The 57,671-nt window shown below is 66.8% G+C and carries 45 protein-coding genes and 1 pseudogene (1 of these 46 running past the window's edge); 25 read left to right on the top strand and 21 right to left on the bottom strand.

Translation table 11 applies throughout. The features are described 5' to 3' along the window. The 4 genes from VMJ11_RS19480 to VMJ11_RS19465 form a co-directional block, all read left to right on the top strand. Nucleotides 1-287: the 3' portion of a CvpA family protein gene (locus VMJ11_RS19480; protein ID WP_325621023.1), read on the top strand. 208 nt of this gene lie to the left of the window's left edge; only the last 287 of its 495 coding nucleotides appear in the window; its start codon lies off the left edge, out of view; its stop codon occupies nt 285-287. 128 nt (nt 288-415) lie between these two features. After that, the gene (gene purF, locus VMJ11_RS19475) at nt 416-1,960 is read left to right on the top strand and encodes an amidophosphoribosyltransferase (protein WP_325621022.1); all 1,545 of its coding nucleotides are present in this window, start codon (nt 416-418) and stop codon (nt 1,958-1,960) included. A 292-nt stretch (nt 1,961-2,252) separates the two neighbouring features. Continuing rightward, a complete protein-coding gene (locus VMJ11_RS19470) occupies nt 2,253-3,449 on the top strand; it encodes an O-succinylhomoserine sulfhydrylase (protein WP_325621021.1) in 1,197 nt (398 codons plus the stop codon). A gap of 107 nt (nt 3,450-3,556) precedes the next feature. Further along, nucleotides 3,557-4,435, top strand: coding sequence for an MOSC domain-containing protein (locus VMJ11_RS19465; RefSeq protein ID WP_325621020.1), 879 nt, complete (start codon nt 3,557-3,559; stop codon nt 4,433-4,435). 64 nt (nt 4,436-4,499) lie between these two features. On the opposite strand, the gene VMJ11_RS19460 is transcribed toward VMJ11_RS19465, so the two are convergent. Together VMJ11_RS19460 and VMJ11_RS19455 are read right to left on the bottom strand one after the other, a co-directional pair. Beyond that, the gene (locus VMJ11_RS19460; RefSeq protein WP_325621019.1) at nt 4,500-5,303 is read right to left on the bottom strand and encodes an AraC family transcriptional regulator; all 804 of its coding nucleotides are present in this window, start codon (nt 5,301-5,303) and stop codon (nt 4,500-4,502) included. A 62-nt stretch (nt 5,304-5,365) separates the two neighbouring features. Next, nucleotides 5,366-5,707 carry an FKBP-type peptidyl-prolyl cis-trans isomerase gene (locus tag VMJ11_RS19455; protein WP_325621018.1) on the bottom strand — a complete coding sequence of 114 codons (342 nt, stop codon included), beginning with the start codon at nt 5,705-5,707 and terminating at the stop codon, nt 5,366-5,368. A 169-nt stretch (nt 5,708-5,876) separates the two neighbouring features. On the opposite strand from VMJ11_RS19455, the gene VMJ11_RS19450 reads away from it, so the two are divergent. Both VMJ11_RS19450 and VMJ11_RS19445 read left to right on the top strand, forming a co-directional pair. Then, complete coding sequence (locus tag VMJ11_RS19450; protein WP_325621017.1) at nt 5,877-6,653, top strand: HAMP domain-containing sensor histidine kinase; 777 nt, start codon at nt 5,877-5,879, stop codon at nt 6,651-6,653. Nucleotides 6,654-6,768: 115 nt separating this feature from the next. Further along, nucleotides 6,769-8,208 carry a hemolysin family protein gene (locus VMJ11_RS19445; protein WP_325621016.1) on the top strand — a complete coding sequence of 480 codons (1,440 nt, stop codon included), beginning with the start codon at nt 6,769-6,771 and terminating at the stop codon, nt 8,206-8,208. Nucleotides 8,209-8,220: 12 nt separating this feature from the next. Here VMJ11_RS19445 and treY read toward each other — a convergent pair whose 3' ends face one another. The 9 genes from treY to VMJ11_RS19400 form a co-directional block, all read right to left on the bottom strand. Continuing rightward, nucleotides 8,221-11,097: a malto-oligosyltrehalose synthase gene (gene treY, locus VMJ11_RS19440; RefSeq protein ID WP_325621015.1), complete on the bottom strand. Its 2,877-nt coding sequence runs from the start codon at nt 11,095-11,097 to the stop codon at nt 8,221-8,223. Next, the gene (gene malQ / locus VMJ11_RS19435) at nt 11,094-13,328 is read right to left on the bottom strand and encodes a 4-alpha-glucanotransferase (RefSeq protein WP_325621014.1); all 2,235 of its coding nucleotides are present in this window, start codon (nt 13,326-13,328) and stop codon (nt 11,094-11,096) included. Before malQ ends, treY begins: the two co-directional genes overlap by 4 nt. Continuing rightward, a complete protein-coding gene (gene treZ, locus VMJ11_RS19430; RefSeq protein ID WP_325621013.1) occupies nt 13,325-15,229 on the bottom strand; it encodes a malto-oligosyltrehalose trehalohydrolase in 1,905 nt (634 codons plus the stop codon). The genes malQ and treZ overlap by 4 nt, the downstream gene beginning before the upstream one ends. 15 nt (nt 15,230-15,244) lie before the next feature. After that, complete coding sequence (gene glgX / locus VMJ11_RS19425) at nt 15,245-17,476, bottom strand: glycogen debranching protein GlgX (protein ID WP_325621012.1); 2,232 nt, start codon at nt 17,474-17,476, stop codon at nt 15,245-15,247. Between the two features lie 69 nt (nt 17,477-17,545). Beyond that, the gene (glgB, locus tag VMJ11_RS19420) at nt 17,546-19,762 is read right to left on the bottom strand and encodes a 1,4-alpha-glucan branching protein GlgB (RefSeq protein ID WP_325621011.1); all 2,217 of its coding nucleotides are present in this window, start codon (nt 19,760-19,762) and stop codon (nt 17,546-17,548) included. Beyond that, a complete protein-coding gene (gene treS / locus VMJ11_RS19415; RefSeq protein ID WP_325621010.1) occupies nt 19,755-23,216 on the bottom strand; it encodes a maltose alpha-D-glucosyltransferase in 3,462 nt (1,153 codons plus the stop codon). Before treS ends, glgB begins: the two co-directional genes overlap by 8 nt. Further along, nucleotides 23,213-26,731 carry a maltotransferase domain-containing protein gene (locus tag VMJ11_RS19410; protein WP_325621009.1) on the bottom strand — a complete coding sequence of 1,173 codons (3,519 nt, stop codon included), beginning with the start codon at nt 26,729-26,731 and terminating at the stop codon, nt 23,213-23,215. The genes treS and VMJ11_RS19410 overlap by 4 nt, the downstream gene beginning before the upstream one ends. A 400-nt stretch (nt 26,732-27,131) precedes the next feature. After that, the gene (locus VMJ11_RS19405) at nt 27,132-27,653 is read right to left on the bottom strand and encodes a DUF1345 domain-containing protein (RefSeq protein WP_325621034.1); all 522 of its coding nucleotides are present in this window, start codon (nt 27,651-27,653) and stop codon (nt 27,132-27,134) included. Nucleotides 27,654-27,662: 9 nt separating this feature from the next. Further along, entirely contained in the window at nt 27,663-27,788 is a 126-nt protein-coding gene (locus tag VMJ11_RS19400; RefSeq protein WP_325621008.1) for a hypothetical protein, read from the bottom strand. A gap of 304 nt (nt 27,789-28,092) precedes the next feature. Here VMJ11_RS19400 and VMJ11_RS19395 point away from each other — a divergent pair, with 304 nt between their 5' ends. From VMJ11_RS19395 to VMJ11_RS19380, 4 genes are all read left to right on the top strand, one after another. After that, a complete protein-coding gene (locus tag VMJ11_RS19395) occupies nt 28,093-28,677 on the top strand; it encodes a sugar dehydrogenase complex small subunit (RefSeq protein ID WP_325621007.1) in 585 nt (194 codons plus the stop codon). 172 nt (nt 28,678-28,849) lie between these two features. Next, nucleotides 28,850-30,451 carry a GMC family oxidoreductase gene (locus tag VMJ11_RS19390; RefSeq protein ID WP_325621006.1) on the top strand — a complete coding sequence of 534 codons (1,602 nt, stop codon included), beginning with the start codon at nt 28,850-28,852 and terminating at the stop codon, nt 30,449-30,451. Between the two features lie 179 nt (nt 30,452-30,630). Beyond that, nucleotides 30,631-32,058, top strand: coding sequence for a cytochrome c (locus VMJ11_RS19385; protein ID WP_325621005.1), 1,428 nt, complete (start codon nt 30,631-30,633; stop codon nt 32,056-32,058). A gap of 182 nt (nt 32,059-32,240) precedes the next feature. Continuing rightward, a complete protein-coding gene (locus VMJ11_RS19380) occupies nt 32,241-32,981 on the top strand; it encodes a metallophosphoesterase (RefSeq protein ID WP_325621004.1) in 741 nt (246 codons plus the stop codon). A gap of 76 nt (nt 32,982-33,057) precedes the next feature. On the opposite strand, the gene VMJ11_RS19375 is transcribed toward VMJ11_RS19380, so the two are convergent. Then, a complete protein-coding gene (locus VMJ11_RS19375) occupies nt 33,058-33,759 on the bottom strand; it encodes an RES family NAD+ phosphorylase (RefSeq protein WP_325621003.1) in 702 nt (233 codons plus the stop codon). Then, entirely contained in the window at nt 33,756-34,184 is a 429-nt protein-coding gene (locus VMJ11_RS19370) for an MbcA/ParS/Xre antitoxin family protein (RefSeq protein WP_325621002.1), read from the bottom strand. The genes VMJ11_RS19375 and VMJ11_RS19370 overlap by 4 nt, the downstream gene beginning before the upstream one ends. A 125-nt stretch (nt 34,185-34,309) precedes the next feature. On the opposite strand from VMJ11_RS19370, the gene VMJ11_RS19365 reads away from it, so the two are divergent. Beyond that, nucleotides 34,310-34,894, top strand: coding sequence for a hypothetical protein (locus tag VMJ11_RS19365; protein ID WP_325621001.1), 585 nt, complete (start codon nt 34,310-34,312; stop codon nt 34,892-34,894). Between the two features lie 27 nt (nt 34,895-34,921). Here the strand turns inward: VMJ11_RS19365 and VMJ11_RS19360 are convergent, their stop codons facing one another. Further along, nucleotides 34,922-35,773 carry a LysR family transcriptional regulator gene (locus tag VMJ11_RS19360; RefSeq protein WP_325621000.1) on the bottom strand — a complete coding sequence of 284 codons (852 nt, stop codon included), beginning with the start codon at nt 35,771-35,773 and terminating at the stop codon, nt 34,922-34,924. A 96-nt stretch (nt 35,774-35,869) separates the two neighbouring features. On the opposite strand from VMJ11_RS19360, the gene VMJ11_RS19355 reads away from it, so the two are divergent. Beyond that, a complete protein-coding gene (locus VMJ11_RS19355; RefSeq protein WP_325620999.1) occupies nt 35,870-36,253 on the top strand; it encodes a tautomerase family protein in 384 nt (127 codons plus the stop codon). 105 nt (nt 36,254-36,358) lie between these two features. Here VMJ11_RS19355 and VMJ11_RS19350 read toward each other — a convergent pair whose 3' ends face one another. Genes VMJ11_RS19350 through VMJ11_RS19340 form a run of 3 tightly spaced genes read right to left on the bottom strand, consistent with a single transcriptional unit; the run spans nt 36,359 to nt 41,167 of the window. Beyond that, complete coding sequence (locus VMJ11_RS19350) at nt 36,359-39,457, bottom strand: efflux RND transporter permease subunit (RefSeq protein ID WP_325620998.1); 3,099 nt, start codon at nt 39,455-39,457, stop codon at nt 36,359-36,361. Further along, nucleotides 39,454-40,587, bottom strand: coding sequence for an efflux RND transporter periplasmic adaptor subunit (locus VMJ11_RS19345; protein WP_325620997.1), 1,134 nt, complete (start codon nt 40,585-40,587; stop codon nt 39,454-39,456). Before VMJ11_RS19345 ends, VMJ11_RS19350 begins: the two co-directional genes overlap by 4 nt. Before the next feature lie 13 nt (nt 40,588-40,600). Beyond that, nucleotides 40,601-41,167 carry a DMT family transporter gene (locus VMJ11_RS19340; protein ID WP_325620996.1) on the bottom strand — a complete coding sequence of 189 codons (567 nt, stop codon included), beginning with the start codon at nt 41,165-41,167 and terminating at the stop codon, nt 40,601-40,603. Between the two features lie 103 nt (nt 41,168-41,270). On the opposite strand from VMJ11_RS19340, the gene VMJ11_RS19335 reads away from it, so the two are divergent. The 6 genes from VMJ11_RS19335 to ribD all read left to right on the top strand — a co-directional run bounded on the left by VMJ11_RS19335 (nt 41,271) and on the right by ribD (nt 47,974). Next, entirely contained in the window at nt 41,271-42,188 is a 918-nt protein-coding gene (locus VMJ11_RS19335) for a LysR family transcriptional regulator (protein ID WP_325620995.1), read from the top strand. A gap of 406 nt (nt 42,189-42,594) precedes the next feature. Then, nucleotides 42,595-43,332 (top strand): class I SAM-dependent methyltransferase, encoded by a 738-nt coding sequence (locus VMJ11_RS19330; RefSeq protein ID WP_325620994.1) that lies wholly within the window; start codon nt 42,595-42,597, stop codon nt 43,330-43,332. A 115-nt stretch (nt 43,333-43,447) separates the two neighbouring features. Then, nucleotides 43,448-44,086: a GTP cyclohydrolase II gene (locus tag VMJ11_RS19325; RefSeq protein ID WP_325620993.1), complete on the top strand. Its 639-nt coding sequence runs from the start codon at nt 43,448-43,450 to the stop codon at nt 44,084-44,086. Continuing rightward, nucleotides 44,083-45,774: a WD40 repeat domain-containing protein gene (locus tag VMJ11_RS19320; protein ID WP_325620992.1), complete on the top strand. Its 1,692-nt coding sequence runs from the start codon at nt 44,083-44,085 to the stop codon at nt 45,772-45,774. The genes VMJ11_RS19325 and VMJ11_RS19320 overlap by 4 nt, the downstream gene beginning before the upstream one ends. Nucleotides 45,775-45,830: 56 nt before the next feature. Next, nucleotides 45,831-46,811 carry a formylglycine-generating enzyme family protein gene (locus VMJ11_RS19315; RefSeq protein WP_325620991.1) on the top strand — a complete coding sequence of 327 codons (981 nt, stop codon included), beginning with the start codon at nt 45,831-45,833 and terminating at the stop codon, nt 46,809-46,811. Then, nucleotides 46,808-47,974 (top strand): bifunctional diaminohydroxyphosphoribosylaminopyrimidine deaminase/5-amino-6-(5-phosphoribosylamino)uracil reductase RibD, encoded by a 1,167-nt coding sequence (gene ribD / locus VMJ11_RS19310; RefSeq protein ID WP_414694429.1) that lies wholly within the window; start codon nt 46,808-46,810, stop codon nt 47,972-47,974. The genes VMJ11_RS19315 and ribD overlap by 4 nt, the downstream gene beginning before the upstream one ends. A gap of 142 nt (nt 47,975-48,116) precedes the next feature. On the opposite strand, the gene VMJ11_RS19305 is transcribed toward ribD, so the two are convergent. After that, nucleotides 48,117-48,401, bottom strand: a complete 285-nt coding sequence (locus VMJ11_RS19305; protein ID WP_325620989.1) for a hypothetical protein — start codon at nt 48,399-48,401, stop codon at nt 48,117-48,119. 21 nt (nt 48,402-48,422) lie between these two features. Here VMJ11_RS19305 and VMJ11_RS19300 point away from each other — a divergent pair, with 21 nt between their 5' ends. Beyond that, nucleotides 48,423-48,794, top strand: coding sequence for a YciI family protein (locus tag VMJ11_RS19300; protein WP_325620988.1), 372 nt, complete (start codon nt 48,423-48,425; stop codon nt 48,792-48,794). Beyond that, nucleotides 48,791-50,059: an RNA polymerase sigma factor gene (locus VMJ11_RS19295; protein WP_325620987.1), complete on the top strand. Its 1,269-nt coding sequence runs from the start codon at nt 48,791-48,793 to the stop codon at nt 50,057-50,059. Before VMJ11_RS19300 ends, VMJ11_RS19295 begins: the two co-directional genes overlap by 4 nt. Nucleotides 50,060-50,211: 152 nt before the next feature. Here the strand turns inward: VMJ11_RS19295 and ppk2 are convergent, their stop codons facing one another. Together ppk2 and VMJ11_RS19285 are read right to left on the bottom strand one after the other, a co-directional pair. Then, nucleotides 50,212-51,303 carry a polyphosphate kinase 2 gene (gene ppk2 / locus VMJ11_RS19290; RefSeq protein WP_325620986.1) on the bottom strand — a complete coding sequence of 364 codons (1,092 nt, stop codon included), beginning with the start codon at nt 51,301-51,303 and terminating at the stop codon, nt 50,212-50,214. A gap of 184 nt (nt 51,304-51,487) precedes the next feature. Further along, nucleotides 51,488-51,706, bottom strand: coding sequence for a YdcH family protein (locus tag VMJ11_RS19285; RefSeq protein WP_325620985.1), 219 nt, complete (start codon nt 51,704-51,706; stop codon nt 51,488-51,490). A 264-nt stretch (nt 51,707-51,970) separates the two neighbouring features. On the opposite strand from VMJ11_RS19285, the gene VMJ11_RS19280 reads away from it, so the two are divergent. Further along, nucleotides 51,971-53,611, top strand: a complete 1,641-nt coding sequence (locus tag VMJ11_RS19280; protein ID WP_325620984.1) for a CHAD domain-containing protein — start codon at nt 51,971-51,973, stop codon at nt 53,609-53,611. 221 nt (nt 53,612-53,832) lie between these two features. After that, nucleotides 53,833-54,621 carry a TOBE domain-containing protein gene (locus VMJ11_RS19275; protein ID WP_325620983.1) on the top strand — a complete coding sequence of 263 codons (789 nt, stop codon included), beginning with the start codon at nt 53,833-53,835 and terminating at the stop codon, nt 54,619-54,621. 108 nt (nt 54,622-54,729) lie between these two features. Here VMJ11_RS19275 and VMJ11_RS19270 read toward each other — a convergent pair whose 3' ends face one another. Continuing rightward, on the bottom strand, nt 54,730-55,431 hold the full coding sequence (locus VMJ11_RS19270) for a phosphatase PAP2 family protein (protein WP_325620982.1): 702 nt from the start codon (nt 55,429-55,431) through the stop codon (nt 54,730-54,732). Between the two features lie 265 nt (nt 55,432-55,696). Between VMJ11_RS19270 and VMJ11_RS19265 the strand changes: the two genes are divergently transcribed. From VMJ11_RS19265 to VMJ11_RS19255, 3 genes and pseudogenes are all read left to right on the top strand, one after another. Further along, the gene (locus VMJ11_RS19265) at nt 55,697-56,878 is read left to right on the top strand and encodes a PHB depolymerase family esterase (RefSeq protein ID WP_325620981.1); all 1,182 of its coding nucleotides are present in this window, start codon (nt 55,697-55,699) and stop codon (nt 56,876-56,878) included. 99 nt (nt 56,879-56,977) lie between these two features. Next, nucleotides 56,978-57,157 carry a DUF3563 family protein gene (locus VMJ11_RS19260; protein ID WP_325620980.1) on the top strand — a complete coding sequence of 60 codons (180 nt, stop codon included), beginning with the start codon at nt 56,978-56,980 and terminating at the stop codon, nt 57,155-57,157. Between the two features lie 290 nt (nt 57,158-57,447). Next, nucleotides 57,448-57,671, top strand: a pseudogene (locus VMJ11_RS19255) (site-specific integrase); the annotation flags it as partial.

The raw sequence follows: 57,671 nt of genomic DNA, 5'->3' as shown, positions 1-57,671 counted from the left end.
CGCTGATCGTCATTGCCGTGGTGCTCGTGGCCGGCGTGTGCAACGCACTGATCGGCCGTCTGGTGCAGGTGAGCGGATTGTCCGGCGTGGACCGTTCGCTCGGGTTGATGTTCGGCCTCGTGCGAGGCGTCGTGCTGGTGCTGATCCTCGTCGTCCTTGGCGGGCTGACCGAGCTGCCCCAGCAGGACTTCTGGCGCAAGGCGCTGCTGCGGCCGTATGCCGTGCAGGGCGTGCTCGAACTAAAACCGCTGTTGCCCGAGGCGCTCGCGGCCTACGTTCACGTCTGATCAGAAACTGATCGGGCGCGACGAGAGGCGGGGATTCCCGGCAACGCTGCCCATTCGCGGCGCTCGGCCGGGGCTCATGAACCCCGACCGGCCGCCGCTACCGATTTCGCTTTTTTGAAGGACCTGCCATGTGCGGCATCGTAGGCGTAGTTTCCCGCTCTCCCGTCAACCAGCTCATCTATGACGCGCTGCTGCTGCTGCAGCACCGTGGTCAGGACGCGGCCGGCATTGCCACCGCGAACGGCAGCACGTTCCACATGCACAAGGCCAACGGCATGGTGCGCGACGTGTTCCGCACGCGCAACATGCGCAGCCTGCCTGGCACCACCGGCATCGGCCAGGTGCGTTACCCGACGGCCGGCTCGGCGTCGAGCGAAGAAGAAGCCCAGCCGTTCTACGTGAACGCGCCGTTCGGCATCATCCTCGCTCACAACGGCAATCTCACGAACTGGCAACAGTTGAAGGAAGAGATGTTCCGTGTGGACCGCCGCCACGTCAACACCAACTCCGACACGGAAGTGCTGCTCAACGTGCTCGCGCATGAAGTGCAGCTCGCGAGCACGGGCCTCGAGCTCGACCCGGCGGCGCTCTTCAAGGCTGTCTCGGGCGTGCACCGCCGCGTGCGCGGGTCGTACGCGATCGTTTCGCTGATCGCCGGTTACGGCCTGCTCGCGTTCCGCGATCCGTTCGGTATCCGCCCGCTGTGCATCGGCAAGATCGAGACGCCCGAAGGCACCGAATGGATGGTGGCCTCGGAATCGGTGGCGCTCGAAGGCATCGGCTTCGAGTTCGTGCGCGATGTGAAGCCGGGTGAGGCGGTATTTATCGACTTCGAAGGCAACCTCCACGCGCAGCAGTGCGCCGAGGCGCCCAAGCTCAACCCCTGCATCTTCGAACTCGTCTATCTCGCGCGTCCGGACTCGGTGCTCGACGGTGTGCCGGTGTACAACGCGCGCCTGCGAATGGGCGACTATCTCGCCGAGAAGATCAAGCGTGAGCTGCCCGACGTGAAGATCGACGTCGTGATGCCGATTCCCGACTCGTCGCGCCCCGCTGCGATGCAGGTCGCAAACAAGCTCGGCGTGGAATATCGCGAAGGCTTCTTCAAGAACCGCTACGTGGGCCGCACCTTCATCATGCCGGGCCAGGCCATGCGCAAGAAGTCGGTGCGCCAGAAGCTCAATGCCATGGGCATTGAGTTCAAGGGCAAGAACGTGCTGATCATCGACGACTCGATCGTGCGCGGCACCACCTCGCAGGAAATCGTGCAGATGGCGCGCGACGCCGGCGCGACCAAGGTGATCTTCGCTTCGGCGGCGCCGCCGGTGAAGTACCCGAACGTCTATGGCATCGACATGCCGACGCGCGGCGAACTCGTGGCGCACGGCCGCACCGACGAGGAAGTCGCGCGCATCATCGGCGCGGATTATCTCGTGTATCAGGATGTGGACGCGCTCAAGCAGGCCGTGCGCGACATCAATCCCGAGCTCGAGGAGTTCGAGGCATCGTGCTTCGACGGCGCTTACATCACGGGCGACATCACGAGCGCTTACCTCGACAACGTCGAGACGGCGCGCCTCGCTCCTCAGGCGCAGTCGGACCGCGACGCCGCGAGCGACGCGATGGACGGCGGCGCTCGCTCGCAGCTGCACCTGCAACTCTCGGTGGAGTGAAGAAGGGCGCAAGATGTGCGACGCAACCTGCGCGGCGGGAAACGCGAGTGCGTTTCCCGTGTTAACATAGCCGCTTGCGTCGATTTGATCTCAGCTTGCGGACGCGGGGCAACCCAAAACAGCTAAAGCGAACGGTGCATCCGTGCCGGCCGCTCAATCGCTGCAGCGCCCCCGAATTCCTCGAAAGCCCGCTTTCTGCCGACGCAAAAGCGGGCTTTTTTGCGCCTGTGCGCCGCGCTTGCCGCGCGTGAAGGCATGAAGCATGACGGTTCTGAATACGGAAAACACGAACATGGACGACACCCTCAACTTCGACACGCTGGCCGTTCGCTCGGGCACGCTGCGCAGCGAGTTCAACGAGCATTCGGAAGCGCTCTACCTCACGTCGAGCTTCTGTTTCGGCAGTGCCGCCGAAGCGGCCGAGCGCTTCAAGAACTCGGAAGCCGGTTATACGTACGCGCGTTTCACGAACCCGACCGTCACCATGTTCCAGGACCGGCTCGCCGCGCTCGAAGGCGGCGAGGCCTGCATGGCCACGGCCTCGGGCATGGCCGCGATCATGTCGGTGGTGATGGCGGCGCTGCAGGCGGGCGACCACATCGTGAGCTCGCAGAGCATTTTCGGCTCGACGCTCGGCATGTTCTCGCAGATCTTCAGCAAGTTCGGCATCACGACCACCTTCGTCGATCCGACCGATCTCGACGCGTGGAAGAACGCGGTGCGCCCCGAGACGAAGATGTTCTTCCTCGAAACGCCGTCGAACCCGCTCACCGAAGTTTCGGACATCGAAGCCGTGGGCAAGATCGCCAAAGCGGCCGGCGCGCTCTTCGTGGTCGACAACTGCTTCTGCAGCCCCGCGCTGCAGCAGCCGCTCAAGTTCGGCGCGGACGTGGTGATGCATTCGGCCACCAAGTTCCTCGACGGCCAGGGCCGCGTGCTGGGTGGCGCGCTCGTGGGTTCGAAGCAGTTCATCATGGAGAAGGTGTTCCCGTTCGTGCGCAGCGCGGGCCCGACGCTTTCCGCGTTCAACGCGTGGGTATTGCTCAAGGGCATGGAAACGCTGTCGCTGCGTGTGGAAAAGCAGTCGGATAACGCGCTTCAGATCGCGCGCTGGCTCGAAACGCATCCGGCAATCAAGTGTGTCTACTATCCGGGCCTCGAATCGCATCCGCAGCATGCGCTCGCCATGCGTCAGCAGAAGTTGGGCGGCGCGATCGTCTCGTTCGAAGTGAAGGGCGACACGCCCGAGGCACAGCGCGCAAACGCCTGGCGTGTGATCGACAACACCAAGGTGTGCTCGATCACCGGCAATCTCGGCGATACGCGCACGACCATCACGCACCCGGCCACCACCACGCATGGCCGCATCACGCCCGAAGCGCGCGCGGCGGCGGGCATCACCGAAGGGCTGATTCGCCTTGCGGTGGGCCTCGAAAACGCGCTGGACGTGCGCAACGACCTCGCGCGCGGGCTTGACGCGGGGCAATAGGCCGCGCCAGCCACGCCCGTATGATCTCGCGGGCCGCGGCGCCGGGCAGTGTCTTCGAGACCGCTCGACGCGCGGCCCATTGCTTTTAACTTGCTCGTGAGTTTGCTATGCCCGTCGTTCGTGCGTTGTTCGTTTATCCCGTGAAATCATGTGGCGCGATCGCACTCGATCGCTCGCAGCTCGACGTGAAGGGACTCCAGTGGGATCGCCACTGGATGCTGGTGGACGAGACCGGCCGCTTCGTTTCGCAGCGCGAATATGCGGCGATGGCGCGCATCGTGCCCGCGTTCGTCGAAGGTGGCGTGCGCCTCACGATGGACGGCATGAGCGAGGCGCTTCATCTGCCGTTCGAGCCGCACAGCGGCGACACGCGCATACGGACCACAGTGACGGTCTGGAAGGATACCTTCGAGGCGCTCGACGAGGGCGATCATGCGGCGCAGTGGTTCACGCAGGCGCTCGGCGTGCCGGTGCGCCTCGTGCGGTTTGCGCAGGACGTCACGCGTCTCGCGAGCAGGAAGTGGACGAACGACGAGGACGTGCCGACGCAATTCGCCGACGGCTTCCCCCTTCTCGTGACGAGCGAGGCGTCGCTCGCGGAACTCAATGCGCGTCTCGCGGCGAAGGGCGTGCCGCCTGTGCCGATGAGCCGCTTTCGCCCGAACATCGTGGTGGACGGCGGCGAGGCCTTCGACGAGGACTTCATCGATACGCTCACTATCGAATCCGCATCGGGCGGCGAGGAGATCGTGCTGCGCTTTGCGAAGCCCTGCGCGCGCTGCCCGATCACGACGATCGACCAGCAGACGGGCGAGCACAATGCGCAGTGGCCCGCCGAGCCGCTCGACACGCTCGCGGCATTTCGTGCCGATCCGCGCGTGGACGGCGGCCTCACGTTCGGTCAGAACGCGATGGTCGTGACGGGGGCGGGGGCGCGCGTTGCGGTTGGCGCGCAGGCGCAGTGGGAGTACCGCTTCGAGGACTGAGCGGGGAATGAGTGACGAGTAAGGGGCTAGCACGCGCAACGCGTACTACTGGCGCGTCGCGCGATCAGTGCGGCGGCAACGCGCGCCACTGCCCCGGCGCGATCCCGAACCGGCGTGTGAACGCGTGCGTGAACGCGCTCTGATCGCCGAAGCCCACTTCGAGCGCGACGTCGCTGAGGGAGCGGCGCGGATCGGTCAGCAGCGTGATGGCGGTGTCGAGCCGTAGCCGCTGGAGATAGCGATGCGGCGTCTCGCCGAACGCTTCGATAAAGAGCTGATGAAAGCGCCGCACGCCGAAGCCGCAATGCGCGGCCAGATCGGCAATGCGCAGCGGCTGCGCGAGATGCGCGCGCAACCACCGGTCGATGCGTGCGAAATCGAGACCCGCGGCCGCGCCAAACGCGGCGCTGGCGACAATGCCGGTTTGGGCGATCATCGCCGCGCACAGACGCGCCGAGGCGTCCCAGTGAAAGCGTCGCGCGCGCAGGTCGGCGCTGTCGTGGGGCGGCGCGACCACGGAGGCGCGCTGCGCGATCTGGCGCACGAGCTGCGTGAGCGCAGGGTCGACGCGCACGGCGCGCGCGACATCGAAGAGCCGCTCGGGCACCGCAAGCGTTGCGGCAGGCAGATCGAGCACGAGCTGGCGGTTATCGCCAATGCCCGAATAGTCGTGCCGCGCGCCCGCCGGAATGAGCCACGCGGAACAGCAGTCGATGCGCTCGCCCTGGCCGTCAACCGTCATCTCCATCTCGCCGTCGAGACCGAGCACGATCTGATGAAAGTCGTGCAGATCGGTTTCCTCGATCGCGCCGTAGCGTCGCAGCTCGACGCCGGGCGCAGTGACGGGAGCGTGATGGTGCGGATTCATGACGGCCGGTTGCTAGTCAAACGAGGCAAACACGAGGCAAGTGAGGCGAGCGCGCCCGGGCCTCAAACGTCGAGCAGTTCGACTTCGAACACGAGCGTCGCGTTCGGCGGAATCACGCCGCCCGCGCCGCGCACGCCGTAGCCCAGTTGCGGCGGAATCGTGAGACGGCGCACGCCGCCCACCTTCATGCCCTGCACGCCTTCGTCCCAGCCCTTGATGACCATGCCGCCGCCCAGCACGAAGGCGAACGGGTCGTTGCGGTCCTTGCTCGAATCGAACTTCTGGCCGTCCGTCAGCCAGCCGGTGTAGTGCACGCTGACGGTCTGGCCAGCCTTCGCTTCGGCGCCGGCGCCTTCGGTCAGGTCCTCGTACTTGAGGCCGGATGCAGTGGTCACGATAGACATGAAAAAACTCCTGAGTCGGTTGGAATCAACCCGTTATTGTAGGCGCTTTGCGGGGACCGGCGCGCAGCTATCCGCGCAGGTTTCCTTTCAGGCACGCGGGATGCGCGCTACCCCCTGCCTATAATGTGGGACCGCTTCGCCCGGTTCGAGGCGAAAAACGAGGAATCCGATGGAGCCGACTCCGCAAACCCGCACCGAACGTACCGCGCGCCTGTGCGCCGAAACCGCGCTTTTCATGCGCGACCTCGTGCTTTCGCGCGTCTCGCACGACCTGCGCAGCCCGCTCAATGCAATCCATAGCTGGGCCTACGTGCTCGAACGCAAGGTCGACGGCGCCGACGCGGCTGCGCTGCGCGCGCTGGGCGGCATTCGCACGGGCGTCGAGCAGCAGGTTCGTCTGCTCGAAACGCTCGTCGATACGACGCGCGCCGAGACGCGCAAGCTGCATATCGAGCGCGCGCCGTTCGCGCTTGGCGCGCTGATCGGCGAGGCCGTGGGCGATGCGCGCGCGGCGCTGGGCGACGCGCGTGGCGTGACGTTCGCGGTGCAGGACACGACCGGCGCGGCGATGCTCGACGGCGAGCGCGAGCGCATCGCACAGGCGCTGTGGCTGATGCTGGTGTTCGCGGCGGAGACGAGCGCGCACGGCGCGAGCGTGACGCTCGAAGCAGGCGCGACGACGACGGCCGCGAAATTCGCGGTGAAATGGCGCGCAACGCCGCAGGCGCTCACCGACGACACCCTCGCGCACGTGCTGGAGCCGTTCGCGCGCACGCAGGCGAGCGCGCCGCAGGAGGCGGGCCGCCACGCCTGGGTGCTGGCACTGTGTCAGCGCGTGGCCGAGGCGCATGGCGGGCGCTTCGCGGCGCCGGCTCTCCTTGGCGAGGGCGAGGACGTGGCGCTCGTGCTGGGTGTGCCGCTGAGCGGCGCGCAAGCGCAGGCGTAAGCGTGTGCGGATGCGGATGCGGACAGCGCGCGGCGACGGCGTTGCCGCCATCTCCATCCTTTCATTAGACTTTCGTGCCTTATACTGAGCGCTCCGCCTATCGGAGCCTCCTGTCTTGATCCAGCTTCTCGCGCTCATCGGCGCGCTTTTGCTCGTTGTGCTCAACGGTTTCTTCGTCGCGGCCGAGTTCGGGCTCGTCAAGCTGCGCGCGACGCGCGTGCAGAGCCTCGCGGACCAGCATGGCCTGCGCGGCCGGCTGCTTGCCAAGGTCCATGGCCAGCTCGACGCCTATCTCTCGGCCTGCCAGCTCGGCATCACGCTCGCCTCGCTCGGGCTCGGCTGGATTGGCGAGCCGGCTTTCGCGCAGTTGCTCACGCCGCTCTTCGAAGTGCTCGGCGTGCAGTCGCCGCAACTCATGCACGGCATTTCGCTCGTGTTCGCGTTCACGCTGATCTCGTTCCTGCACATCGTCGCGGGCGAACTGGCGCCGAAGTCGCTCGCCATCCGCCAGTCCGAGAAGATTGCGTTATGGACGGCCGCGCCGCTCTATGGCTTTTACTGGGCGATGTATCCGGCAATCTGGGTGCTCAACTCGAGCGCGAACGCGATGCTGCGTGTTGCGGGGCTTGCGTCGGAGCACGGCACCGACACGCACTATTCGACCGATGAACTCAAGCTGATCCTGCGCCGCCGCCGGGCTGCCGCCGAGGCAGAAGCGGAGGCTGAGGCCGAGGCCGAGGCGCGCCGGGCAGGGCTCGCGCAGCACAGCGCAAACGGCGTAAGCAGCACAAGCGGCGCACCCACGCAGCGCCCCGCGCCGGGCTCGAACACCTACAACGCCGACGAATGGAACGCGCTCGCGCATTCGCTCGACTTCTCGCGCCTCATCGTCTCGGACCTGATGCGGCCCACGCACGAGATGGTGGGGTTGCGGCGCGACCTGTCGCTGCGCGAGAACATGCAGATCGTGGCGCGCCACCGTTTCAGCCGCTATCCGCTGTTCGAGGACGGTTCGGGCGAGCGCGTGGCGGGCCTCATTCACCTGAAGGATCTGCTGCTCGCGCGTGAGGCGGGCAATGCGCTCGATGATCTCGGCAAGTTCGTGCGGCCCGCGCAGTATGTGCGGCCCGACACGCCCGCACTCGCGCTGTTCCGGCGCTTTCGCAAGGGCGCGCCGCATTTCGCTCTGGTGGGGCATAAGGGCGAGCGCCCAAGCGGGTTCCTCACGCTCGACAATCTGCTCGGCGCGCTCGTGGGCCAGATCCATGACGAGTTTCACCAGGCCGACACCGATTGGACCCGCATGGACGACGGCACGCTGATGGGCCGCGGCAGCCTGCCCGTGGTCTCGCTGGAGCAGGCGCTAGGCATCGACATCGACGAAGGGAGCGCGGAGTCGGTGGGCGGCCTCGTGATCCACGCGCTCAACGATCTGCCAACCGAGGGCCAGCGCGTTTCGTTCGATCACTTCGATATCGTCGTGAAGAGGATGAAGGGGCCACGCATCGTGCTCGTGCGCGTGTATCCGAAGGATCTCGAGGACGAAGGCGGCTGAGCGGGCGCTGCATCAACTGCGCGCGAGCGTGGACAGCACGGCCACCGGTAACGCCTGCAAAACGTCGCTCAGCGCGAACGCGTTGCCCTCGCGCACGCTGTGCGTCGCGTCGCTGAGCCAGTCGTGCAGCGGCGCTTGCGGGCATCCCCTGGGCAATTCGACCGTCGTATCTTCCCAGCGCCCGGGCGCGACGAGCGGCGCGTCGCCGTCGAGCAGACCGGCCGCGAGCCGGGTGCCGATGACGACAGCCCACGCCTTGCCGTGCTGACGCGCGAATGCGATCACATGTCCGGCCCGTGCGCCGCGCACGGTGAGCGGCAGATACTCGCCTTCACGCAGCAGTTCCGGCGCCTGCGCGCGCAGCGCGAGCAGGCGCCGCACGGTGGCGAGCTTCACATGCCCGTTGCGCCAGCTCTTCAGCTTCGCCGCGGGCGCCTCGTCGTCGAGCGCGGCCGCGCGGGCCGCGTAATCGACAGGCCGCCGGTTGTCGGGATCGACGAGGCTGAAATCCCATAGTTCGGCGCCCTGATAGAGATCGGAGACGCCCGGCGACGTGAGCCGCAAGACCGTTTGCAGCAGTGTATTGAGCGCACCGGCGGGAGCCACGCGTGCGACGAATGCGGCGAGCGACTGCAGGAAGCCGTCGCGCTGCTGAGGCGCGAGGATATCAAGGAGAAATGCCTGGCACTCCGATTCATAGGTTTCGTCGGGCGCGAGCCAGTTCGTGCGCAGCTTCGCTTCGCGCAGCGCCTTCAATTGCCACCCGGCGACGCGCTCGGCGAGCGCGCGTACGCCCGCATCGTCGCCCGGCTCCAGCTCGGGTGGCCAGCAGCCCACCAGCGTTTGATAGAGCATCGCCTCGGCGGCGGGCCCCGGCGACCAGGCGGCGCCTACCGTACCGCCGTTGCGGCGGTGGGCCTGATTCAGCGTCGACCAGGCGCGCAGCGTCGTGCCCCATTCGCCCGCCATCTCGCTTAGCACCGCGAGCCGCGCGCGCACATCCTCGCCTCGCTTGTGGTCGTGCGTGGACGTAGTGAGGAAACCGAAAGGATGCTGCTGGCGCAGCCGGTTCGCTGCGTGAAAGTCCTGCGGCGTGCGTGCGAAATCGTCAGGGTCCGCGCCCACTTCGTTGCGCGAAAGCAGGCGGCCGTAGCGATAGAGCGCCGTGTCCTCGGTGGCCTTCGCCGCGAGCGGCGCGGTGAGCTGCGAGAACAGCGCCAGTGCCGTGCGTTGCGCAATGAGCGCGTGACTGAGCGGCGCATTCGCCGCGTTGTTGCCCGTGCTTGCGCTTGCCTGCGCGGCACGCGCCGGCTTGCCGGCGCCGCTGCTATTGGCGTTGGTGCCCGGGTTGACGTTGGTCGTTGCCGCCTCGGGCGCACGGCCGCCGAGCCAGGCGTCGACGAGCGTGAGCGCCGGGAGGCTCGCGCGTGGCAACACGCGTCGCGCGGCTTCGAGCGCGACATTGAAGAAGCGATTGTCGAGGGCGCTACGCAGGCCGCTCGCCGGATAGATTCGATAGACGGGAAAATACATGGCGAGATGCGCCACGACGCGATGCACGGCCGCATAGGTGGTGTCGCGCGTGCCCATTTGCTCGCGCGCGATGCGATGCAACGCGCGCGCCACGTGATCGAGCTCGGCGGCGAGATAGGCGGCCAGCATCTCGCGGCGCGCTTCGAGCGCGTAGCTCGCAAACGGTCGGTCGTCGCCAGCAATGGCGGCCCACGTTTCGGCCAGCGGCTGCGCGCCTGCCGGATCGTGCAGCAGGGCGCCCACGTCGTTCATGAAGTCGTAGCCCGACGTGCCTTGCACTGGCCAGTCATCGCGCAGCGTTTCGCCGTGCCCGAGGATCTTTTCGACCACGACGAAGGGTTGCATCGCCCGCAGCGAGACAAGCCGCTGCCGCAAGCGTTCGCAGTACTCGCGCGGGTCCGCGAGACCATCGATGTGGTCGATGCGAAGACCGTCGATCACGCCGTCGGCATAGAGGCGAAACACGAGCTTGTGCACCGCCTCGAACACATCGTGGCGCTCCACGCGCACGCCGGCGAGCGCCGTCACGTCGAAGAAGCGCCGCCAGTTCACCTCGTCGGTGGCGGTGCGCCACCAGGCCAGCCGGAAGTGCTGGCGCTCCAGCAGCCGATGCAGCCGGTCGCAGGCCGCCGGATCGCTGCTTGCATAGGATTCCAGAACGAAATCCATCGGCTCGGTGCCGGCGCGTTCGACGAACGCGCGCAGGGCATCGCGCCCGGCGGCGGCGCGTGCCTGGTCGTCGGGCTGCGTCGTGAGGCCCTGGAACGGTCCGGCAAGCGTGTTGAGATCGGCGCGATTCGCGGACTGCAGCAGCGCGGCGTACTCGGTCGGGCAGATCGGGCACACGTGCGGCCCGTACTGCACGTAAAAGCGCGCGGCGACGGGGTCGAACTTCAGGGCGATGCGACCCGCTGCGAGCTCCTCGCCGTACTGTGCGCCGAGGAAGGGCATCAGCACCTTGCCGCGCAGCGCGGGGTCGGGCGAGTGCCAGTCCACGTCGAAGTGGCGCGCGTAGGCGCTGTGGCGCCCCCATTCGAGAATGTCGAGCCACCAGGCGTTGTGCGCGCCGCCCACACCCATGTGATTCGGCACGAAGTCGGCGATTAGGCCGATGCCGCGTTCATGCGCTTTTGCGGCAAGGCGGCGCAGCGCGCCTTCGCCGCCCAGCTCCGCGCTCACCGTGCCGTAGTCGACGGTGTCGTAGCCGTGCATCGAGCCGGGCTGCGCCGTGGTGATCGGCGACAGGTAGAGATGGCTCACGCCGAGCGCGGCGAAGTAGTCGAGCTGCGCGAGCGCATCTTCGAACGTGAAGCCGTGATGGAGTTGCAGGCGCAGCGTCGCGCGAGGGTATGTCATGGCGTCGGCTTCGTTTCGGGCGCGCGTGGCGCGCCGCTGGCGGATGGGTTGGCGCCGGTGCCGGCGCCCGGATCGACCTGCGCGGGCGCGGCGGCCGCGCGCGCGCGCACGATCGTCTCGACGCGCGCGGCGAAAGCCGCGTCGGCGAATAGCGCATCGACGGTTATTGGCAGGCGGCGACGCCAGTTCGGATGCTCGTCGATCGAGCCGGGCAGGTTCGGCTGGTCGGGCAGCGCGAGCAGGTCTTCCAGCGGGCAGGTGACGAGTGGGCTCGTGGTTGCCGCGACATAGCCGAGCGCGCCATTGACCGGTGGATCGTCGAGCGGTGGCGGGGCGCTGTCACGCGGCGCGAAACCGCTTTCCTGCAGCGCCTGCCAGAGCGCGATGCGATCGTTCGCGCGGTGCGCGTGCTCGAGCGCGACGGGGTCGCGGCCGTCGGCGCGCGGCAGTGTCTGGCCGATGCGATTGCGCCAGTCGATGTCCGCCCCGCGCCACCAGCCCGCGATAGTCGGCAGGTCGTGCGTGGTCGTGGTCGCCACGCCGTGCGGGTCCCAGCGTGAAGGCGCGAGAAAGCCCTCGCCCTCGCGCTCGAACCACAGCACGCGAATGCCGTAGAGGCCATGCGAGGCGAGCCGCTCGCGCAGGCCCGGCGGCACGGTGCCGAGGTCTTCGCCGATCACGATCGCGCGATGGCGCCACGATTCGAGCGCAATGAGCCGCACGAGGTCGTCGAACGGATAGCGCAGATACGCGCCGTGGCGGGCGCTTTCGCCTTCGGGCACGAGCCACAGGCGCCGCAGCCCGAGGATGTGGTCGATGCGCACGCCGCCCGCGTGGACGAATGCGGCGCGCAGCATGTCGATGAACGCGCGAAAGCCGTTGTTGTGCATCGCGCGCGGCGAGAACGTGGTGAGCCCCCAGCTTTGACCGGCCTGATTGAAGATGTCGGGCGGCGCGCCGACCGACACACGCTGCAGCATGTCCTGCGGCAGCGACCAGGCGTGCGAGCCGGCGCCGTCGCAGCCCACGGCGAGATCGGCGACGAGGCCGATCGCCATGCCGGCCTCGCGCGCGTTGCGCTGCGCGTTCGAAAGCCCCTGCGCCGCGAGCCATTGGAGGAAGCAGTGGAAGTCGACTTCGCGGCGATGCTCGTGCGCGAACGTTGCCACGTCGCCGCTGCGCGGGTCGCGCAGCGGCTCGGGCCAGTCGCGCCAGTGGCGCGGGCCGCCGGGTGCACGCAGCATCGCCTCCTGGAGCGCCTCGAAGCGCGCATGGTCTTCGAGCGCCTCGCCGCCTTGCGCGCGAAACGCATGGAAGGCGGCGGCGTGTGGCGATCCGCTCACGCGGTCCTCGGTGTCGAAGCGCTCGAACAGCGCGCGCAGCACCTTGAGCTTGAGCGGCAACGCGCGCTGCCAGTCGACGAGCGGCGAGGCTTCGAACTCGCGCCACGCATCGCCGGCATTCGCGGCCACGCTTGCGTCGTGCGCAGCCTGCGCGCCGAATACCGCCGCGGGATCGATGTGCGCGACGTTGAGCCAGAGGCGCGATGAGGGTGCGTAAGGACTGAAGTGGCCCGGCTCGGCGCTGAACATCGCATGCGTCGGGCTCACGGCGAGCGCCTGTGCGCCGCGCCGCGCGCTTTCCGTGGCGAGTGTCGCGAGCGCGGTGTAGTCGCCGATGCCGCCGTCGCCATTGCGTCGGAGTCCATATAATTGCGCGGCCAGTCCCCACAGTGGCGGCACGGGGCTGCCTCCGCCATGGCGCGCGCGCCACGCATCGTCAACGGTATGGCAGCGCGGCGGCGCGACCGCGATCGTCAGCCGGTGATCGTTGATCGTGAGCGTGTGATAGCCGGGCTCGGAGAGCGGCGCGAGCAAGGCGGCCTCGCCGCGCGGCGTCGTGAAGCGGCCTTCGATATGCGCGCCGCTCTCGAGGTCGACGCGATAGTGGCTGCCCGCACGCACCGCCGAATGCGGCAGCTCGATCGCACTATCGTGCTCTGCGGTGATGAGCGGCGGCAGGCGGCGTGTCGACTGCTCCGCGTTGAGCGTGGATGCGCTCTGCCGGATTTGCGCGGCGTTCGCGCAGGGCAGGCCCGCGCATTCGAGCAGCGCGGCAAGCGTGCTGTCCGGCACGCGCTGCACGGCGCCGTACGCGTCGATCCATTCGACCTCGAAGCCCGCGCGTGCGGCAAGGCCCGCGAGCGTTTCGCTGCGGCGCGCCGTGCTCATGCGGCAGGCTCCTCGCGTTGCACGACGCGTGCATCGTGTTCGCTCGAATATCTGGGCACGTCGCCGGTGAGCCAGGCGATGCACGCGCTCTCGGGCAACACGCCGTTGTCGGCGCGATCGCGCGCACGCGCAGGGGTTTCGAAGATCACCATGCCCTCGGGCAGCGGATCGAGCAGCACGCCGTCGCGGCCCAGGTTCAGCGCGATCGAGAGAATGGCCCCGTCGTCGAGTCGCCAGCGTGCGACGAGCGCGGCGAGTCCGTTGGCGGTGTCGTCGGCGAGGACTCTCGCGCCGAGCGCGCGCGCGTGGCGCAGGCGCGGCATCAGCAAATGCGCGCGCACGCAAAGCGCCGATTTGTAGAAATGCATCCATTCGAGCCGTTCGCCGTCGAGCGGCGCATCGGCGGGCGGCGACGAATTCACGAAAGTTTGCAGATCGTTCGGATCGGGTATGCGCGCGCGGCTCGCTTCGTCGTCGAACGCGCTGAACGCCTGGAACTCGAGGCGTCGCCCTTCGCGCACCGCGTCGGCGAGCGGGCCGGTGAAGGCGGTGAAGAACTGGAACGGCTGTGTCGATCCGTATTCCTCTTCCATGAAGAGCAGCGGAATTTGCGGCGAGAGCAGGAGCAGCGCCGTGGCCGCGCGCAGGGCGTCGTCGTCGGCGAGCGCGCGCAGCCGGTCGCCGAACGCACGGTTGCCGATCTGGTCGTGATTCTGCAGAAACATCACGAATGCGGTTGGCGGCAGGTGCGCGCTCGGTTCGCCGCGCGGCTTGCCTGCGTGCACGGGCGACGGCTCGCCCTGATATGCGAAGCCCTCGCCGAGCACGCGCGCGAGCTTGGTGATGGGCGAGTCGGTGAAGGCGCGATAGTAGCCTTCCGATTCGCCAGTCAGCATCACGTGCAGCGCGTGGTGGGCATCGTCGTTCCATTGCGCGCTGAAGTGCGACTCGAGCAGGTTCGCTTCGTTATGCTCGTTTTCCAGCACGAGGTGCACGTGCCGGCCCGGCTCCACGCGCGCCTCAACGTGATCGGCCAGCTCGCGCAGCCAGTTGGTGTTGCCGATCGCATGCGCGGCGTCGATGCGCAGCCCGTCGAAGCGATATTCGGTGAGCCAGTAGAGTGCGTTGTCGCAGAAGAAGTCGCGCACTTCGAAGCGGTCGAAGTCGAGCGCGTCGCCCCATGGCGTCTTCACGCCTTCGCGGAAGAAGGGCTTGGCGTAGAGGCCGAGCCAGTTGCCGTCGGGGCCGAAGTGGTTGTACACGACGTCGATGAACATCTGCAGCCCCAGGCCGTGCGCGGCGTCGACGAGTGCCTTGAGTTCGTCAGGACTGCCGTAGGCCGCGTGCGGCGCGTAGGGCAGCACGACGTCGTAGCCCCAGCCGCGCTCGCCCGGATAGTCGTTGAGCGGCATGAGTTCGACGGCCGTCACGCCCAGTTCCGCAAGCGCGGGCAGGCGCTTCATCACGCCCTGGTATCCGCCCAGCGCGCCCACGTGCAGTTCGTAGAGCACCGTCTCTTCCCACGGCCGCCCTTGCCAATGCGGGTGCTGCCAGGCATAGGCACGCGGGTCGAGCACCTCGCTCGGCCCGTGCACGCCTTGCGGCTGGAAGCGCGATGCGGGGTCGGGTACGCGTTGCTTTCCGTCGATGCAGTAGCGGTAGAGCGTGCCAGGCCCGCATGGCGCCTGGGCTTCGAACCAGCCGTTGCCGCCGGGCGTCATGTCGAGCGGCGCGCTAGCGCCTTGGGCGTTCTCGAACACGATCTGCACCGCCTGGCACGAAGGCGCCCAAAAGCGAAAGCGCGTATGCGGCTGCGCTTGCGATGCACCAATCAACTGCGCGCCGAACGGCAGGCAATGCATGTAATGGCGGACGTGCGGATCTTGCGAAAGCGGGGACATGTTGGCTTCCTGTAGCTATCCAGCAGCGGCTTCGCCCGGGGCCGGCCCAGGGCGCGCTTCGGGGCCCGGCTGCGGCCCAGCGGGCGGGCGGCGCGGGTCCGGCGTGCCCGCGTCCTCGCGCGTGTCCAGCGCGCGGTGCGTCTCGTGCCGTGCTGGCCGTGCGCACAGCACGGCCAGCGTGCGTGCGGCCAGCTCGTACGTCGGCTCGGGCAGCGCGTAGGGCACCGCATCGGGGCGGGCGGTATCGAGGAGCACCTCCCATGCCATGCGTGGCGCCGGCGCGACGAACGTCACCGCACCCTGCGAAGCGTTCAGCATCATCAACAATACTTCCATTTCGCCGTTGAGTCCCGCTCCTGCGCGCCGCATCGTGAACGCGTGCGCCTCGGGGTCCTGCCAGGCCTCCGGCGTGAGTGGCTCGCCGCGCTCGTCGAACCAGTCGATGTCGTGCACGCCGGGCAGCAATTCGCGCTCGCCGAACAGAAAGCGCGTTTCGCGCAGCAGCGGGTGCTCGTTGCGCAGCGCGATCAAGCGCGCGACGAAGCGCGTCATCGCCTTGCCCTGAGGTGTCTGCGCGAGCGACCAGTCGAACCACGAGATGTCGTTGTCCTGACAATACGCATTGTTGTTGCCGCGCTGCGTGCGGCACGCCTCGTCGCCCGCGAGCAGCATGGGCGTGCCGAGCGCGACGAAGAGCGTCGCCAGCATCGAGCGCGCTACGCGCGCACGCGTGGCGAGGATGGCCGGGTCGTCGGTCGGGCCTTCCACGCCCCAGTTCGCACTCCAGTTCTCGTTATGTCCGTCGCGGTTCTCTTCGCCGTTGGCTTCGTTGTGCTTGTGCTCGTACGAAACGAGATCGGTGAGCGTGAAGCCGTCGTGCGAGGTGATGAAGTTGATCGACGCCCAGGGCCGGCGCTTGCGCTTGTCGAACAGGTCCGCGCTGCCGGTGAGGCGCGCGGCGAGATCGGCGCGCTGGCCCGGGGCGCCGCGCCAGTAGCGCCGTACGCTGTCACGAAAGCGGTCGTTCCATTCGGAGAAGCCGGGCGGGTGATTGCCGAGCTGGTAGCCGCCTGGACCCACGTCCCACGGCTCGGAAATCAGTTTGCATTGCGAAAGGACTGGATCTTGCCGCAACACATCGAAGAAGCCGCCGTTCGGATCGAAGCCCGGGTGCTCGCGCCCGAGCGTCACGCCAAGGTCGAAGCGAAAGCCGTCGATGCCGTATGACGTGGCCCAGTGGCGCAACGAGTCGGCCACCATCTGCAGGACGCGCGGATGCGAAAGATTGAGCGTGTTGCCGCAGCCTGTGTCGTTGATGAAGTGGCGCTCGTCGCCAGGCACGCAGCGGTAGTAGCTGGCGTTGTCGAGCCCGCGCCACGAGACGGTGGGCCCTGTCTCGCCGCCTTCGCAGGTGTGGTTGTAGACCACGTCGAGAAAGACCTCGATGCCCGCCGCGTGCAGTTGCCGCACGGCAATGCGCAGTCCGTCGGTGTCGTAGCCCACGAGATAGCCGGGCTCGGGCGCGAAGAACGCAGCGGGGTTGTAGCCCCAGTAGTTGCGCAACCCGCGCTCCACGAGAAAGCGCTCGGTGAGAAACGCGTGCACGGGCAAAAGCTCGATGGCCGTCACGCCGAGTTTGTGCAGATGCTCGATGAAACGCGGCGCGGCGAGCCCGGCGAAGGTGCCGCGCATGTGCGTGCGCAGATCGTGACACAGCATGGAGAGCCCGCGCGGGTGCGCCTCGTAAATCACGGTCTCGCCCCACGGCGTGTCGGGGCGCCGGTCGCGCGACCAGTCGAAGTTGTCGTTGACGACCACGCATTTGGGCATGGCCGGCGCCGAGTCGCGCCGGTCGATCGAGAGGTCCGCGCGGTTCGAATGCGCGCGGTAGCCATACAGCGTGTCGGACCAGCGAAACTGGCCGATGAGCTGGCGCGCATAAGGGTCGATGAGCAGCTTGTGCGGATTGAAGCGCTGCCCCAGGTGCGGCTGATAAGGGCCGTGCGCGCGCAAGCCGTAGACGGTGCCCGGATGGGCACCCGGCAGATAGCCGTGCCACACCTCGTCGGTGCATTCGGGCAAGGTGTAGCGGGTACGCTCCTTGCGGCCGGTGGGGTCGAAGAGGCACAGCTCGATGCGCCAGGCGTGGGCCGAGAACACGGCGAAATTGGTGCCGAGACCGTCCCACGTTGCGCCGAGCGGCCACGGCGATCCGGGCAGCAGGCGCTCAGGTGGGCCATTTGCCATGACGATGCTCCAGATTTTCTTCTTCGTTTTGCATCGGGTTCCTGATTAAATCTGGACGGGTCGACCTCGCTAGCGGCGCAGGCGCAGCATCAGCATGCCGAGCGGCGGCAGCACGAGCGCGGCCGACTGCGGCTTGCCATGGCTCGCCACGCTCTCCGTGCTGACGAGGCCCCCATTGCCCATGTTCGAGCCGCCGTAGATTTCGGCGTCGGTGTTCAGTACTTCGTCCCACTGGCCGGGCTGCGGCATGCCGATGCGGTAGCCGTGGCGCGGCATCGGCGTGAAGTTGCAGATGGCCACGATTTCGCGGCCCGTGCCGTCCACGCGGCGCCAGGCGAGCACGCTGTTTTCCGTGTCGTCGGAAACCAGCCATTCGAAGCCGCCGGGTTCGGCGTCGAGTGTGTAGAGCGCCGGCTCGCTTGCGTAGAGGCGGTTCAGGTCGCGCACGAGCGTTTGCACGCCGCGATGCAGCGGATCGTCGAGCAGGTTCCAGTGTGGCGTGCCGTCGTGATCGAACTCGGCCAGCTGCCCGAACTCGCCGCCCATGAACAGCAGCTTCTTGCCGGGGTGCGCCCACATGAAGCCGAAATACGCGCGCAGGTTCGCGAACTTCTGCCAGCGGTCGCCGGGCATCTTGCCGAGCAGCGAGCCCTTGCCGTGCACCACCTCGTCGTGCGAGAGCGGCAGCACGAAGCGCTCGGACCACGCGTAGACCATCGCGAACGTCATCAGGTGATGGTGATAGCGCCGGTAGACCGGATCTTCCTGCATGTAGTGCAGCGTGTCGTGCATCCAGCCCATGTTCCACTTGAACTGGAAGCCGAGGCCGTTGTCTTCGGGGCGCGCCGTGACGCCCGGCCACGCCGTGGATTCCTCCGCGATGGTGATGACGCCGGGGCGCTGCGGCACATATTGCGTCTCATGATTGAGGCGCTTGAGGAACGCGATCGATTCGAGATTCTCGCGGCCGCCGTAAATGTTGGGCACCCACTCGCCGTGCGCGCGCGAATAGTCGCGGTAGAGCATCGATGCGACAGCGTCCACGCGCAGGCCGTCCACGTGATAGCGCATGAGCCACGCGAGGCCCGATGCGATCAGGAACGCGCTCACCTCGCGCCGCCCGAGGTTGTAGATCATCGTGTTCCAGTCGGGGTGATAGCCTTCGCGTGGATCGGCATGCTCGTAGAGCGCGGTGCCGTCGAAGTCGACGAGGCCGTGCGCGTCGTTCGGAAAGTGCGCAGGCACCCAGTCGACAATCACGCCCAGGCCCGCTTCGTGTGCGCGATCGACGAATGCCGCGAAGTCGAGCGGCGCGCCAAGGCGTGCGGTGGGCGCGAACTGCGCGAGCGGCTGATAGCCCCACGAGCCACCGAACGGATGTTCGGCCACGGGCATCAGTTCGAGGTGGGTGAAGCCCATGCCCTGCGCGTATGGGATCAGGCGCTCGGCGAGTTCGCTCCAGTTGGGCGCGGGCGCGTCGGGCCCTTGCGTGGGCAGCCACGAGGGCGCGTGGACTTCGTAGATCGTCATCGCGGCGCGCGCGTTCTGGCGTTGCGCGCGCGTTTGCAGCCAGTGCTGGTCTCGCCACGCATAGTGGTCGAGCGCCTCGACGGGCGCGACGACCGAAGCCGTGCCCGGCGGGCATTCGGTTTCCTGCGCGCATGGGTCGGCCTTGAGCGGCAGCACTATGCCGCGTGCGCCGAGAATTTCGTACTTGTAGCGTGCGCCTGCCGCCACGCGCGGAATGAAAAGCTCCCAGACGCCGGCCTCGTGGCGCAGCCGCATGGGGTGGCGGCGCCCATCCCATGCATTGAAGTCGCCGACGACGGAAACGCGTTGCGCATTCGGCGCCCAGACCGCAAAGCGCACGCCGGGCACGCCGTCGCTCGCGAGCGGGCGCGCGCCGAGGCATTCGAGCACGGCGTACGGGTCGCCGTCGGCGAGGCGCACGAGCGCTTCGTGAGAGAGATGCGGGCCGAATGAATAGGTGTCCTCGATTTCCTGGATCACGCCATGCCAGTCGATCGCGAGCCGGTAGGGGACCGCCTCGGCGAGTGGCCCGGCGAACAGGCCCGCGGGGTGCACGAGCGTCAGCTCGGCGAGCGTGTGCGCGCGGTCGCGCGCGACGACGCTCGCGCCGGAGGCGTTCGGCAGCCACGCGCGCACATAGGGCGTGCCTTCCACCCAGTGCAGCCCGAGCACGGCGAAAGGATCGCTATGGCGCGCGCCGGCGAGTGCCTCGGCGTCGTGCGGATTGAGGCCGGCGTGGGGTGCGCGCTCAGCCATGGCCACCCCCGCCCGCATGCGAGTGCGTGGATTGTGTGGGCGTGAGGCCAAGCACGCGCGCGGAGAGCGCGGCGAGTCCGCGTATGGGCAGCGCGAGCCAGGTGGGGCGATTGGCGGCTTCGTAGCGAATCTCGTAGGCCGCCTTTTCGATCAGGAACAGGTCGAGCAGCGCCTGCTCGTGCGAAGCGCTCACGAGCGCGAGCGGCGCTTCCGCGACGGCCGCGCGATATTGGCTCAGAAACGCTTCGGCCGCGTAGCCGCGGAAGCGCTCGAACAGCGCGCGCTTGCGATCGACGATCTGCGTCGGCGCGCTTTCTATGGTCGATTGCGCGGCGGCGCCCGCATAGGAGAGCGAGCGCAGGAGGCCGGCCACGTCGCGCAGCGGCGAGGCCTTGGTGCGCCGGTATTCGAGCGCTCGCGCGGGCTCGCCTTCGAAGTCGATCAAATAGGCATCGCCTTGCGAGAGCAGCACCTGGCCCAGATGGAAATCGCCATGAATGCGGATGCGCGTGGCCTTGGCGTCCAGTGGCACGATCTCGTCGAGCTTCGCGATGAGCGCCTTGCGGCGATCGACCAGGCTGCGCGCAAGATCGCGCGCGTCTTCGTCGAGTATGCGTTCGTCTGCGCCCGTATGCTGCGCGACGATGTCGAGCGCTTCGATCAGCATGGACTTCGCGTCTGCGATCCAGTTGCGCACGTCGTTGGGCGTAGCGGCGACGGGCGCGAAAGCCTCTTCGTCGCTGGGCGAGGCGAGCGCCGCGTGCAGCTCGCCCAGGCGCTTGCCGATGGCGCCGATCACCGCGCAATAGCCCTGCACGGCTTCTTCCTCGTTCGCCTGGTCGGCGCTGCTGTCGTCGTCCGTGGCGAGCGCGAGTTCGTCGATCGTGCGGCGCAGGTAATCGAGCGCCCAGTCCCACGCGTTGCCCTGATTGTCGATATAGCCTTGCACGATGATGAGCGTGTGCGGCACGCCCGCAGGATCGATGCGCACCACTTCGCCATAGAGCGGCGCCGTGTTGGCGTAGCCGAGCTTCGTGAGGTAGCGGCTCATTTCCGCTTCGGGGTGCACGCCCGCCATGAGCCGCCGCACGATCTTGAGCACGAGCGTTTCGGCGATCACGAGCGAGCTGTTGCTCTGCTCGGCGGCGAGCCAGCGAACCTCAGGCGTTTCGCCGAGGTCGAGTTCGGCGAGCCGCTCAGTCGGCTCGAAGCGGATCATGCTCTGCTGCACCGTGGGCACGGCAGCGTGTTCGCGCAGCTTGTTGAGCACGCCATAGGCGAACCACGGCAGCGAGAAGGCGTCGGTCAGATAGCCGATCGTGCGTCCGCGCCGCACGCGCGAGAGCGCGAGCTGGATATGCAGCGGCGTGGTGGTGTCGGTGCCCCACGTGATCGCGATGGGCAGCACGTAGCGCTCGCTCGTGCCGTCTACGAGTTCGGCCTCGATCTCGGTGAAGGCGAAACCCGCGCCGTGTATGGTCGTGAGCGCCGCGAGGCGCACTGCGCGCAGCGGCCGGTCCTTCGAGGCGAACCAGCGCCGCCGCGAGAGCCACGAAGGCAGCACTTCCGATTCGAGCAGCCGCACGTTCTCGGGCGTTGCACCCGTTTGCCCTTCGCGGATCACCACGGTCACGAATTCTGGCAATTGCTCCGACGTCGGCTGGCTCCACGAAGGCCGTTGATTGCCCGGGCACAGCAGGAACCAGAGAAAGCCGTAGGGCGGGAAGGTCAGCAGATAAGGCAGCTGCCCGATGGGCGGAAATACGGAGTCGGCCGTCATTTCGACGGGGGCCGTGCCCGCGTATTCGGAGAGGTCGAGTTCGACCGCCTGCGGCGCGCGCGACAGATTCGCCACGCACAGTATGGGCGCTTCGCCCGGCATTTCGCGCAGGTACGCGAGGACCTTGCGGTTATCGGGGCGCAGGAAGCGGATCGAGCCGCGCCCGAAAGCCTGTTTCGCGCGGCGCGTGGCGAGCATGCGGCGCGTCCAGTTGAGCAGCGAATGCGGATCGCGGCTCTGCGCCTCCACGTTGATCGCGTCGTAGCCGTAGAGCGAGCCCATCAACGGCGGCAGCACGAGCTGCTCGGGGTCGGCGCGAGAGAAGCCGCCGTTGCGATCGGATGACCACTGCATCGGCGTGCGCACGCCGTCGCGGTCGCCCAGGTGGATGTTGTCGCCCATGCCGAGCTCGTCGCCGTAGTAGATCACGGGCGTGCCCGGCATCGAGAGCAGCAGCGAATTGATGAGCTCGATACGGCGGCGGTCGCGCTCCATGAGCGGCGCGAGGCGACGCCGGATGCCGAGGTTCAGGCGCGCGCGCCGGTCGCTCGCATAGGTGTTCCAGAGGTAGTCGCGTTCGGAGTCGGTGACCATCTCGAGCGTGAGCTCGTCGTGATTGCGCAGGAACACCGCCCACTGGCAGGTGGGCAGCAAGTCCGGCGTCTGCTTCATGATGTCGATGATCGGGAAGCGGTCCTCGCTCGCGATCGCCATGTAGAGGCGCGGCATCAGCGGAAAGTGGAACGCCATGTGGCATTCGTCTTCGTTGCCGAAGTACTCCTGCACGTCTTCGGGCCACTGGTTCGCTTCGGCCAGCAGCATGCGGTTCGGGTAGTGCTCGTCGATGGTCGCGCGGATCTGCTTGAGGATAGCGTGCGTTTCGGGCAGGTTTTCGTTGTTCGTGCCTTCGCGCTCCACGAGATAGGGCACCGCGTCGAGCCGCAGCCCGTCGATGCCCATGTCGAGCCAGAAGCGCATGATCTGCAGCACCTCGCGCAGCACGGCCGGATTGTCGAAATTCAGGTCGGGCTGGTGCGAGTAGAAGCGGTGCCAGTAGTACGCGCCCGCAACGGGGTCGTGCGTCCAGTTCGAAGGTTCCGTGTCGATGAAGATGATGCGCGTTCCCTGGTACTTCTGATCAGTATCGGACCACACGTAGTAGTTGCGATGATTCGAGCCAGGCTTCGCGCGCCGCGCGCGCTGGAACCACGGGTGCTGGTCCGAGGTGTGGTTGATGACGAGCTCGGTGATCACGCGGATGCCGCGCGCATGCGCTTCCTGAATGAAGCGGCGCACGTCGGCGAGCTGGCCGTAGTCAGGGTGCACGTTGCGATAGTCGGCAATGTCGTAGCCGTCGTCGCGGCGCGGCGAGGGGTAGAACGGCAGCAGCCAGATCGCCGTCACGCCGAGGCCCGCAATGTAGTCGAGCTTGGCGAGCAGGCCCGGGAAATCGCCCACGCCATCGTTGTTCGAATCGAAGAACGATTTCACGTGCACCTGGTAGATCACGGCGTCCTTGTACCAGAGCGGGTCGTCGGAAAGCTGCGAGGGCTTGCCGCGCCGTTGCGTGCCGCGCTCCCCGTGGTGGTGGTGCGGTTCGGACGCGGTGGAGTCCCGCGTGACGGTTTGCACGTGGGTTGCCACGGGCTCGTGCGTGGCGGGGTCACGTTTCATGTCGCTCCTCCGGACGGGAAGTCCTCGTCGAGTTCGGGGTGGCCCTCGATGTGCACGTCGGCGGGCCCGTTGGCGTACTCATTGGCTTGTTCAGGCAGCGGCTCTTCGCGCGGCAGTCCGTGGACCGGCTCGATGCGCCAGATCGCGAAGGGGCGCGTGTGCGGGTCCAGACGAACGTGCTGCCAGCGCCCATGCCACTGGAAGCGCTCGCCCGTCATCTCGTCGACGACACCGAGCGTGGCGTGGTCGTCGAGATGCCAGCGCTGGAACGTCGCCCACGACAGGTCGAAGTCGGCACCCTGTTCGTTGAAGGCGTCGAGATTGATCGCCACCACGAGCACGTTGTCGCGCGCGGGCGTGGCTTTCTCGAAGCAGAGCAGGGCGTCGTTGCGCGCGTCGAGAAATGTAATGCCGAGATGCGTGTGCAGCGCGGGGTTGGCGCGGCGAATGCGGTTGAGCGCGGCGATCTCCGCGACGATGTTGCCGGGCCGGTGCCAGTCCCATGCACGAATCTGATATTTTTCGGAGTCCAGATATTCTTCCGAATTGGGCAGCGCGCGCGACTCGCAGAGCTCGAAGCCGCAATACACGCCCCAGAGCCCCGAAAGCATGGCGGCCAGCGCCGCGCGGATCAGGAAGCTCGAGCGCGCGCCGGTTTGCAGATGGCGCGGATTGATGTCGGGCGTGTTGACGAAAAAATTCGGCCGGTAAAACTCGCGCACCTCGGTTTGCGTGAGCTCCGTAAGGTACTCGGTGAAATCGCGCTTCGATTCGCGCCACGTGAAATACGTGTACGACTGCGAGAAGCCGAGCTTGGCGAGCCGGTACATGAGGCGCGGCCTCGTGAACGCTTCGGAAAGAAAGATCACGTCGGGGTGACGCGCGCGCACGTCGGCGATCATCCATTCCCAGAACGGCAGCGGCTTCGTGTGCGGGTTGTCCACGCGGAAGATGCGCACGCCCACGTCCACCCAGAACAGGATCGCGTCGCGCAGCGCGAGCCACAAATCGGGCTTGGCGTCGTGCGCGTAGAACTCGGGGTTCACGATGTCCTGATACTTCTTCGGCGGATTCTCGGCGTAACGCAGCGTGCCGTCGGGGCGCCACGCGAACCATCCCGGATGCGCCTTCAGCCACGGGTGGTCGGGCGAGCATTGAATCGCGAAATCGAGCGCGATTTCGAGGCCCTGCGCGTGCGCGGCGGCGAGCATGCGGCAGAAGTCTTCGAGTGTGCCCAGTTGCGGATGCACGGCAGTGTGGCCGCCTTCGGCCGCGCCGATCGCATAGGGGCTGCCCACGTCGCCGGGCTGCGCCGTGAGCGCATTGTTGCGCCCCTTGCGGTTCGCGAGGCCGATAGGGTGGATGGGCGGGAAGTACAGCACGTCGAAGCCCATTTCGCGGATGCGCGGCAGCTTCGCGATCACGTCGTCGAAGGTGCCGTGGCGCGATTCGTCGTCGCTCATCGAGCGTGGAAAGATCTCATACCAGCTCGCGAAAGCCGCGGCGCTGCGCTCCGCGTCCACGCGATTGACGATCGTGTCGCGCGAAAGGAACGGCCGGTGGCGCGCGGCACGCACGGCCGCGGCCGTTGCGGGCGAGCAGAGCAGCCAGTAACGTGTTTCGGTGTCCGCAGCAAGGAAGCGCTTCACGATCGCGTCCAGCGTGGCGCAGGTGTGCTTTTGAGACGCGTCACCCGTATCCGACGTTTCGGCGGTTGCGAGTACGCGCGCGAACAGGTGGCTCGCTTCTTCGAGCTCCAGCTCGACGGGCTGGTTCGCAGCGCGCTTTTTCTGCACATGGTCGACGAGCGACGCGAAGTCGTCGCGCCATGCGATCACCACGTACTCGTAGCGTCCCATGCGCTCGAGCGGAAAGCGGCCGGCCCACAGGTCGGTGCCGGCTGGCTGGATGGGTGTCAGCGGCGACTCGTGCCAGGCGGTTTCGTCGGCGGCGCGCCAGAGCACGGCGGCGTCGATGCGGTCGTGGCCCTCCGCGAAAATCGCCGCACGCACTTCACAGCGCTCGCCAACGGCGCGCTTGGCGACGAAGCGGCCATGATCGACCGATGGCGTCGCGCTCTCGATCGCGATGCGGGGCGCGGCGATGGCTTCGGTCACGCTCTTGTGCCCGCTCGTGTCCGACTTGCCGCGATCTTCAGCAGGCGCGAGCACCACGGGCGGACTCGCGAGCGCGCGGAACATCCAGCACGCGCCCGCGGGCAGCGCGAAGGTATCCGGTATCGCGCTCGCATCGCGCTGCGCGGGGGGGCGCGCGCCGCGCAGCGTTTCGGCATCCAGCGGGGCGAAGCGTGTGAAGCTGCCCGGCACGCCGTCGAGCAGTCGCGCCATCTCCACGCGTACCGGCGCGGCGAGCGCCGGATTGACGAGCGTGAGCACGGCATCGTCCGCGTCGCGCAGGTCGGCGCGGTCGCCGCGCAACAGCGCGGCGACGCTCGCCCCCGGTCCATTGAGTGCGCGTAACTCGCCGTTGGTTTGCAGCGTCCACGTCTCGCGTTGGAGCGCGTTGGCTTGCGCGACGTCGCCGCTCAGGTCGAAGGGCGCGCGCGCCCTCGCGGCCTCGAAGGCTTGCGCGCTGTTGCCGCTGTGCGCCGTTGCATCGTTCACGCCGTATTCGAAGCCCATCGGCATGAGCCAGCCGGTGCCGAGCGCGGCGGCTGTGCGCAGCATGCGGCGATAGGCGCGTTCGACGGCGTGTGCGTCGGCGGCGCCCTCCTGGTCGTGCGCGTAGCGCGTGCCGTAGGGCGCTTCCGGAAACGTGACGGGCGAACCCACGCGCCGCAAGGCAGCGTGCTCCTCGACCATCCAGCTCGACGAGAAGTCCCACCAGCGCAGCGAGGAGAAGGCCGCATCGAAGCCCACGCCTTCGAGGCGCGCGATTGCTTCGCGCGGCAGCCCGGGTGTCGCGGCGAGCCAGCGCGCCTGGGGAAAACGCGCGCGCACGGCATCGAAAATCGTGCGCAGCACGTTCGGCGGCGTGCGGTGTGGCGAGTCGATGCGAAAGCCGCCAATGCCTGCCTCGACGAGCGCGCTCGCGCGCGCGGTCCACCATGCGGCGAGCGGCGCGCCTGCGCGCTCGAAGTCGGCATAGGCGACGTTGGCTTCGCGATGGCCGTGGCGCGGGTCGAGCCGCGCGTCTTCGGGCTCGAAGGGATGGAACCACTCGGGGTGGCTGGTGTAGAGCGCGCCGTCGGCGGCGCTGCGGTCGAGCACGAGGTCGGCGAGCAGCGTGACGCCGCACGTTTGCGCCGCAAGGGCCAGCTCGCGCAGGGCGTCGTCGACGCCTTGCGGCGAGCCGAAGGCGGGGTGCAGCCGCGCATGGTCAGCGATGATGCGGTCGTCGCCCGACGCGCCCGGCGCGAACAGCCCGCCGATCAAAACATGGTCGAAGCCGAGCGACGCGGCGCGGGCGAACTGCGCCGGCCACGCGTCGAGCGGCCCGACATGGACGGAATGGACGAAGTAGATCCGCGGCGCATAGGCGTGGGGAGGTTCCATCGGTCGTATTCCAGGTACGTGAGGCGACGGGGATGCAGGACGGGGTTAGCCGAAATGCGATCACGCCGCCCGTGGGCTGCCGGAGCGTGCCGCGCTGCGCGGGGTGGACAGGCACATGCTGTTCAATGTAGTGCAAGAGCAGGCCGGAACCAAACCGCATGCGCCGCGTGGCGACTTGCGGTGCCGGTCAGCAAGGCACATGCCCAAACGCAGTGCGCGGGCGCGGCATGCGTGCGCTAGCCGCGCGAGGGACGCGCGAGATCGGTATGAGGTGCAGAGGGGCCGGACCGGCATCGATTGCCGGTATGCATTGCATTGTTCGGGTGAAATGGAGCGCTGAAACGAGCGGCTGCAACGACCGGTTGTTGTAAGGGCCTGTTGTCAGGACCGGCTGCAGCGCTCAACCGCCGACCATGCTTGCCGCGATGTTCACGCACAGGCCGAGCACAGAAACATTGAAATAGAACGACAAAATAGATTGCGCGAGCGCGGCGCGGCGCGCGTTGCGGCCGCGCAGGCCGACATCGGCGGTTTGCGAGGCGCAGGCAATGGTGAACGAAAAGTACAGGAAGTCCCAGTAATTGGGCTTGAGATCCTCGTCGGGAAACACGAGCGCGGGCACGGCGGGATCGGAGCCGTAAAAAAGGCGCGCGTAATGCAGCGTGAAAATGGTCGGAATGAGAAACCACGCACCGATCAGCGTGAGGCCCGTGAGCAGCGAATGCAGCACTTTCGAAGCCGTGCCGAGGTCTTTCGTTGTGCCCAGTTCGAGCACGATGGCGACAATGCTCGCCACCGTCGCCGTGCAGACGATGAACAGCACGATGCCCGCGTTTTCGTCTTCGCGCTGGGCGTTCTGGCGCACGGCCTCTTCGTTTGCAAACGCCATGTGAAGCCAGATCAGCACGAGGTAGGTCCAGATTGCCGCGTCCTAGCCGATCAGCGCGCGCGCCGGAGGACGGATCGAAGCGGGCACGAGCGCACCGGCAACGGTGCCCACGGCAATGCCGATCATCAAGTGCGGCCGGTTGCGTAGCACCTGCGGATAGAGGCTCATGGAGTATGGCGTAGCGCACGAACGGGGTGCGGCGATTCTACCGTGCATGAACTGGCACTGTGACGTGCATTGCATGTACTGATGTTCGGTATCGATGCATTCGGTTTGTCTTATCGGGGCGGAAGAGGCTATATTGCATGCGCAACGCAGCAATGTTTCCTTTCCATGCCCGCGCAGCGACGCCTTGAAGGCGCACTCGCGCGCAGCACGACGATTGCGAACGTTGCGCGCATCTTGCGCCGCCCGCGCCGGCGGCAAGCGTGTTTCGCCTCGCATGCGGGGATAGACCTCATCTGGAGTGCTCATGACAGATGTGACGCAACACGGGATCTCGCAGGCGCCGCACGAACTTTGCGCCGCGGTTGGCCGCCCTGGCCGCCGCCGCTTCGTGACGCTCACATGCGCGGCGGCGCTGCTCGCCTTTGCGGCCGCCGGGCGCTCAGGCGCGCCTCTGGGCATCGGCCGAGCGTTTGCGGCCGCGCCCGCCGCCGACAGCGGCTATGACGCCTTTATCAAGCTTTCGCAGCGCCTCACCGGCCGCACGAGCTTCGACACGGTGCTAGGCCAGCGCGTCTACGCGTCGCTCGGCCGCGAGAGCAGCCAGTTCGAGGCGAACGTCGCCTCGCTCAATACCTGGCTGGAAGGCCATGGCGGCGTGCCATCCGACACGGTGACCGCCGCGCTCAAGTCCGATCAGCCGGAACTCGCCTCGACGGTGGGCGACATCATGCGCGCGTGGTATCTCGGGCTCGTGGGCGACATGCCGCACGTGCAGGTGGTGGCCTACGAAAAGGCGCTGATGTTCGACCCCGTCAACGACGTGCTGACGATTCCCTCGTATTGCCGCGACGTACCGTTCTACTGGACGCAGAAGCCCGCAGACGGGTGACGCGAACAGAAGCAGTTGCCGGCGGCGCCATGCGCGGCCGGAAGACCTCGCGCGTGCTGCCTCTCGCGCAGCCGCCGGCGCGCCGCCATCTCGGATGCTTGAGCGCACGGCACGGCGCACATTGAGGCCGCGCCAGGTCCCCACAACGAAAGCCAAAAGAAAGAGGTCGAGCATGGCGATAGAACACTCCGCCGACGTAGTCGTGGTCGGCTCGGGCGTGGCGGGCAGCGTGGTGGCGCATCAATTGGCGCAGGCCGGCGCTTCCGTGATCCTGCTCGAAGCGGGGCCGCGTCGCGCGCGCGGGCAGATCGTGGAGAACTTCCGCAACTCGCCCGCGAAAGCCGATTTCGCGACGCCTTATCCTTCCGCCAGCTACGCGCCGCATCCCGAATACTCGCCGCCCAACGACTATCTCGTGCAGAAGGGCGACTATCCGTACAACTCGCAGTATTTGCGCCTCGTAGGCGGCACGACGTGGCACTGGGCCGCCGCGGCCTGGCGTCTTCTGCCTGCGGACTTTCGCCTGAAAACGCACTACGGCGTGGGGCGCGACTGGCCCTATCCCTACGAGACGCTCGAACCGTGGTACCAGCTCGCGGAGGTGGAGTTGGGGGTGTCGGGCCCGGACGCTTCGTACGATCTCGGCTCGCCGCGCTCGAAACCCTACCCGATGAGCATGCTGCCGCTCTCGTACATGGACCAGCGCTTTTCCGAAGTGCTGAATGCGCATGGATTCCACGTGGTGCCCGAGCCGGTTGCGCGCAACAGCCGCCCCTACGACGCGCGCCCGACCTGCTGCGGCAACAACAACTGCATGCCGATCTGTCCGATCGGCGCGATGTACAACGGCGTGATGCATGCGGACAAGGCCGAGCGCGCGGGGGCGAAACTCGTGCCGCAGGCCGTGGTGTATCGCATCGAAGCCGACAACAAAGGTTTGATTACCGCGGTGCACTACAAGGACCCGAACGGCAGCAGCACGCGCGTGACGGGCAAGCTCTTCGTGCTGGCCGCGAACGGCATCGAAACGCCCAAGCTCATGCTGATGTCGACGAGCGATGCGTTCCCGCACGGCATCGGCAACAGCTCCGACCAGGTGGGCCGCAATCTCATGGATCACCCGGGCACGGGCGTCACGTTTCTCGCCAACGAGCCGCTATGGCCGGGGCGCGGGCCGATGGAGATGACCTCGGTCGTGAACTTCCGCGATGGCGCGTTTCGCTCTGATTACGCTTCGAAGAAGCTGCATCTGTCGAACGGCGTGCCGACGATGTCCGTCACCGCCGCGCTCATCAAGAACGGCTTGACCGGCGCGGAGCTCGACCGGCAGATACGCGAGCGCACTTCGCGCACGCTCAACATCAACAGCTTCCACGAGCATTTGCCCGAGCCGCAGAACCGTGTGGTGCCCTCCGGCGAGCACAAGGACGGGCTCGGCATTCCGCAGCCCGAGATCTACTACTCGATCAACGACTACGTGAAGAAGAGCGCGGTCAACACGCATGAACTGTACGCGCAGATCGCGCAGCTTTTCGGCGGCACGGAGGTCACGTTCGACGATACCTTCGCGCCGAACAATCACATCATGGGCACGACGATCATGGGCGCGAACGCCGCCGATTCGGTGGTCGACGCCGACTGCCGCACGCACGATCATTCGAACCTGTTCATCGCCAGCAGTGCGGTGATGCCAACGGCGGCCTCGGTGAACTGCACGCTGACGATAGCCGCACTGTCGCTGAAGCTCGCTGACAAGCTGCGCCGCGAGCTTTGATGCGATCGGGGCGCTGTGCATGGGAGCGCACCACGTGCTGAAGCGCCAGGCGCGGTCGACACCTATGCACGGGTCCGTACTAAGTGCTGAAGCACTAAGTGCGGTCGACAGCTATGCATGGGACCGCACTAAGTGCTGAAGCACTAAGTGCGGTCGACAGGAGACAGGAGATGAAAGCAATGAAGTCCCCAACGGCGAGCAACGAGCGGTTGAAGCGCGCGGCCACGTCCTTGCCCGGGTTTGCGCGCGCGACGCGCCGCGCGCGTGCCGCGACGGCGGCCGCGCTGTTCAGCGCCTTCGCACTCTACATCGCATGGCACGCTGCGCACGAGCCGCACACGCGTCCTGTCGACGAGCTGCCGATGTCCACCGCGCGCGGCGACGAAGCGTCGACGCCCACCGCCGACGCGAACAAGTCCGATCTCATCAAGCGCGGCGAATACCTCGTGCGCGTGGGCGACTGCGCCGCGTGCCACACCGCCGACCTGAGCCGGCCGTTCGCGGGCGGCCTTCCCATTCGCACGCCGTTCGGCAAGCTCTATACGCCGAACATCACGCCCGATCCCGACACCGGTATCGGCAAATGGAGCGATGCCGATTTCATGCGCGCGATGCACGAAGGCATCGGCAAGGGCGGCGAGCGGCTTTATCCGGCTTTCCCCTACGTCGAATTCACGCGCGTGTCCGAGCAGGACGTGCTCGCCATACGCGCCTGGCTGAACACGCTTGCGCCCGTGCACTACACGCCGCCCGCGAACGAACTGCACTTCCCGTTCAACCAGCGCTGGCTGATGACCTTCTGGAATCTCTTCAATTTCGACGAAGGCCGCTTCGTGCCGGATCCGAAGCAAAGCGCCGAATACAACCGCGGCGCCTATCTCGTCCAAGGGCTCGCGCACTGCGAGGAGTGCCACACGCCGCGCAACTTCATGCAGGGCCTCAAGTCGACCGGACGCTTCTCGGGCGCGACGCAGGCGGGCTGGCAGGCCTACAACATCACGCCGGACCGCACGGGCGGCATCGGCAACTGGAGTGACGACGCGTTGATCTCCTACCTGTCGACGGGCGTCGCGCCGGGCCACGCAAACGCCGCCGGCCCGATGGCCGAAGTCGTGCAGAACTCGACGCAGTATCTGACGCGCGAAGACTTGCGCTCGGTCGCGGCGTATCTGAGCGCGCAGCAGCCGTTTTCGGGCGGCGTTTCGCGGGCGCGCGATTCATTGGGCAAGCCCGCCACCGACGACATCACCGCGCTGCGCGGCATGACGATCACGAGCGTGAACGGCTTGCAGCTTTTCGTGGCGAACTGCGCGAGCTGCCACCACTGGACCGGCGAGGGCATTGGCGCGAGCGCGCCGGGGGCATACCCATCGCTGATTCACAATAGCGTGGCGGGCGCACAGAGCCCGAACAACCTCGCGATGGTGATTCTGCGAGGCGTGGCGCGCAAGACGAAAGCCGCCGACGTGCTGATGCCCGCATTCGGCGACGAACTGAGCAACGACCAGGTCGCGGCGATTTCGAACTACGTCACGAAGCAGTTCGGGAATCCCGAGGCGACCCTCACGGCTGACCAGGTGGCGGCGCTGCGCGCCCAGCCGCAGTAATGCGCGGCCTTCCGATGGCGTGCGCCGCGAAGCGGCGGCAATTGCAGAAAACCCATGCGCTTGCGGGAGCAGGCACGTCGCTTGCGTACGTTTATCGCTTCCATGAAGCCGCCCTTTGGGACCGCAAGCGATACGATGGGTGGCGCGCATACGACGCCCTTCCACAGCGCTATGATTAAGCGATGACGCACACTCCTGACGCTCTCGTTCAGCACCACGCCGCCAACCTTGCGGGCCGCGATTTTGTCGTCGGCGATCTGCATGGTTGCGTGGATGCTTTGCGCTATCTGCTACGCGAGGTCGACTTCGACACTGCGCGCGACCGGCTGTTTTCGGTGGGCGATCTCGTCGATCGCGGCGAACGCGAGCACTGCGAGCAGGCGCTGGCGCTCGTCGACAAGCCGTGGTTCTATCCCGTGCTCGGCAATCACGAAGATGCGCTGTGCGAAGTCGCCGAAGGCACGCTGCCGCGCAATCGATGGTATGGCATTGGCGGCGGCTGGGCGCAGGGGCTACCCGACGAGGTGCTCGCGCGCTACGCGCGGCGGCTGCGCCAACTGCCGCTCGCGCGCGTGGTGGGCGAGGGCGCGAAACGCTTCAATGTGATCCACGCGGAGTTCTTTGGCGACGACGCCGCACTCGACAGCGGCCAGTTCGATGCCGAGGTGCGCGATCGCCTGCTTTGGGGGCGCGATCTCGTGCTCGGAACGGGAAAGCCGCCGCACCACGGACTCTCGCTCACGTTTTGCGGACATACGCCGGTGCGCGAAGTGAGGCAGATCGGCTCGCAAGTGTTCATCGACACGGGCGCTTTCATTACCGAAGGATGTCTCACCATCGTCGAGGCGCGTACGTCGGGCATCTGGTCGGTTTCGACGGTCGACGCGCTCGCGCACGGTGCGGCGGCGATCGTGCTGCCCTGATGGCTGTCGTCGCGCAGGCGCGGCGCCGCTCCTGGCACCTCTGTCTACCAATACCGATCGTCCGCGATCGTCTGCGTCATACGATGCGGTTCAACTCGAACACCATGTCGATGGTGTGACCGTTCCAGTTGTATTCCAGATACGCCGCGTGATGGCACGCGCGCAGCAGCGTCGTGCTGAGCGCGGCGAGGCATTCGCCGCCTTCGTCGCGCACGGACGGATAGGCGATGCCCGGCGCGCGCGCCGCGCGGGCGGCGCGGCCGAGCGCGTGGCCGGCCGTGTAGTCGTCGGGCGAGAGCACGCTCAGGTCTGGCGTGGGGTCGTCGCGCAGGTCGATCACTTCGCCATGCGCCATGACCGTGTAGAGCCGCATTTGCTGACGTATCGGCTGTTCGTTCGTCGCCGCGAGAAAGAGCGCCGAGTGATAGCGCGTCTCCGCGATGGCGGTGGCGCGCGAGCGTGCGCAATAGAACACGCCGTAGGTGCCGTCGGAAAAGCGGCTACCCTGCGGATTCAGGTGCGTGAACGCCGCCATGATCGGCCCGAAGCCTGGGCCGAAGCGGCGCTCCTCGCGCGGCACGAGGTCGAGCTCGCCGGTTTCCGTGCGCAGCCGGTCGTTGGTCAGCGCTTCGAGTGCGTAGAGCGCATCGAAATCTTCCGCCGATGCCACGCGGTCGAACAGATTCACGGCCGGAAAGCGGGTGGGAATCACCCGGAACGCGGGTGACCAGCTGAGCTGCGCGCTGCGCCAGCGGTCTTGCCATCTCGCTTGCGTCACGCCCACCCGCCTCGCATTGCGTCGAGATACTGGCGCACCGCAACGAGGTCGCTGATATTGCCGGCCAGCATACGGTCGAGCGCGCGCCTGCCGCCGAACGGCGGGGCGCTGTTGGGGCGCTTGACCCAGGTGTCGGCGGCGGCGGGTTGGGGAAGGAGGATCTGTAGCGCCTTGTAGATGCCCAGCAGCAGCGAAAGCCGCTCCAGCGTGTCGCGGCCAAGCCGTGCGCTTTGCGGCGACTGCTTCCACTTGAAGAACGTCGAACGGCCCGGCGAGCCGAGCAAGACGATCTGCTCGTCGATGCTCAGGTCCCAGTCGCGCGCGATGTTGAAGAACGCCCTCAGCCCCGCCGCCGACATTTCGGTCAACGAAGGCTCGGCGCCGGGTCGTCGCGCCGGTGTGGCGGAAGCGGTGGCAGCTGGCATGGTGATCGAGTCCTGAATTGAACTTTTAGTAGATATTAGTCCATATGTGGATTATTGCAAGTTTTGACTCGGTATAATCCTCGCCGGTCATTTCGAGATGAAGACGGCATACGAGGAGAAGCAGGGTGCGAGCAGGCGTATGGATGGTCGCGGCGATGGTCATTTCAATGCCGGCGTGGGCAGCCGGGCAGGGGGAGCCGGCAGGCTCGTCGGCGCATGTGGTGCAGGGCGCCGTCGTCGCGCAGCCGCCGGCCGATTCTGGTGCTTCTGGTGCTTCTGGTGTTTCCGGTGCTTCCGCTGCGAAGCCGGCGCATCCCGCGCATGCATCGCACGGTCGGCACGCTGCCAAGGCGCGTGGCGCCCATGGCAATGCGGCGCCGCATGCGCAAGGACGGGCCGGCCATGAGCATACTGTCACGGCCGCACATGCGAACGGCGCGCACACCAGGCCCAAGGCGAAGTCGTCGCACGTGCCGGCCCATGCAGGGGTTCAGCGGCACGCGTCCGGCGAGGCACACGCCGCGAATCGCCCGCATCATCCGGCGTCCGCCGTCGCGGCGGCGCCTCGAAGCGTCACGCAGAAGCATCCGGCGCCGAATGCCGTTACGGTGCGCCCTGCGCAGCGACGCAAGCTCGTCGTGGACGCGCCGCCGCCGCGCGTGCACCGCGCGATTCCCACGCCGCGCGAGTTGCCGCCGATCCTGAGCTGAGCGTCGCCAGGCGGATGCGGCGCCGCCTCAGCCCGCGCCGAGCCCCGACGCGAGCAGTTGCAGGGTCGCCTCGGTTCTCGGCTCGCGCAAGCGCGAATGCAGCGTGACCTGCGAAGCCGGCAGTGCGGGCAAGCCGAGCCGCGCGCCAACGTCGACGAGCTCGCGTGGCGCGACCCGCCGCGCCAGCGGCGAAACCGCGAGACCCGCGGCCAGCGCCGCGCCCACCGCGGCGACGCCGCCCCCCACGAACACCTCGGTCCACGCGATGCCCGCAGCGTCCAGCGCGCGGATGGCCGTCGCGCGCACCGCGCAGGGCGCGGCGAGCAGCGCGAGCGGCAGCGCCGTGCCGGGTTGCCACTGCCATTGCGGTGAGGCGAGCCACACGAGCGGCTCCGCGAAGAGCCGCCGGGCATCGCCGCGCGGCGCTTCTTCTTCCTCCTGGCGCACGATGACCGCGTCGAGCCGCCGTTCGTCGAACTGCGCGAGCAGCTGCGCCGAGAGCCCGAGATGCAGCTCGATCACGAGCCCAGGATCATGCACACGAAGCTGGGCGAGCTGGCGGGCGAGATTGGCGTCGGCGACGTGCTCGCTCAAGCCGAGCGCGAGTCGCCGTTCGTCGCCCGATAGCGCTCCGAGTGCCCGTTCGTGCGCGCCGAGCAGATCGCGCGCCGCGCCGAGGAACGTGAGCCCATCGGCCGAGAGCCGCACCACGCGCGGCGTGCGTTCGAGCAGCTGCTTGCCCAGATGCGCTTCGAGGCGCTTGAGCTTGAGGCTCACGGCCGATTGCGTGGTGTCGAGGGCATCGGCGGCGCGCGTGAAGCTGCGCAGTTCGGCAACGAGCACGAAGGCGCGCACGGCATCGAGATCCAGTGGTTTCATTTCAGATGGAAATAGATGAAATATCTAATGATGTCTGTTGATTATGATAGATCGCGCCTAAGCTGATGTCATGTCAAACCCACCAAGGAGCCCGACATGCCATTCACCCGAATCGCCGTTCGTGCCGGCAAGCCCGCCCCGTACCGCAAGGCACTCATGCAGGGCGTTCACCTCGCGCTGATGGAGGTGTTCAAGGCGCCCGAGGACGACCAGTTCATGGTCGTCACCGAGCATGACGCCGACAATTTCGTGTTCGGCCGCCATTACCTCGGCATTGAGCGCAGTGACGATCTCGTCATGATCCAGATTGCCGTGAGCAACACGCGCGGCCAGGATCAGAAGAAGGCGCTGTTCGCGCAGATCGCGGAAAACCTCGCGCGCGATCCGGGGGTGAGGCGCGAGGATGTGTTCGTCAATCTTGTCGACGTGGCGCGAGAGAACTGGTCGTTCGGCAATGGTGTTGCGCAGTACGCGACTTGAGAGATGGCAGTTCCTCCCCTGTCGGCCAGATCTGGCATCGGAAAGGATCGGCGCTTCACGAAAATGTGATCCGGGACTGGTGCGTTGATGAACGTTTCGGTTTCCTCAATATGCTGCACCGTCCCGCGCGCCTGGCATTTCCGCCTGCGTACGCTTCGCCGCGACGAATGAGTAAACCACGGGCAGCACGAATAGCGTGAACGCCGTGCCGGCGAGCATGCCGGTCGCGAGCGTGATACCTATCGCGAAGCGGCTCGCCGCTCCCGCGCCGCTCGCGAACACGAGCGGCACCACGCCCGCGACCATTGCAGCCGTGGTCATCAGGATTGGGCGCAGCCGCACTGCGGCCGCACGCTCGATTGCGGCGGCGCGGCCAAGCCCTTCGGTGTGCCGCAGTTCGTTGGCGAAAGTGACCATCAGAATGCCGTGCTTCGAGATGAGCCCGATCAGCGTCACAAGCCCGATCTGCGTATAGATGTTGAGCGTCGCGTAGCCCAGATAGAGCGGCACGAGCGCGCCGCAGACGGAGAGCGGCACGGTCACGAGAATCACGAAGGGATCGCGCACGCTCTCGAACTGCGCGGCGAGCACGAGAAAGATCACGATCAGCGCGCATACGAACGTCACGACGAGCCGGTTGCCCTCCTGCACGAATTGCCTCGACTCGCCCAGCCAGTCGATCGAATAGCCGGCAGGTAGATTCCACGAGCGCAGGAATGCGACTGCTTCGCCCATCGTCACGCCCGCCGCCGGTATCGCCGAAAACGTGACGGCGTTCCTCTGGTTGAACTGGTTGAGCATCGCGGGCTGGTGACCTGTCGACACGCGTACGACCGTCGACAGCGGAATCATCTCGTCCGCCGCGGTCTTCACGTAATAGCGGCTCAACGTATCGGCGGACAGGCGCTCGCTGCGCGTGACCTGCGGAATCACATCGTACGCGCGGCCGTCGTGGTTGAAGCGATTCACGTAGTTTTCGCCCACCAGCACCGCGAACGTCTCGGCAATGTGCTGCATCGTGATGCCGAGTGCGTTTGCGGCGTCGCGGTCGATGTCGACGTTGATCGCACGGCTGTCGAACGTGAGGTCGCTGTCCACGGCCGCGAACAAGCCGCTCTTCGCTGCGTCCGCCTTCAGTTTCTCCATCTGCGCGAACAGATCCGGGTAGCTCGCGGGCGCTTGCAACACCATCTGCACCGGCAGGCCGCCGCTCGACGCAGGCAACGCTGGCAGCAAGAATGCGAACACCTGGGTGCCGGCTATTGCGTTCGCGCCGGCCTGCACGAGCGGCTGTAATTCGAACGCGCTGCGCTTGCGCCCGGACCAGTCGACGAGGTTGACTCCGGCAAAGCCGAGGTTGTTGCCGTTGTAGCTGTTCAGGATGAAGCTTGTATCCGCTTCCGGCAACGTGCGGAATACGCGCTCCATGTCCGGCGCGTAGCGTTCCATGTAATCGAGGTTCGCGTACTTCGGCGCCTTGATCGCGGCCATGATCGAACCTTGGTCCTCGGGCGGCGCGAGCTCGTGTTTCGCCCCCAGCGCGAGCGGCACGATGACGGCCATCGCACCGATGCCGAGCGCGACCGTCGCGCCGCGCGCCGCGAGGCTCGCACGCAGCGCGCGCCGGTAGCTTTCGGTGAGTTGCCCGAGCACGCGCTCGACCGTGCGCGCGAAGCGGGTGGCGGCAACGTCGCGTGCGAGCAGGCGCGCGCCGAGCATGGGCGACAGCGTGAGCGCGACTACGCCCGACATGAACACGGCGCCCGCGAGCGTGAACGCGAACTCGCGAAATAGCGACCCGGTCAGCCCGCCCATCAGCCCGATGGGTGCGTAGACGGCGATCAGCGTGCCCGTCATCACGACGACCGGCGCGACGATCTCGCGCGTACCCGCGAGCGCCGCGCGCAGCGGCGTCTCGCCGCCTTCGATATGGCGGTGGATGTTCTCGACGACAACGATCGCGTCGTCGACGACGAGGCCGATGGCGAGCACCATCGCAAGCATGGTCAGGATGTTCAGCGAGAAGCCGGCAGCCAGCATCAGCAGCGCGGTGCCGGCGAGCGACAGCGGAATCGCGATCACGGGCACGATCACCGCGCGCGGCGAGCCGAGAAACACGAAGATCACGACGACGACGATGACGACCGTCTCGACCAGCGTGATGCGAACCTCGTCGATCGACGCGTGAATGAAACGGGCGACGTCGAAGCCGTTCGCGATGACGAGGCCCTCGGGCTTCGTGTGTTCCATCTGGGGCAGCAGCGCCTCGATGCCGCGCACGATATCGAGCGGATTGCCCGACGGCGTTGCGTTCACCGCGATATAGACGGCGCGGCGCCCGTTCATCAGCGCGCTCGAGTCGTCGTTCTGGCCGCCCATTTCGACGGACGCCACGTCCTTGAGCCGTACGACACCCTGGTCGTCGCCGTCCGTCTTCACGACGATCTCGCCGAACGCGCGCGCATCGCCGAGATCGGTATTCGCGGCAATGTCCGCGACCGTCATTGCGCCTTTCGCTTGACCCGGCGCCGCCTGCACGTTGTTCGCCTTCAGCGCCGCGGCGACGTCGCCCGCGCTCAGTCCGTGCGCGGCAAGGCGCGCCGCGTCGAGCCACACGCGCATCGCGAGGTTGCGGCCGCCGAGAATGTCCGCGGACGCGACGCCAGGCACGGCGGTCACGAGCGGCTGCGCGACGCGCATAACGAAGTCGGTGATTTCGGGCACGGACAGCGTATCGCTCGCGAAGCCGAGGTACATGACGGCGGTCGGCGCGTCCGTGAGCTTCGTGATGGCCGGATCGCTCGCATCGGCTGGCAGCTTGTATTTGACCTGTTGCACCTTCGCCATGACTTCGGTCATCGCGCGGTCCGAATCCGCGTCGAGGCGCAACCGCGCCTTCACGACGCTGCGGCCTTGTGTCGTCGTCGAGGTGAGATAGTCGATGCCGTCCGCGGTCGCGATCGACTGGGCGATGGGCGTCGTGACGAAGCCCTGCATCAGCGCCTGTGATGCGCCGGGGTAGCCGGTCTCGACGCTGATCGTCGCACTTTCGAGCGCGGGGTATTGCCGGACCGGCAGCGCCATCAGCGCGCGCACGCCGACGAGCAGGATCAGCAGGCTCAAGACCGCGGCCAGCACCGGCCGCTGGATGAACAGATCGGTCCAGCGCGCGTTGTCCGCATTGTCGTTGCGGCGCGGGCTCATTGTGGCCGCTCCGGCGGCGGGGCACCTTCGAGCGCGATCTTCACGCGCATGCCCGGCGCGACGCGCAACTGGCCGGACGTGACGACGACGTCGCCTTGATGCAGCCCATCGAGCACCGCCACGCGGTCGTCGCGCCGTGCCCCGGTCTGGACGCGGCGGATCGCGACCGTGCCGACGCCATCGCGGTCGGTTTGCTCGACGACAGCAACCGTTTCGCCGTCCTGCGAGGTCTGGACCGCGGTATCGGGTATTGCGAGCACGTCGTGTTGGGGCGGCAGCTCGAGCCTGACCTGCGCATACATGCCGGGGCGCAGAAGATGATCAGGATTGCTTAGCGTGGCCTGGGCGCTCACATTGCGCGTACGTTCGCCGACATGCGGTTCGATCGCGGTGACGCGCGCGTCGAACAGGCGGCCGGGAAACGCGTCGGTCGAAATGCGTACGCTCGCGCCGGGACGCAGTTGCCCGAGATGCTTTTGCGGCACCGCGAAATTCACGTACAACGTGTCGAGGTCCGTCAGCGTTGCGATGGGGTCGCCCGCGTTCAGATATTGGCCGACGTTCACGCGGCGCAAGCCGATCTCGCCACTGAACGGCGCGCGCACGGTTTTCTGCGCGATGACGGCCTGCACTTGCCGCGCATCTGCGGTGGCAGCCGCGAAATCGAACCGATGCTCGTCGAGCGCCCGGCGCGATTCCGCGCCCATCGGCACCAGCGTTTGCGAGCGCTCGAGCTGCGTTTTCGCATAGGCGGCCCTGGCTTGCAGACTTGCGAGCCGCGCGCGCTCCGGTTCGTCGTAGAGCTGCACGAGGCGCGCGCCTTCGGCGACCGCCGTGCCCGGCTCGAAGTCGATGGCCGTCACGCGCCCGGCCACCTCCGGCGCGAGCGTGACTTGCCGAAGCGCCGCGAGCGTGCCGATCGCATCGAGCGTGATGGGTTCCATGCCGGCCCGCGCGACGGTGGCCGCGACCGTGAGCGGCGGGGCAGCGGGCGGGGCCTCCCGCGCGGATGCGTCGCGCGCGTGCCGCCACAGCACGAAGCTGCCGAACACGGCGGCGAGCGCGACGACCGTCAACGCGAGCGGTCGGGCGGCGCGCAGCCGCGCGCGCCATGGGGACAGGGCTCTCATGCGCGGCTCTGCATCACGAACGCTCGGCGGGTCGCGGCGCATGCGCTTCCGACGCCGCAGGGGACGCGCCGCGCTGCGCTGCAGGCGCCTGCTTCGCGCGAACATTGGACGCGGGCGTACCCCACTGGACGATCAGCATGCCCCCGACGATCAGCAGCACGCCCGCAATGCGGCCGGGGTTGGCGTGCCTCACGGGCAGGCCCATGACGCCGAAATGATCGATCAGCAGCGAGGTCAGCATCTGCCCGGCGATCACGCAGACGATGAACGACGTCGCGCCCAGACGCGGCGTCAGCACGAGCGCGGCGGTGATGTAGATCACGCCCGCGACGCCGCCGAACCAGATCCACGGCGGCATGCGCATCGCATCGCGAACGAAGGGTAGTGGGGCTTGCGTCGCGAAGAGCGCCGGCACCACGACGACGAAGCTCACGCAAAGCGATACGAGCGTTGCCCACAGCGGGTGACCGAGCGCGCGGCCGAGGGCCGCGTTACTGCCGGCCTGCAACGGGACGAGCGCGCCGGCAACCACTGCGGCGCTTCCCAGCATGATGCCGGACAAGGACAGAGCGGAAGGCACGGGACACCTCCTGTTTCTTGTTGTTGAGTCGTGGAGATTTTCATATATTAGTTTTTCGAATAAAAATTCTTGGTTGGCATATCCGCTATTCTTTTCGCGAATAATGAATAATCTGAAACAGGTTGATTTGAATCTACTGGTGACGCTGCATGCCTTGATGATCGAAAAACACATCTCGCGTACAGCCACGCGGCTGCACAAGAGCCAGCCCGCGATCAGTCACGCGCTTGCGCATTTGCGCAAGATCTTCAACGACCCGTTGCTCGTACGCAGCGGCGCCAGGCTCGAACTGACGCCTCGCGCGACCGAGCTGATGCAGCCGCTTTCCGAGGCGCTGCATCAGCTCGGCGCGCTGCTCGAACCGCCTCGCTTCGACCCGTCGGATGCGCAGCAAACGTTCCGTCTCGCCATGTCTGACTACGGCGCGCGCGTCGTGCTGCCGCGGCTCGTGCGGCTGCTGCGCGAGCAGGCGCCGGGCATCGACATCGCGGTCGGTCAGGCTACCCGGGAAGTGATGCAGATGCAGGTGCTCGACGGCGAGATCGATCTCGCGCTCGGCGTGTTCCCGACGCCGCCGTCGGGCCTGTATGCGCAGACGCTGTTCGAGGAGTCGTTTGCCTGCGTGGCTGACGCGGCGAGCCTGCCGCCGTCGGGCGGCATCGCGCTCGACGCATGGCTCGAGCGGCCCCACGCGCTCGTCGCGATGCGCGGCGGAATGGACAACGAAATCGACCGTGCGCTTGCGCGGCTGAACCGCCGCAGGCGCATCGCGGTGATGCTTCCGCACTGGGGCGTAGCGAACGAACTGATTGCCGGCACCGATCTGATCCTGACCGTCGCCCGCCGCAATCTAGACCATGCGGACTTCGAACGGGTGTACGGCAGCTGCCTGCGTGTGTTCGACCCGCCGTTCGCGATCGAGTCGTTCGAGTTCCGTTACCTGTGGCACGAGCGCCGGCATAGCGACCCCGCGCATCGCTGGCTTCGCGGCATCGTCGCGCGGCTCCTGCAGGAGCGCTGAAGCGCGGCAGCTTGTCGGCCTCGCGCGGCCCTTGCTACGCGCGTTCCTCAATCCGGGGGGGCGGTGCCAGGCAATGCGACCTGCAAGTATTTCCGTACGACCCAACTCTCCTTTGTCTTTTGAATAGGCCGTGCCGTCTATTCGTCGTCCGAATAATCCGGATTCGTCCAAAGAATTTTTTGGCTTTCAGTTGGCTGTCTATACTCGTCTCAAACCCAAATGAACGGTGCACCCGAAAATAGTCATTGCACGATTCACGCGGCATTTTTTGGGTTTTGAAATGGACGATATCGGTGGGAGATATCACGGAAACGCCCGGTGTATCGCCGTCAGAAACCGGATTCATGAAAGCCGGGTGTGGGAACGGGATTTTCGGAATCTGAATATCCACAGTGGGAGGGAATTGATGAGCACGGTAATTCGTTACGACTCCATCGGGGAGCGGTTCGAGGATTTCACGCAGACAGCAGCGCAAAGGACAATCGAGGAGCGCACGATCTTCCATATGATCGGCGAAGTGGCGGGGCTGTCTGTGCTCGACCTCGCCTGCGGTTTCGGATATTTTGGCCGCGCGCTGCACCGGCGCGGCGCGGCGCGCGTCGAGGGCGTCGACATTTCGACGCGCATGATCGAACTCGCGCGTGCGGAATCGAAGAGAAACGGCGAGCCGTTGATTTTCCACGTCCGCGACGTAGCGGAAATGGAAATGCTCGGCAAATTCGATGTGGTCAATGCCGCATGGTTATTCAATTACGCTGAGTCGCCGGAGCAGCTCGCGAAAATGTTTCGCGCCGCGGCGGCTAATCTGAAGCCGGACGGAAAACTCGTCGCCTATACCGTGGATCCCGATTTTTCACTCAAAAAAGGTAATTTCGAACGTTACGGCGTGAATGTGCGCAATGAAACGCCGTGGCGCGGCGGCTTTCGCCACGATGCGCAGTTCGTCACCCAACCGCCCAGCGCATTTACTTTTTATCGCTGGAGCCGGGCCGAATACGAGCGCGCCATTCTGGCGGCGGGCTTCACGACGTTTCACTGGCAGAAACCATTGCTGGCGTTATCCGATATCGCGGCGCGACCGGATGGCTTCTGGGACGTGTTCCAGTCCAACTGCCTGCAAACAGGGCTCGTTTGCAGGCGCTGATCGACGCAGCATTCACCGGCTTGCGGGCCGGGCCTCGCGGCGTTCCTGCCGCACCGGCGCAGTGCCGCCGGCGGGACGCATCTTTCTTTCCGACTTCGACTATCAGGCAGCGTACATGAACATTTCCGATATTGAACGCGGTGTGTCCGTACGAACTCGCGTGAAGGTGCCCATCCGGCCGAGAGCCGGGACGTTCGACTTCGAACCCGAGATGGTGACGTTTTCGGGGCTGTGCGACAACGCTGAACACCTCGCGCTCGTGTTCGGTCCACCCGGCGCGGTGCCCTACGTGCGCGTGCATTCCGAGTGCCTGACCGGCGACGTGTTCGGTTCGTCGCGCTGCGACTGCGGCGAGCAATTGCACGAGGCGATCATGCAATTCGGTGCCTGTGGCGGCATTTTGCTGTACCTGCGCCAGGAGGGGCGCGGCATTGGCCTCTACAACAAGCTCGACGCGTACCGCTTGCAGATCGTGCATGGCCTCGACACGTTCGCTGCGAATCGCGCGCTGAATTTCCCGGACGACTCGCGCGACTTCCGCGTTGCCGCGCAGATGTTGCAGGCTCTCGGCGTGTACGAGATCGCGCTCGTCACCAACAACCCCGACAAGGTCGCGCAGATCGCACGGCACGGCATCGAGGTGAACCGGTCCGTTTGCACCGGCGTTTTTGCAAACGAAGCGAACCGTCGCTACCTGCATGCGAAGGTGGTGCATCACCAGCATGCGATCAACCTGAGCGGAGACTATCGATGATTGCCCACAGCAGCCCGATCAGCGGCGTTGCCGCTCATCGCGACCAGTACGTGCTGACGGCTGGTTACGACAACCAGGTGATTCTGTGGGATGCGAGGACGCAGCGGCCGCTTGCCCGTGGAATACACGACCATCTCGCGAACCAGGGCGCATTCTCGCCGGACGGCGCGTATGTCGTGACATCGTCGTCGGATTACACCGCGCGGTTGTGGACCGTGCCGGAGCTGCAACTCGTCGCCGTGTTCGCTGACCAGCAGGACGACGTCGAGATGAGCGCGTTTCACCCGACACGGCCGCTCGTTGCGACGGCGTCGCGCGATCATCGCGTGCGCGTGTACGACTACAGTGGTCGCCTGCTGCACACGTTCAGCGGCCACACGGCCGACGTGATATCGGTGGAGTGGATGCGCGACGCGGACGAGCTCGTCTCGTCTAGCGACGACGGCACCATCAAGCGCTGGTCGCTTGCGACCAACGGACTGGTCGCGGAAGTCGATCTGGACGGCATCGAGACGGACACGATCGTGATCGCCTCCGACGGCCGTATCTTCGCCGGCAACGACGAGGGCGAGATCATCGTAATCGGGCACGATACGCGCACGCGGCTGCAGGCGCACGAAGCCGGCATCAAGCGGCTCGTGCTCGACGGTGGGCGCGGCCTGCTCGTCTCGCTGTCGTACGACCGCACCATGGGGCTGTGGCATGTGGGCAGCGGCTTGCCCGAACCGGCCGGCGTCACCGCGCTGCCGCCCGAAGTCTGGCCGCGCTCGTGCTCGTTCGAAGGCGATGACCATCTGGTGTTCTCGACCTTCCATGCGAGCTATCGCCGCTACGACTGGCGGCGCGCGCGCTGGGACGACACCGAGCTCGCGCCGACGCACGGCGTAAACGCGGTGTTGCCGATCGAGGGCAGGCCGTGGACGATCGGCGACGCTGGCGTGGTGCGCGTCGACGGGGAGGTGCATGCGCGCACCGGCAGCCTGTGCAACTTCCTCGTCGCCGCGAAGCCGCGGGTCCTGACGGGCGGCCAGCTCGGCAAGGTGTTCGACGCGCGCAACGGGCGTGAACTGCACCAGCACCGCTCGCCGCTCAACTGCGGCGTGGCCTTCGAGCAGGACGGCGCGACCTGGGCGGTGATCGGCGCCTACACGGGCGAGGGGATCGTGCTGCGCATCGACGGCGAGCACTTCGAGCACGTGGCCGACCTGCCGATGCATCGCAACGCGATCAAGGGCATGGCGTGCTCCGGCGATCTGCTGTTCGCGGTCGCGGCGGACACGTCGGCTACCTGGTACCGGCGCTCGACGCTCGAACCCGTCGCGCGGATCGAGCGGGCGCACGACAGGATCGCGAACGGTTGCGCGGGGCTCGGCGAGGGCTGGTTCGCTTCGGTGAGCCGCGACCTGAAGCTGCGCATCTGGTCGCCTGAGCAGCACTGCGAGGTGCTGGCGACGCCGCACACGCATTCGATCAAGTGCGCGTGCGCGAGCGACGACGGCCGCTTCGTTGCAACCGGCAGCTATAACGGGCGCGTGGCGATCTACGACCGGCGCGAGTCGCAATGGTGCGCCGACGAACGCGCAACGAGCGCGGGCGTGTCGTCGCTGGCTTACGACCCGCACGCGTGCCTCTTCCTCGCGAGCTCGTATGACGGGCATGTCTACCCTGTCGCCGCGCGAGCGCGCTGAACCCGGCACACGCGCCTTGCATCGCGCGTGCCGTTATGAAGAGGACTTCTAACGATATGATGCCGATGCTCGCCGACAATCCAAATCGCCTGACCGACCGCGAGGCCATGGGGCTACCCGAAACGTTCGTTGCGCGCCTGCCGGCCACGCTGCTGGCCGAACATCGCGACCTGCCGTGCGTCGAGCCGGGCGAACTCGCCGCGCTCGCCGCGGACCCAAGGCAGCCGTTTGAGCGGCGCTACGCAGCGGGCACGCTGCTCGGTCTGGTCGGCGATCCGCGTATCCGGCCGCTCGATCCGTGCATGTTCGCGATCCCCGCCGCGCGCGCGACGCTTGGCTTGTCCCGCGCGGACGTGAGCCGCGTCGTCGCGCAGTGGGGTGACGTCGGCGTGATCGAGCCGTGGATCGCGAAGGAATGCCCGCGTTACGAGGTACAGATCGCGGAATTCGCGTTGATGCGCTACCCGGTCACGAATCTCGAATACCGGTTATTTCTCGAACACACGGGTCTGGCTTTGCTGCCGACCTCGTGGACCTTCGGCGCCTATCCGGCCGAGCGGGCGAATCATCCCGTCTGGTCGGTGCCGCCCGAGGCTGCCGATCGTTACGCGCAGTGGCTGTCGGACGCAACGGGGCGGCGCTTCCGGCTGCCTTCGGAGGCCGAGTGGGAGTACGCGGCGTCGGGCGGCGCGCACGAGTACCCATGGGGCGACGTGTTCGATCCACGGGCGGCGAACACCGTCGAGGCCGGTCCGCTCGGCACGACGCCGGTCGGCATTTTTCCGGATGGGCGCAGCCCGTTCGGTATCGACGACATGGGGGGCAACGTCGAGGAGTACGTGGCCGACGACTATCGGCCCTACCCTGGCGGCGCACCGGTCGACGACGACCTGGTGCTCTCGCAGGGCGCGTATCGCGTGGCGCGTGGCGGCAGCTTCACGCGTTTCGGCGACCTCGCGCGCTGCGCGCGCCGGCACGGCCGCTACCCGCGCGACATCTACGCCATGGGCTTCCGGCTTGCGGAGTCGCTGCAATGAGCGGCCCCGCGACTTTCGATGGGGCGCTCGATAGCGCGGCGGCCTTTTCCGTCGCCGATCAGACGCATATGGCGCGCGCGCTCGAACTGGCGGCGCGGGGCCTTTATACGACGACGCCGAATCCGCGGGTCGGGTGCGTGATCGTGAAGGACGGCGTGGTGATTGGCGAGGGCTTCACGCAGCCGGCCGGCCAGGATCACGCCGAGGTGCAGGCGCTGAAGGATGCCCGCGCGCGTGGCTGCGACGCGCGCGGCGCGACGGTCTATGTGACGCTCGAGCCGTGCAGCCACGTTGGCCGTACGTCGGCGTGCGCGCGCACGCTGATCGAATCGCGCGTGCGCGACGTGGTCATGGCGATGGAAGATCCCGACCCGCGCGTGTCCGGCAGCGGTGCGGCGATGCTACGGGCGGCGCGTATCGACGTACGTACCGGGCTCCTCGCGAAACAGGCAGGAAAACTGAATATTGGCTTCGTGTCGCGGATGACGCGCAGACGTCCGTGGGTGCGCGTGAAAACCGCGATGTCGTTGGATGGCCGCACCGCGCTGAGTTCCGGCGAAAGCCGTTGGATCACCAGCGCCGCAGCGCGCGCGGACGGCCACGCATGGCGTGCTCGCGCGTGCGCGATACTGACCGGCATCGGCACCGTGCGCGACGACGACCCGCTTCTCACGGTGCGCGAGGTCGAGACGTGCCGCCAGCCGTTGCGCGTGCTGATCGACAGCCGTCTGGCGCTTTCGCTTGACGCTCGTCTGGTCGAAGGCGGACCGCTGCTCGTGTTTTGCGGCAAGCTCGACCGCGCGGCGATGAAGCGCGCTGCGGCGCTGGAGGCGCGGGGCGCGCAGATCGTGTCTATCGCCAACGGGCCAGGCGGGGTCGATCTACGGGCGGTGCTTGCAGAGCTGGGCGCACGCGGCATCAACGAACTGCACGTGGAAGCGGGGCGCACGCTAAACGGCGCGCTGCTGCGGAACCGTTGCGTCGACGAGTTGCTGGTCTATCTCGCCCCGTGTGTGCTTGGCGCCGACGCCGCCGCGATGTTCGAGATCGCTGCACCCGAAGCGCTGGAGGGCCGCGTGCGGTTGGCCGTGCAACACGTCGATCGGATCGGCGACGATTTGCGGATCCTCGCGCGCATGGTGGATATCGACGCGCGGGTTTGAACGGTGGCAGACGCTTGCGCGTGTGCGGGGCGTGCACATGTGTGGAAGTGGGGGTGCAAGGCCTGGGCAGCGTCGCTGTGCCGCCCGAATGCCGCAGGCTTCACCGGGAATCCGGTGTGCGGGTGAATGGTCTCGATCGGAATCAGCGGGCGACGAAGTTGCGCTGCGATTTTGGGGAAGCGCCGTCACCGGGTTGCTTGTTCTGTTTGCAAACCGAACGATGCTTGCCGTTTCGCGGCGCGATGTGGCCTTCGGCGGCGGCCGTGCGAATATGGCTGGACCGCGAGAGGCGACCACGCGAACCGTCCGCTGCGCGGGCGAACGCATACGCGGCGATCTCGCCATTCGCGATTTTTTCGACGCCGCCTGTCCATCGGCATGCGGCCCGCGCGTCATTGTGATGGCGGCCGATGTACTCACCCGCCATCAACCCATGATGGAGGCTCACATGCAATACCTGTTGATGATCTATTCACAAGAAAACCGCTGGAACCAGATGACCGACAGCGAGCGGCAGCAAGGCGTCGCCGCGTATCAGGCGTACACCGAATCGTTGAAGAACGCACAAGCGCTGGTGGGCGCCAACCGGCTGCAGCACACGAGCACGGCCACCACGGTGCGGCTCGTCGACGGCAAGCCGCAGGTGCTCGACGGACCATATTCCGATTCGAAGGAGCAACTCGCCGGCTACTACCTGATCGATGTGCCCAACCTGGATGCGGCGCTCGCGTGGGCGTCGCGTTGTCCTGGCGCGGCGCACGGCATCATGGAAGTGCGCCCGGTCTGGACCGCCCCCTACGATGCGCCATCTGCGGCATGAGTCAGTCCGGCGGCGACCGTGACGCGGACAGCGCCGCGCATGCCATTGCCGAGGCGGTGGCGCGCCGCAGCTACGGCAAGCTCGTCGCGTTGCTGGCGATGCGCACGCGCGACGTCGCCGCCGCCGAGGACGCGCTCGCCGACGCCTTCGCGGCCGCGCTCGCGGACTGGCCGCAGCGCGGCTGCCCCGCGAATCCCGAAGCATGGCTGATGACGGTTGCGCGCCGGCGGGCGATCGACGGCGCGCGCCATCGCCGTGTGGGTGACGAGGTGGCGAACCAGCTTGCGATCCTCGCCGACGAGATCGACGAGGCCCAAGCCGGTGTGCTGCCGGACCGGCGGCTGGCGCTGCTGTTCGCGTGCACGCACCCTGCGCTCGAGGCCGCGATTCGCACGCCGCTGATGCTGCAAGTGGTGCTGGGGCTCGAAGCGAAGACGATCGCGTCCGCGTTCCTCACGTCGCCTGCGGCGATGAGCAAGCGCCTCGCGCGCGCGAAGAACAAGATCCGCGCAGCGGGCATTCCGTTCAGCGTGCCCGAGCGCGAAGAATTGCCTGACCGGCTTGCTGCGGTGCTGGAAGCGGTCTACGCGGCGTATGCCGAAGGGTGGACCGACCCGGTCGGTGGCGATACGCAGCGGCGCGATCTCACCGGCGAGGCGCTGTTTCTGGCACATCTGCTCATCGAGCTGCTGCCCGAGGAGCCTGAGACGCTTGGTCTGCTGGCGCTGATGCTGTATGCGCAGTCGCGCCGCGATGCGCGACGCGATGCGGCCGGCGACTACGTGCCGCTATCGGCTCAAGATCCGGCGAAATGGAATGCGCCGATGATCGATGCAGCCGACACCCTGCTGCGGCGCGCAAACGCATTGAACGCAATCGGACGCTTCCAGCTCGAAGCCGCGCTGCAATCGGCGCATGTGCATCGCTGCCGCACGCAGCGCCCGAACTGGGACGAGATCGTGCAGCTCTACGATGCGCTGCTTGCGATCGCGGCGTCGCCGGTAGTCGCGGTGAACCGCGCGCTCGCGCTGGCGGAACGGGACGGCCCGCGGGCGGCGCTCGACGCGCTCGAGCCCTATGCGGGCGATCCGCGGCTGGCCGACTACCAGCCGTACTGGGCCGCACGCGCCGACCTGCTCGCGCGTGCCGGCGCCACGGATGAAGCGCTCGGCGCGTACGATCTCGCGATTGGCCTCGAGCGCGATCCAGCCGTGCGCCGGTTCCTGCAGCACAAGCGCACGAAGCTTTTATCGGCGAGCAGCTAGAAAATGGCATTGCGCAGCGCGCGGTAAGCGACTTGACGTGCCATCGCGCTGCGAAGTGGAGGGAAGCGAGGCAGCGCACAACTCACCGCCTCGTCCGCACTTGCCCAACCGACAGGTGACACATCCAGTGCGCGTGCCCACACGGTGCGCCCCTACAGCGCGCGGCTCACGAGCAGCGGGTCTACCACGCCGACGGCTTGGGCGTCGCGGCTCGCATACGGCAGTTTGTGCAGGACGAAGCGCATGGCATTCAGCCGTGCGCGCTTCTTGCAATTGGAGCGGATGACGGTCCATGGCGCGTCGGCGGTATCCGTTCGCGAGAACATGGCCTCCTTCGCCTGCGTGTACTCGTCCCACTTGTCGAGCGAGGCGAGATCGACGGGACTCAACTTCCATTGCTTGAGCGGATGTACCTTGCGCTCCTTGAAACGGCGGCGCTGCTCGGCTCGGCTCACCGAGAACCAGAACTTGATCAGGTGGATGCCGCTGCGGATCAACTGGCGCTCGAACTCGGGCACCTGCATCATGAAATCGGCGTATTCCTGCGGCGTGCAAAAGCCCATCACATGCTCGACGCCGGCCCGGTTGTACCACGAGCGATCGAACAGCACGATCTCGCCCGCCGAAGGCAGATGCTGCACATAGCGCTGCAGATACCACTGCCCGCGTTCGACTTCGGTGGGTTTTTCGAGTGCCACGACACGGGCGCCGCGCGGGTTCAGATGTTCCATGAAGCGCTTGATCGTGCCGCCCTTGCCGGCCGCATCGCGCCCCTCGAAAAGGATCACGACGCGCTGCCCGGTTTCGCGCACCCACGCCTGGAGCTTGAGCAGCTCGACCTGCAGCCGGTACTTCTGCCGCTCGTAACTGCGGCGCGACATCAGGTTGCGATACGGATAGGCGCCTTCGCGCCAGCCGGCGGCGAGTTCCTCGTCGGGATGGCGCGCGCGCGGGTTGCGCCAGTCGGCCGGGTTGCCTTCGAGGATCAGGCTGCGCAACCGGGCGGCCTCGTCGGGTGACATGCCCTGCATCAATGCGGAAATGGACTCGAGCAGCGAATCGGGCGGATTCTGTTGCATGGGATTGCGCGCGAGGAGGTAGTGGACGGCCCCCGCGATGCTCTGGCTCGCGGACTCGATGGCGCTGTCGACGGTGTGCAGCTCGGCGCTGCGGGGCGTGACGAGCGGGCGTCCTGTGGCAGGACCGGGATCGTCGGAGTTAGGGTGGGGACTGGGTTTAGGCATGATTCTGGCAGATGCGGGGACGGATGGCGGGCGAAGCCAGGGCTGGCAAAGCGGGAGCGACGATTGAACGCAATTGAACGTAGAACCGCGCCTTGCGGGTTATCGCGAGGCGAGCGCGAAGGCCATGCTGGCTGCCGGGAGGGGCGCCGGCCTGCGGGTGGCGAGGCGCTGGACGCCGCCCGGTTCAGGCGTTGGCAGCCTTTCTCAGGATCACGTACAGCGAGTCCTTGAGCTGGAGCTTTTCTTTTTTCAGTTGCTCGATTTGCATGCCGTGCGAAGGTACGACGCCGGCCTCCATGTTCTTGATCTGCTGATCGAGGTCATTGTGGCGATGAAAGATCCGTGCAAAGTGGTCATCCTCGATCTTGAGGCGCGATATCAAATCTCTGTACTCTGGAAACACTCAACACTCCTTACAGATGTGAAAATGGGGGAAATCAGAATGTAATTATTCTTCCACCGTCTCGTCATGGCAGTCTTGACCATCATCAGATGCAGGATGGGTCACGCGGGCGCACCGGCGTTAGGGGCCGCTCGCGGGCGTCTCAGGGACGGTCCCTGGGGCGTCGGTGCCGTCTCCCGTGTACCATCGGCCCCGTATTCCTGGCATCCGCTCGCTTGCATCGTTCTAAAGCTTCGCGCCAACTCACAGAACCCTGGAGCGTTCATGGATCGCGTTCTGGAAATCGTGCTGGATGTCGTGATCCCGGCCGCGCCGGATACACCCAAAGCCGCCGCCGTGTACGGGGCCTCAGGTAGCCGCTCAGGTAGCTCAGGTAGCGCGGAACCCTCGGAACTGGCTGCCGCCCTGTGCGCAACGTTGCCGTCGCTCACGGCGCTGCCCGATCCGCGCGCGCACGTGACGACGGTCGCCTTCGACCGCGGCGGCGCACTGGGCCGTCTCGGCTGGCGCGTTGCCGTCGAGTCGCGTGGCGATACGCAAAGCGTCGTCGTGTCGAGTCGCTGCATCCATACGCCGGGGGTCACCGTGGTTGCGCGAGTGTTCGAAGCGCCGCTCGATACGGGCGGCATCGCCCAAGCCCTCTTCGACGCTGCGCCGGAGCCGTTTCGCGAGGCGCTCGGCGCCGCGGACGATCTCGCGCCGTCGGCCTCGCTCGCGGCCACGCGCAGTGGCTGGCTATGGCCGCGCGGCGACATCGACGTGCTGCTCACCTTCGACGAATACGTGCGCGAGTCTCCCGCGCCGCCGCAGGCGTCGGAGGACGCCGCGGCCGTTGCACAGCTGCCCGAGGTGCATGAGTTGCGCGTGAGCGCGCCTTGGCCAGAAGGCGAGGACGAGCGGCCGATCGTCGACGCGCTCTTTGCCGGCGCCTGCGACCTGGTCGGCGCGCTGCCCGCGTTCGTGCGCCTCACGGATGCGCTCGAACGCGCCGCAGCCGGCAACGTGGCCGGCGACGCCCGGGCGGTGCACTCGGACGCCGTGGATCTGGCAGGCGCCGCCACGGCCGAGGCCGCGCTCGTCGCGATCGGACGCAACATCAGTGCGCAATGGCTCGGCAACGACGCCGGCGCGCGCGACAGCGCGAACGGCGAATTCATCCATCAGATGCGTGTGGCGCAGCGGCGGCTGCGCACCGCCATGCGTATCTTCTCGCGCTGGCGCGACGAGAACTGGACGACGTGCATCGAACCGGAGCTCAAATGGCTCGGTGGGCTCCTCGCCGAAGCGCGCGATCGCGATGTCTTCGTCGACTCGACGCTGCCCGCACTTGCCGCCGCCGACGTCGAGCCCGCGCGCTGGAACGCGATCCGCGACGAGGCGAACGCCCAGCGCCTTGCCGCCCGTGCGCGCCTGCGCGAGGCGCTGGCGTCGCCGCGCTATGCATTGGCGGCGCTCGCGTGGCTCCGGTGGCTCGCTGCGCTCGCCAGCCGTGCGCGACTCGCGGGTGAAGCGGGGCGCTCGCTGCACCGGCACGCGAAGAAGTGCGTGCGGCGCTACTACGAGAAGCTCGTGAGCACGCAAAAGCTCACGACCATCGACGAGGCGAGCCGTCATCGTGTGCGCATCAACGCGAAGTACCTGCGCTATACGATCGAATTCTTCGCCACGCTGACGTCGCGCCGCACGCGCGTGGGCGTGGCGCGCACGATCGCGCGGCTGCAGGGCGTGCTCGGCGACGGCAACGACGCTGCGGTGGCCCTGCGCTATCTCGAGCGCATGGACGCCGAGCCGTATCAGCTCGGCTTCGCGCGCGGCTGGTGCGAGGCCGTCAAGCGCTATACCGCGAAGGAGGGCGAGCGTCTGCTGCGCGAACTGGGCGAGCCGAAGGTGCCGCGCCACGCTTGAGTCCCTCGGCGCGCGCCCCTATCATCGCTGGCGGGTTTGCGAACCCGGGCGAGCTCCGGCTCATTTCGTCCTGTCTTTTTCTTTCCCTGCGCACGATGAATCCCGCTGCCTCGAATTCCCCTCCGACCGGATCCACTCAACCCGGAGGCGCTTCTGCTACGCCGCCTGCGTCGCCGGAACTCGGTCTTGGCGGTTCGGTCTGGTTTCAGTCTGGGCAGCAGATGCTCGGTGGCGCCGCGCGCGTCGCGCTGCTCGAAGCCATTCACGCAACCGGCTCGATCACCGGCGCGGCGAAGGCCGTGGGCATGAGCTACAAGGGCGCGTGGGATGCCGTCGACGCCATGAACAATCTCGCGGGCGAGGCGCTGGTCGTCCGCGCTGCAGGTGGCAAGGGCGGCGGCGGGACGAGGCTCACCCCGCGGGCGCTGCGTCTCGTCGAAACGTTTCGGGCCATCGAACATGAGCATCGGCGCTTTCTCGAGCGTGCGGCGCAGGCGCTCGCGGCCGGTGCGAACGAAGGGGAAGAGGCGCGCGCCGGCGGTTTCGAGCGCGATCTGGCCGTACTCGGCCGCTTTGCGATGCGCACGAGCGCGCGCAATCAGCTATTCGGCACAGTGACGGCGATCGTGAGGGGCGCTGTAAACGACGAGGTTTCGATCACATTGCCGGGCGGCGAAACGCTCGTCGCCACGGTCACGCACGAGAGTGCGGAGGCTCTCGGGCTCGCTGCGGGCGCGCCGGTGGTGGCGCTGGTGAAGGCGACCTCGGTCGTGCTGGTCGCGAGCGCGGCGGACGCGGCGCGCCTCTCGGCTCGCAACCGGTTGAGCGGAACCGTCGATGTCGTGCGGCACGGCGCCGTGAACGCGGAGGTAACGCTCGCGTTGCCGAGCGGCGTCGTGATCGCGGCCATCGTCACCGACGCGAGCGTGGACGCGCTCGGCCTCGCCCCTGGGAACGCAGCGACGGCCGTATTCAAGGCGTCGAGCGTGCTGCTGGGTGTGGCGGGCTGAGGTATGAGCGGCTGAATTGCGGCTGGCCGGGGTGGAGCGGCCGAGGCGTGGGTGGCTGAGATGCGGCTGGTTCCGCCGTGGCCGGCTGAGCTTGCAGCCGGCCGAGCGTCAGGCGTGGTGCTGGACGGGCGGCGCCAGCCCGTTGCGGGTTTGCGAGACGGGTGCGTCGGGCGCGCGATTGGTGTGGCCGGCCTTCCATTTGGCGCGCACATAAGGCCGGTCGTGGCCCGATACGGTCAGTGCGATGTTCGTGACCCAGCGATGCGTGGGCACGTGCACGTTGTGCAACGCAACAGTCAGCGCGGCGAGGCTCAGCGCGACGACGGCCGCCGAAATCCTCCGGGCCTGCGCCTGCCACCAGTAGCGCGCGAACACGAGCGCCGTGAGTGCGCCGACGACGCAGCCGGTGACGGCTTCGGAAGGCGAATGTGCGTCGAGCACCACGCGCGATAGCGCGACCGCGAGCCCCACCGCCAGGCCCATGACGATGCCCGCAACCCTCACGACAGGCGGCGCGCCTTGCAGCATCAGGAAGAACGCGACGGGATAAACGGCCGTGGAGAGCATGGCGTGGCCGCTAATGCCCGTGAAGTCGAGTTCGCGCACGCCCACGCCCCAGCCGAGGAAGGCGAGTTTGGTGAGTGTCACGAGGCCGATTGCCACGCCGAGCAGCAACACCCAGCTCGCCGCCATACGCCACGAATAGCCGGCCACGAGCCATAGCGCGATTGCCAGCGCGAGCGGCAAGGTGAGGCCCGCGCCGCCGAGGTTGGTAATCGAATACCACAGATGTGTGGGCAAGTCTGGCATGAGTCAGCGCCGCCGGGCGTATCGAAAAGAAGTTGCAGCGATTTCAATATGTAACGCGTGACGAAGCCGGCTGGCCGACAAGCGCATCACGAAAGCTTCCAGTATAGCCGCGTCGCGTAGATGCAAGCATTGCGCGCCATTTCTGCAAAGTCGGAATCGAATGGGTCTGATCTGCAGCCTCGGGCATTTGGTGTTATTGTGCGTTGCACAATGACAGGTCGCGGCGAAACGCCACAGCGTGTCAGACCCTTTTACGAGGCCATTGATGACGAAAAATCTGACGAAGCTATGGGCAGGCGGCATGCGACGTCTGCTCGCCATCCAGAATCGCGCTATCCGCGACGATCTGAAGGGAGCGGTGCTCGAGGCGCCTCAGCCGCAGGCACTCTGGCGCGCCGCCCAGGCCGCGGCCGAGCAGGCGGCGAAGCCTTCCACGCCGGGTGCGCGCTCGAGCAGCGGTACGCCGGCGCGCGAGTCGCGCGTCGGCCCGCGCGCGGCCGCCTGGGCCGCGGGCGAATGGCGCCGCGCGGAGCATATTGCGCCGGCTGGCGCTAACCGTGCAGAGCGCACGCTTGCCTACGGGCTCTATCTACCGCGGGGGCGGCCGACGGCGGGCATGCCGCTCGTGGTGATGCTGCACGGCTGCCAACAGTCGATGAATTCGTTCGCCGAAGGCACGCGCATGAATCTGCTCGCCGATCGCCATGGTTTCGCGGTGGTGTATCCCGAGCAGTCGGAGCGCGCGCACCCGCATCGGTGCTGGCACTGGTACGACGCGCGCGAAGCGGCGGGCGGCGGCGAAGCCGCGGCCGTCGTGTCGCTGGTGGATACACTCGTTGAGGAACAGGGTTTCGACCGCTCGCGGGTTTATCTGGCTGGCCTGTCGGCCGGTGCGGGGCTCGCGATGCTGCTGGCGGTACGGGCGCCGGGCCGCTTCGCGGCCGTGGCCCTCCATTCCGGCCCCGCTTTCGGCGAAGCGCGCTCGGCCGTCTCGGCGCTCGACGTGATGCGTCGCGGTGTGCACCACGATCCCGTGGCGCTCGTCGACAGCCAGCTTGGTGCGCACGAGCATCCGGGAATGCCGGCAATCGTCGTACAGGGCGACGCCGATGCCGTGGTCGCTCCCATGAATGCGGAACAGCTCGCCGTGCAGATGCTGCGCCTGAACGGTCTTGCGGATGCACGCGGCGTGCGCCAGGGCGTCGTGTCGCACGAAGCTTTCAAGGACGGGTATCGCGAGCAGGATTACGAGCTCGGCGGCGCGAGCGTCGTGCGGCTTTGCCGCGTGGCGGATCTCGACCACGCCTGGAGCGGCGGCGACGACGCCGTGCCGTTCCATTCCTCGACGGGGCCGGATGCGAGCGCGCTGATTTGGGACTTTTTCGAGTCGCAGCGCCGCGAGGTCATAGACGAGACCTACGATGAATTGACGCAAGACGCGGGTTAGGCGCGGCTGTGCTCAAACTGGGGTTTACCCGTAATAGGGTTTACCCTATAATGGCTCTATTCGTTTCGCGGGCAAGTGCCCGTAAAGAAGGGCCATATCATGTATCTGCTCAGCCGCCTTTTCCTGTTCCTGACCGAAACCGCCGAAGTTCGCCGCCAGCAGCGCGAGGAAGCGTATCTCGCCGAATCGGTCGACATCTACGATCTCGAATTCCGCATGCGCAAGCTGGATCGTGAGAAGGCCACGCGTCACCCATCGTGGATGAATCACTACGGCTGAGCAGGGCCAGGCAGTTAGCGGCGTCCCTACGGGGGGCGCCAGCAGGACGGCGCGCGATGCGCCGTTTTTGCCGTACCGTTTTGAGTTTGTGCGGCCTCGATCGCGCCGGTCAGCGGCCCGAGCCCGGCATTTCCGCGGGCTGCTTTTCCTGCACGCCGAAGCAGCCGCGATAGGTCGCGTAAAACGAAGCATGGGTTGACGGTTAAAAGAGCTTTTTAATCAATGGTTTAGTGTCAAGTTTTCCTCAAAGTTGCCGGAAAAGTGCAAATCTGGTGCAAAAGAGGTCAAACATGGCAAGCATCATAAGGAAAGGCAGCAAGTGGCAAGCACGAGTGATTCGCAAGGGGTTCCCTGCACAAAGCAAGTCTTTTAACACCAAAGCAGAAGCGCAGTTGTGGGCTAACGAAATCGAAAATTCAATGCTCACAGGTGTTTTTGAAGACGTAAAAGCCGATCTTGCTGTAACGCTTGGAGAGTTAATCCAGCGATACCTGGATACAGACCCCAAGTTGCA

This window comes from Paraburkholderia sp. (genome assembly GCF_035501035.1).
GTDB lineage: Bacteria > Pseudomonadota > Gammaproteobacteria > Burkholderiales > Burkholderiaceae > Paraburkholderia.
The sequence above is the reverse complement of the archived record's forward strand: the minus strand, read 5'-3'. Positions and strand labels throughout refer to the sequence as shown.

Coding starts and splice junctions, on each gene's coding strand:
- VMJ11_RS19360 (WP_325621000.1), bottom strand. CDS start 35,773: ATGAAACCACTGGATCTCGATGCCGTGCGCGCCTTCGTGCTCGTTGCC.
- VMJ11_RS19265 (WP_325620981.1), top strand. CDS start 55,697: ATGACGAAAAATCTGACGAAGCTATGGGCAGGCGGCATGCGACGTCTG.
- malQ (WP_325621014.1), bottom strand. CDS start 13,328: ATGAGCACGGCGCGCCGCAGCGAAACGCTCGCGGGCCTTGCCGCACGC.
- ppk2 (WP_325620986.1), bottom strand. CDS start 51,303: ATGCCTAAACCCAGTCCCCACCCTAACTCCGACGATCCCGGTCCTGCC.
- VMJ11_RS19325 (WP_325620993.1), top strand. CDS start 43,448: ATGAACATTTCCGATATTGAACGCGGTGTGTCCGTACGAACTCGCGTG.
- VMJ11_RS19390 (WP_325621006.1), top strand. CDS start 28,850: ATGGCGATAGAACACTCCGCCGACGTAGTCGTGGTCGGCTCGGGCGTG.
- VMJ11_RS19450 (WP_325621017.1), top strand. CDS start 5,877: ATGGAGCCGACTCCGCAAACCCGCACCGAACGTACCGCGCGCCTGTGC.
- VMJ11_RS19350 (WP_325620998.1), bottom strand. CDS start 39,457: ATGAGCCCGCGCCGCAACGACAATGCGGACAACGCGCGCTGGACCGAT.
- VMJ11_RS19320 (WP_325620992.1), top strand. CDS start 44,083: ATGATTGCCCACAGCAGCCCGATCAGCGGCGTTGCCGCTCATCGCGAC.
- ribD (WP_414694429.1), top strand. CDS start 46,808: ATGAGCGGCCCCGCGACTTTCGATGGGGCGCTCGATAGCGCGGCGGCC.
- glgB (WP_325621011.1), bottom strand. CDS start 19,762: ATGGCTGAGCGCGCACCCCACGCCGGCCTCAATCCGCACGACGCCGAG.
- purF (WP_325621022.1), top strand. CDS start 416: ATGTGCGGCATCGTAGGCGTAGTTTCCCGCTCTCCCGTCAACCAGCTC.
- VMJ11_RS19460 (WP_325621019.1), bottom strand. CDS start 5,303: ATGAATCCGCACCATCACGCTCCCGTCACTGCGCCCGGCGTCGAGCTG.
- VMJ11_RS19280 (WP_325620984.1), top strand. CDS start 51,971: ATGGATCGCGTTCTGGAAATCGTGCTGGATGTCGTGATCCCGGCCGCG.
- VMJ11_RS19275 (WP_325620983.1), top strand. CDS start 53,833: ATGCTCGGTGGCGCCGCGCGCGTCGCGCTGCTCGAAGCCATTCACGCA.
- treS (WP_325621010.1), bottom strand. CDS start 23,216: ATGAAACGTGACCCCGCCACGCACGAGCCCGTGGCAACCCACGTGCAA.
- VMJ11_RS19305 (WP_325620989.1), bottom strand. CDS start 48,401: ATGGCGGGTGAGTACATCGGCCGCCATCACAATGACGCGCGGGCCGCA.
- VMJ11_RS19400 (WP_325621008.1), bottom strand. CDS start 27,788: ATGAGCCTCTATCCGCAGGTGCTACGCAACCGGCCGCACTTGATGATC.
- VMJ11_RS19455 (WP_325621018.1), bottom strand. CDS start 5,707: ATGTCTATCGTGACCACTGCATCCGGCCTCAAGTACGAGGACCTGACC.
- VMJ11_RS19315 (WP_325620991.1), top strand. CDS start 45,831: ATGATGCCGATGCTCGCCGACAATCCAAATCGCCTGACCGACCGCGAG.
- VMJ11_RS19300 (WP_325620988.1), top strand. CDS start 48,423: ATGCAATACCTGTTGATGATCTATTCACAAGAAAACCGCTGGAACCAG.
- VMJ11_RS19345 (WP_325620997.1), bottom strand. CDS start 40,587: ATGAGAGCCCTGTCCCCATGGCGCGCGCGGCTGCGCGCCGCCCGACCG.
- VMJ11_RS19465 (WP_325621020.1), top strand. CDS start 3,557: ATGCCCGTCGTTCGTGCGTTGTTCGTTTATCCCGTGAAATCATGTGGC.
- VMJ11_RS19270 (WP_325620982.1), bottom strand. CDS start 55,431: ATGCCAGACTTGCCCACACATCTGTGGTATTCGATTACCAACCTCGGC.
- VMJ11_RS19395 (WP_325621007.1), top strand. CDS start 28,093: ATGACAGATGTGACGCAACACGGGATCTCGCAGGCGCCGCACGAACTT.
- VMJ11_RS19470 (WP_325621021.1), top strand. CDS start 2,253: ATGGACGACACCCTCAACTTCGACACGCTGGCCGTTCGCTCGGGCACG.
- VMJ11_RS19295 (WP_325620987.1), top strand. CDS start 48,791: ATGAGTCAGTCCGGCGGCGACCGTGACGCGGACAGCGCCGCGCATGCC.
- VMJ11_RS19385 (WP_325621005.1), top strand. CDS start 30,631: ATGAAGTCCCCAACGGCGAGCAACGAGCGGTTGAAGCGCGCGGCCACG.
- VMJ11_RS19370 (WP_325621002.1), bottom strand. CDS start 34,184: ATGCCAGCTGCCACCGCTTCCGCCACACCGGCGCGACGACCCGGCGCC.
- treY (WP_325621015.1), bottom strand. CDS start 11,097: ATGACATACCCTCGCGCGACGCTGCGCCTGCAACTCCATCACGGCTTC.
- VMJ11_RS19335 (WP_325620995.1), top strand. CDS start 41,271: ATGAATAATCTGAAACAGGTTGATTTGAATCTACTGGTGACGCTGCAT.
- VMJ11_RS19410 (WP_325621009.1), bottom strand. CDS start 26,731: ATGGAACCTCCCCACGCCTATGCGCCGCGGATCTACTTCGTCCATTCC.
- VMJ11_RS19380 (WP_325621004.1), top strand. CDS start 32,241: ATGACGCACACTCCTGACGCTCTCGTTCAGCACCACGCCGCCAACCTT.
- glgX (WP_325621012.1), bottom strand. CDS start 17,476: ATGGCAAATGGCCCACCTGAGCGCCTGCTGCCCGGATCGCCGTGGCCG.
- treZ (WP_325621013.1), bottom strand. CDS start 15,229: ATGTCCCCGCTTTCGCAAGATCCGCACGTCCGCCATTACATGCATTGC.
- VMJ11_RS19260 (WP_325620980.1), top strand. CDS start 56,978: ATGTATCTGCTCAGCCGCCTTTTCCTGTTCCTGACCGAAACCGCCGAA.
- VMJ11_RS19355 (WP_325620999.1), top strand. CDS start 35,870: ATGCCATTCACCCGAATCGCCGTTCGTGCCGGCAAGCCCGCCCCGTAC.
- VMJ11_RS19330 (WP_325620994.1), top strand. CDS start 42,595: ATGAGCACGGTAATTCGTTACGACTCCATCGGGGAGCGGTTCGAGGAT.